The organism is Marinobacter sp. S6332, from assembly GCF_023016045.1.
GTDB lineage: Bacteria > Pseudomonadota > Gammaproteobacteria > Pseudomonadales > Oleiphilaceae > Marinobacter.
The window spans coordinates 284824-341033 of the sequence record NZ_JALKAP010000003.1 but is presented as its reverse complement, the minus strand read 5'-3'; the positions used below and the strand labels follow the sequence as shown (position 1 = coordinate 341033).

General features: G+C 53.4%; 54 protein-coding genes (2 of these 54 only partly in view). 28 read left to right on the top strand and 26 right to left on the bottom strand.

Annotated features, from left to right (window positions below; translation table 11 throughout):
• Window positions 1-626, bottom strand: partial view of an ACR3 family arsenite efflux transporter gene (gene arsB / locus MWU62_RS06315; protein ID WP_247114051.1) — the 5' portion only. It extends 439 nt beyond the left edge of the window; the window shows 626 of its 1065 coding nt (coding positions 1-626); the start codon lies at window positions 624-626; its stop codon lies beyond the left edge, outside the window.
• A gap of 9 nt (window positions 627-635) precedes the next feature.
• Window positions 636-1352 (bottom strand): arsenical resistance protein ArsH, encoded by a 717-nt coding sequence (gene arsH / locus MWU62_RS06310; protein ID WP_247114050.1) that lies wholly within the window; start codon window positions 1350-1352, stop codon window positions 636-638.
• 134 nt (window positions 1353-1486) lie between these two features.
• On the opposite strand from arsH, the gene MWU62_RS06305 reads away from it, so the two are divergent.
• From MWU62_RS06305 to arsJ, 3 genes are read left to right on the top strand one after another with little or no spacing between them, the layout of a single operon-like run.
• Window positions 1487-1882, top strand: a complete 396-nt coding sequence (locus MWU62_RS06305) for a metalloregulator ArsR/SmtB family transcription factor (protein WP_247114049.1) — start codon at window positions 1487-1489, stop codon at window positions 1880-1882.
• 36 nt (window positions 1883-1918) lie between these two features.
• Window positions 1919-2923 carry an ArsJ-associated glyceraldehyde-3-phosphate dehydrogenase gene (locus MWU62_RS06300; protein WP_247114048.1) on the top strand — a complete coding sequence of 335 codons (1005 nt, stop codon included), beginning with the start codon at window positions 1919-1921 and terminating at the stop codon, window positions 2921-2923.
• 1 nt (window position 2924) lies between these two features.
• Window positions 2925-4118: an organoarsenical effux MFS transporter ArsJ gene (gene arsJ / locus MWU62_RS06295; RefSeq protein ID WP_247114047.1), complete on the top strand. Its 1194-nt coding sequence runs from the start codon at window positions 2925-2927 to the stop codon at window positions 4116-4118.
• 12 nt (window positions 4119-4130) lie between these two features.
• Here the strand turns inward: arsJ and MWU62_RS06290 are convergent, their stop codons facing one another.
• A complete protein-coding gene (locus tag MWU62_RS06290; RefSeq protein WP_247114046.1) occupies window positions 4131-4757 on the bottom strand; it encodes a hypothetical protein in 627 nt (208 codons plus the stop codon).
• 135 nt (window positions 4758-4892) lie between these two features.
• Here MWU62_RS06290 and MWU62_RS06285 point away from each other — a divergent pair, with 135 nt between their 5' ends.
• Entirely contained in the window at window positions 4893-5564 is a 672-nt protein-coding gene (locus tag MWU62_RS06285) for an SDR family oxidoreductase (protein WP_247114045.1), read from the top strand.
• A gap of 2 nt (window positions 5565-5566) precedes the next feature.
• Window positions 5567-6700 carry a DUF3524 domain-containing protein gene (locus MWU62_RS06280; RefSeq protein ID WP_247114133.1) on the top strand — a complete coding sequence of 378 codons (1134 nt, stop codon included), beginning with the start codon at window positions 5567-5569 and terminating at the stop codon, window positions 6698-6700.
• 27 nt (window positions 6701-6727) lie between these two features.
• On the opposite strand, the gene MWU62_RS06275 is transcribed toward MWU62_RS06280, so the two are convergent.
• A complete protein-coding gene (locus tag MWU62_RS06275; protein ID WP_247114044.1) occupies window positions 6728-7132 on the bottom strand; it encodes an acyl-CoA thioesterase in 405 nt (134 codons plus the stop codon).
• 228 nt (window positions 7133-7360) lie between these two features.
• Between MWU62_RS06275 and MWU62_RS06270 the strand changes: the two genes are divergently transcribed.
• From MWU62_RS06270 to phoU, 5 genes are all read left to right on the top strand, one after another.
• Window positions 7361-8362, top strand: coding sequence for a substrate-binding domain-containing protein (locus MWU62_RS06270; RefSeq protein WP_247114132.1), 1002 nt, complete (start codon window positions 7361-7363; stop codon window positions 8360-8362).
• A gap of 64 nt (window positions 8363-8426) precedes the next feature.
• On the top strand, window positions 8427-9815 hold the full coding sequence (gene pstC, locus MWU62_RS06265) for a phosphate ABC transporter permease subunit PstC (protein WP_247114043.1): 1389 nt from the start codon (window positions 8427-8429) through the stop codon (window positions 9813-9815).
• Complete coding sequence (gene pstA, locus MWU62_RS06260; RefSeq protein ID WP_247114042.1) at window positions 9808-11085, top strand: phosphate ABC transporter permease PstA; 1278 nt, start codon at window positions 9808-9810, stop codon at window positions 11083-11085. Before pstC ends, pstA begins: the two co-directional genes overlap by 8 nt.
• A 76-nt stretch (window positions 11086-11161) precedes the next feature.
• Window positions 11162-12010, top strand: coding sequence for a phosphate ABC transporter ATP-binding protein PstB (gene pstB / locus MWU62_RS06255; protein ID WP_247114041.1), 849 nt, complete (start codon window positions 11162-11164; stop codon window positions 12008-12010).
• Between the two features lie 42 nt (window positions 12011-12052).
• Window positions 12053-12775: a phosphate signaling complex protein PhoU gene (phoU, locus tag MWU62_RS06250; RefSeq protein ID WP_247114040.1), complete on the top strand. Its 723-nt coding sequence runs from the start codon at window positions 12053-12055 to the stop codon at window positions 12773-12775.
• Between the two features lie 19 nt (window positions 12776-12794).
• Here the strand turns inward: phoU and MWU62_RS06245 are convergent, their stop codons facing one another.
• The 6 genes from MWU62_RS06245 to MWU62_RS06220 all read right to left on the bottom strand — a co-directional run bounded on the left by MWU62_RS06245 (window position 12795) and on the right by MWU62_RS06220 (window position 18247).
• Complete coding sequence (locus MWU62_RS06245) at window positions 12795-13160, bottom strand: histidine triad nucleotide-binding protein (protein ID WP_200202300.1); 366 nt, start codon at window positions 13158-13160, stop codon at window positions 12795-12797.
• Window positions 13161-13194: 34 nt separating this feature from the next.
• Entirely contained in the window at window positions 13195-14490 is a 1296-nt protein-coding gene (locus MWU62_RS06240; RefSeq protein ID WP_247114039.1) for an FAD-dependent monooxygenase, read from the bottom strand.
• An 85-nt stretch (window positions 14491-14575) separates the two neighbouring features.
• A complete protein-coding gene (locus MWU62_RS06235) occupies window positions 14576-15130 on the bottom strand; it encodes a YbaK/EbsC family protein (RefSeq protein ID WP_247114038.1) in 555 nt (184 codons plus the stop codon).
• A 169-nt stretch (window positions 15131-15299) separates the two neighbouring features.
• The gene (locus tag MWU62_RS06230) at window positions 15300-16133 is read right to left on the bottom strand and encodes a mechanosensitive ion channel domain-containing protein (protein ID WP_247114037.1); all 834 of its coding nucleotides are present in this window, start codon (window positions 16131-16133) and stop codon (window positions 15300-15302) included.
• Between the two features lie 136 nt (window positions 16134-16269).
• A complete protein-coding gene (gene mnmH / locus MWU62_RS06225; RefSeq protein ID WP_247114036.1) occupies window positions 16270-17373 on the bottom strand; it encodes a tRNA 2-selenouridine(34) synthase MnmH in 1104 nt (367 codons plus the stop codon).
• A gap of 469 nt (window positions 17374-17842) precedes the next feature.
• On the bottom strand, window positions 17843-18247 hold the full coding sequence (locus MWU62_RS06220) for a VanZ family protein (RefSeq protein ID WP_247114035.1): 405 nt from the start codon (window positions 18245-18247) through the stop codon (window positions 17843-17845).
• A 97-nt stretch (window positions 18248-18344) separates the two neighbouring features.
• Here MWU62_RS06220 and cysZ point away from each other — a divergent pair, with 97 nt between their 5' ends.
• From cysZ to MWU62_RS06185, 7 genes are all read left to right on the top strand, one after another.
• Window positions 18345-19094 carry a sulfate transporter CysZ gene (gene cysZ / locus MWU62_RS06215; protein WP_247114034.1) on the top strand — a complete coding sequence of 250 codons (750 nt, stop codon included), beginning with the start codon at window positions 18345-18347 and terminating at the stop codon, window positions 19092-19094.
• 16 nt (window positions 19095-19110) lie between these two features.
• Window positions 19111-21993, top strand: coding sequence for an RNA polymerase-associated protein RapA (rapA, locus tag MWU62_RS06210; protein WP_247114033.1), 2883 nt, complete (start codon window positions 19111-19113; stop codon window positions 21991-21993).
• A gap of 68 nt (window positions 21994-22061) precedes the next feature.
• Window positions 22062-24512 (top strand): acyl-CoA dehydrogenase, encoded by a 2451-nt coding sequence (locus MWU62_RS06205; RefSeq protein WP_247114032.1) that lies wholly within the window; start codon window positions 22062-22064, stop codon window positions 24510-24512.
• A gap of 18 nt (window positions 24513-24530) precedes the next feature.
• The gene (gene crcB, locus MWU62_RS06200; RefSeq protein WP_247114031.1) at window positions 24531-24911 is read left to right on the top strand and encodes a fluoride efflux transporter CrcB; all 381 of its coding nucleotides are present in this window, start codon (window positions 24531-24533) and stop codon (window positions 24909-24911) included.
• Between the two features lie 235 nt (window positions 24912-25146).
• The gene (locus tag MWU62_RS06195; RefSeq protein ID WP_071265711.1) at window positions 25147-25353 is read left to right on the top strand and encodes a cold-shock protein; all 207 of its coding nucleotides are present in this window, start codon (window positions 25147-25149) and stop codon (window positions 25351-25353) included.
• Window positions 25354-25521: 168 nt separating this feature from the next.
• Complete coding sequence (locus MWU62_RS06190; protein WP_247114030.1) at window positions 25522-26097, top strand: glutathione S-transferase N-terminal domain-containing protein; 576 nt, start codon at window positions 25522-25524, stop codon at window positions 26095-26097.
• Window positions 26098-26367: 270 nt separating this feature from the next.
• Window positions 26368-28113, top strand: coding sequence for an alkaline phosphatase D family protein (locus MWU62_RS06185; protein ID WP_247114029.1), 1746 nt, complete (start codon window positions 26368-26370; stop codon window positions 28111-28113).
• 3 nt (window positions 28114-28116) lie between these two features.
• Here the strand turns inward: MWU62_RS06185 and MWU62_RS06180 are convergent, their stop codons facing one another.
• On the bottom strand, window positions 28117-30516 hold the full coding sequence (locus tag MWU62_RS06180; protein ID WP_247114028.1) for a xylulose 5-phosphate 3-epimerase: 2400 nt from the start codon (window positions 30514-30516) through the stop codon (window positions 28117-28119).
• A 130-nt stretch (window positions 30517-30646) separates the two neighbouring features.
• Here MWU62_RS06180 and ilvD point away from each other — a divergent pair, with 130 nt between their 5' ends.
• Genes ilvD through MWU62_RS06165 form a run of 3 tightly spaced genes read left to right on the top strand, consistent with a single transcriptional unit; the run spans window position 30647 to window position 33817 of the window.
• Window positions 30647-32323 carry a dihydroxy-acid dehydratase gene (ilvD, locus tag MWU62_RS06175; protein WP_247114027.1) on the top strand — a complete coding sequence of 559 codons (1677 nt, stop codon included), beginning with the start codon at window positions 30647-30649 and terminating at the stop codon, window positions 32321-32323.
• A 24-nt stretch (window positions 32324-32347) separates the two neighbouring features.
• Window positions 32348-33295, top strand: coding sequence for a D-alanyl-D-alanine endopeptidase (gene pbpG, locus MWU62_RS06170; RefSeq protein ID WP_247114026.1), 948 nt, complete (start codon window positions 32348-32350; stop codon window positions 33293-33295).
• 42 nt (window positions 33296-33337) lie between these two features.
• On the top strand, window positions 33338-33817 hold the full coding sequence (locus tag MWU62_RS06165; RefSeq protein WP_247114025.1) for an asparaginase domain-containing protein: 480 nt from the start codon (window positions 33338-33340) through the stop codon (window positions 33815-33817).
• Window positions 33818-33819: 2 nt separating this feature from the next.
• Here the strand turns inward: MWU62_RS06165 and rsuA are convergent, their stop codons facing one another.
• From rsuA to MWU62_RS06145, 4 genes are all read right to left on the bottom strand, one after another.
• The gene (gene rsuA, locus MWU62_RS06160) at window positions 33820-34512 is read right to left on the bottom strand and encodes a 16S rRNA pseudouridine(516) synthase RsuA (protein WP_247114024.1); all 693 of its coding nucleotides are present in this window, start codon (window positions 34510-34512) and stop codon (window positions 33820-33822) included.
• Window positions 34513-34517: 5 nt separating this feature from the next.
• Window positions 34518-35546 carry a metal-dependent hydrolase gene (locus MWU62_RS06155; protein ID WP_247114023.1) on the bottom strand — a complete coding sequence of 343 codons (1029 nt, stop codon included), beginning with the start codon at window positions 35544-35546 and terminating at the stop codon, window positions 34518-34520.
• A 192-nt stretch (window positions 35547-35738) separates the two neighbouring features.
• Window positions 35739-36374 carry a PEP-CTERM sorting domain-containing protein gene (locus MWU62_RS06150; RefSeq protein ID WP_247114022.1) on the bottom strand — a complete coding sequence of 212 codons (636 nt, stop codon included), beginning with the start codon at window positions 36372-36374 and terminating at the stop codon, window positions 35739-35741.
• A 257-nt stretch (window positions 36375-36631) separates the two neighbouring features.
• Entirely contained in the window at window positions 36632-37897 is a 1266-nt protein-coding gene (locus MWU62_RS06145) for a lytic murein transglycosylase (protein ID WP_247114021.1), read from the bottom strand.
• 249 nt (window positions 37898-38146) lie between these two features.
• Between MWU62_RS06145 and MWU62_RS06140 the strand changes: the two genes are divergently transcribed.
• Complete coding sequence (locus MWU62_RS06140; RefSeq protein WP_247114020.1) at window positions 38147-39028, top strand: response regulator; 882 nt, start codon at window positions 38147-38149, stop codon at window positions 39026-39028.
• Here MWU62_RS06140 and phoR read toward each other — a convergent pair.
• The 5 genes from phoR to MWU62_RS06115 all read right to left on the bottom strand — a co-directional run bounded on the left by phoR (window position 39025) and on the right by MWU62_RS06115 (window position 43472).
• On the bottom strand, window positions 39025-40368 hold the full coding sequence (gene phoR / locus MWU62_RS06135) for a phosphate regulon sensor histidine kinase PhoR (RefSeq protein ID WP_247114019.1): 1344 nt from the start codon (window positions 40366-40368) through the stop codon (window positions 39025-39027). The two genes, MWU62_RS06140 and phoR, sit on opposite strands and share 4 nt — an antisense overlap.
• A 36-nt stretch (window positions 40369-40404) precedes the next feature.
• A complete protein-coding gene (gene phoB, locus MWU62_RS06130; RefSeq protein WP_247114018.1) occupies window positions 40405-41097 on the bottom strand; it encodes a phosphate regulon transcriptional regulator PhoB in 693 nt (230 codons plus the stop codon).
• A gap of 252 nt (window positions 41098-41349) precedes the next feature.
• A complete protein-coding gene (gene ubiA / locus MWU62_RS06125) occupies window positions 41350-42237 on the bottom strand; it encodes a 4-hydroxybenzoate octaprenyltransferase (protein ID WP_247114017.1) in 888 nt (295 codons plus the stop codon).
• Window positions 42238-42346: 109 nt separating this feature from the next.
• The gene (locus tag MWU62_RS06120; RefSeq protein ID WP_247114131.1) at window positions 42347-42934 is read right to left on the bottom strand and encodes a chorismate lyase; all 588 of its coding nucleotides are present in this window, start codon (window positions 42932-42934) and stop codon (window positions 42347-42349) included.
• Window positions 42915-43472 (bottom strand): hypoxanthine-guanine phosphoribosyltransferase, encoded by a 558-nt coding sequence (locus tag MWU62_RS06115; protein WP_247114016.1) that lies wholly within the window; start codon window positions 43470-43472, stop codon window positions 42915-42917. Before MWU62_RS06115 ends, MWU62_RS06120 begins: the two co-directional genes overlap by 20 nt.
• A gap of 268 nt (window positions 43473-43740) precedes the next feature.
• On the opposite strand from MWU62_RS06115, the gene MWU62_RS06110 reads away from it, so the two are divergent.
• The 3 genes from MWU62_RS06110 (at window position 43741) to MWU62_RS06100 (ending at window position 46092) form a co-directional block, all read left to right on the top strand.
• Complete coding sequence (locus MWU62_RS06110; RefSeq protein ID WP_247114015.1) at window positions 43741-43908, top strand: rubredoxin; 168 nt, start codon at window positions 43741-43743, stop codon at window positions 43906-43908.
• A gap of 19 nt (window positions 43909-43927) precedes the next feature.
• Window positions 43928-45082, top strand: coding sequence for an FAD-dependent oxidoreductase (locus tag MWU62_RS06105; RefSeq protein ID WP_247114014.1), 1155 nt, complete (start codon window positions 43928-43930; stop codon window positions 45080-45082).
• Between the two features lie 155 nt (window positions 45083-45237).
• Window positions 45238-46092, top strand: coding sequence for an acyl-CoA thioesterase II (locus MWU62_RS06100; protein ID WP_247114013.1), 855 nt, complete (start codon window positions 45238-45240; stop codon window positions 46090-46092).
• A gap of 9 nt (window positions 46093-46101) precedes the next feature.
• Here the strand turns inward: MWU62_RS06100 and MWU62_RS06095 are convergent, their stop codons facing one another.
• The 3 genes from MWU62_RS06095 to MWU62_RS06085 all read right to left on the bottom strand — a co-directional run bounded on the left by MWU62_RS06095 (window position 46102) and on the right by MWU62_RS06085 (window position 50364).
• Entirely contained in the window at window positions 46102-48663 is a 2562-nt protein-coding gene (locus MWU62_RS06095) for an EAL domain-containing protein (RefSeq protein ID WP_348645627.1), read from the bottom strand.
• A gap of 69 nt (window positions 48664-48732) precedes the next feature.
• The gene (locus MWU62_RS06090) at window positions 48733-49185 is read right to left on the bottom strand and encodes a flavodoxin (RefSeq protein ID WP_247114012.1); all 453 of its coding nucleotides are present in this window, start codon (window positions 49183-49185) and stop codon (window positions 48733-48735) included.
• A gap of 75 nt (window positions 49186-49260) precedes the next feature.
• A complete protein-coding gene (locus MWU62_RS06085) occupies window positions 49261-50364 on the bottom strand; it encodes a GGDEF domain-containing protein (RefSeq protein ID WP_247114011.1) in 1104 nt (367 codons plus the stop codon).
• A 195-nt stretch (window positions 50365-50559) separates the two neighbouring features.
• On the opposite strand from MWU62_RS06085, the gene MWU62_RS06080 reads away from it, so the two are divergent.
• On the top strand, window positions 50560-52119 hold the full coding sequence (locus MWU62_RS06080; protein WP_247114010.1) for an inorganic phosphate transporter: 1560 nt from the start codon (window positions 50560-50562) through the stop codon (window positions 52117-52119).
• Between the two features lie 96 nt (window positions 52120-52215).
• Complete coding sequence (locus tag MWU62_RS06075) at window positions 52216-52482, top strand: hypothetical protein (RefSeq protein WP_200362292.1); 267 nt, start codon at window positions 52216-52218, stop codon at window positions 52480-52482.
• Window positions 52483-52630: 148 nt separating this feature from the next.
• Here the strand turns inward: MWU62_RS06075 and panP are convergent, their stop codons facing one another.
• Complete coding sequence (panP, locus tag MWU62_RS06070; protein ID WP_200362290.1) at window positions 52631-54307, bottom strand: pyridoxal-dependent aspartate 1-decarboxylase PanP; 1677 nt, start codon at window positions 54305-54307, stop codon at window positions 52631-52633.
• Between the two features lie 332 nt (window positions 54308-54639).
• Here panP and MWU62_RS06065 point away from each other — a divergent pair, with 332 nt between their 5' ends.
• Complete coding sequence (locus MWU62_RS06065; protein ID WP_247114009.1) at window positions 54640-54888, top strand: hypothetical protein; 249 nt, start codon at window positions 54640-54642, stop codon at window positions 54886-54888.
• Complete coding sequence (locus MWU62_RS06060) at window positions 54888-55451, top strand: hypothetical protein (RefSeq protein WP_247114008.1); 564 nt, start codon at window positions 54888-54890, stop codon at window positions 55449-55451. The genes MWU62_RS06065 and MWU62_RS06060 overlap by 1 nt, the downstream gene beginning before the upstream one ends.
• A 41-nt stretch (window positions 55452-55492) precedes the next feature.
• Here the strand turns inward: MWU62_RS06060 and MWU62_RS06055 are convergent, their stop codons facing one another.
• Together MWU62_RS06055 and MWU62_RS06050 are read right to left on the bottom strand one after the other, a co-directional pair.
• A complete protein-coding gene (locus tag MWU62_RS06055; protein WP_247114007.1) occupies window positions 55493-55933 on the bottom strand; it encodes a DUF503 domain-containing protein in 441 nt (146 codons plus the stop codon).
• 98 nt (window positions 55934-56031) lie between these two features.
• A protein-coding gene (locus MWU62_RS06050) for an acyl-CoA dehydrogenase family protein (RefSeq protein WP_247114006.1) crosses the window boundary here: on the bottom strand, window positions 56032-56210 show its 3' portion. It continues 1522 nt past the right edge of the window; only the last 179 of its 1701 coding nucleotides appear in the window; the start codon falls outside the window, past its right edge — the gene reads right to left on this strand; the stop codon is at window positions 56032-56034.

Genomic DNA, 56210 nt, shown 5'->3' with positions numbered 1-56210 from the left:
TAGCCTGCGGCCAGCGGGATCACGATGTACAGCACAACCGACAGGATCACCGTATCCCAGGGCACCTGAATGTCGGAAATACCCAGCAGGAAAACCACAATAGGCGCGAAGGCAAACAGCATAATGATGTCGTTCAGGGATACTTGCACCAGTGTGTAGGCCGCATCGCCTTTGGTCAGGTAACTCCACACAAACACCATAGCGGTGCAGGGCGCAGCGCCCAGAAGAATAGCGCCGGCGAGGTATTCGCTGGCTAATTGCGGAGCGATCCAAGGTTCAAATACGACCATCAGAAAGAACCACGCAATGGCGAACATGGTGAAAGGTTTGACCAGCCAGTTCACCACGGTGGTAATGGCCAAACCCTTCGGTTCTTTTCTCACTCCCACAATGGCGCTGAAATCAATTTGCGCCATCATGGGGAAAATCATCGCCCAGATCAGGATAGCGATAGGGATAGAAACCTGTGCGTATTCGAAGCGAGACAGCGTTTCAGGCACTGCTGGCGCAAACTGGCCCAGTGCTACACCAGCGATAATGGCCAGAGCTACCCATACCGACAGGTAGCGTCCGAATAGATCCATGCCTTCTGCTTTTGTGTTTTCCGCTTCGGTGTTTTGGCTCATAGCTAACTCTCAGATAGACCGTTGGTTAACACGCTTTGATAGTTCTTCAGCGCTTTCCTTACGCTCGGAATAGCGGTTAGTAAGGTAGTCACTGCGGTCGCGGGTCAGTAGAGTGAATTTCATCAGCTCTTCCATCACATCCACAATGCGGTCGTAGTAGGCAGAAGGTTTCATGCGGTCATTGTCGTCAAATTCCATGAACGCTTTAGGCACTGATGATTGGTTTGGAATGGTCAGCATCCGCATCCAGCGCCCCAGAACCCGCAGTTGATTAACTACATTGAACGACTGGGAGCCGCCGCACACTTGCATCACTGCCAGAGTTTTGCCTTGAGTGGGGCGAACCGCCCCTATGGACAGGGGAATCCAGTCAATTTGGGTTTTCATAACGCCAGTCATAGCACCATGGCGTTCCGGTGAGCACCACACCATGCCTTCCGCCCACTCGGCTAGTTCTCTCAGCTCTTGAACCTTCGGGTGAGATGCTTCTTCGGCATCGGCTAGAGGCAGGCCGCGAGGGTTAAAAATGCGAGTTTCCGCGCCCATGGCCTCCAGCAAACGAGCTGCCTCTTCAACGGCAAGGCGGCTGAAAGAACGAGCGCGCAAGGAGCCGTACAGAAGCAATATTCGAGGTGCGTGTTCCGGCGCCTCGGTAGTAAATAGCTGCTCACTGGTGGGGGGCTGAAACAGTTCGGCGACAATATTGGGCAGGTCGGTTGATTTCATAGAGCGACTGAAAATCCTAAAATTTCAATGAGTGAAATGGCTGGTTGGTGTCTTTACTTTGTAACATTACCTGCCTAATATCGCCTTGATCATATATATGGATAATCGAATATTCAAGAGTGTGAGCTAACTGCATGATCGATAAAAAAGGTGCCTTGCCCGCACAAGAAACTTGCCAGCAGCCCATAGAAATTAGCCCTATCGTGCTGTTTAAGGCTTTGAGTGATGAATTGCGGCTGGTCAGTATGCTGCTGATTCGGCGCCGGGCAGAATTGTGTGTCTGCGAACTGACAGAAGCCTTAGATGTGTCTCAGCCAAAAGTCAGCCGTCATCTGGCCATACTGAGAGACACCGGGTTGGTGGCAACAGAGCGCCGGGGGCAGTGGATCTACTATTCTATTCCCCCCACTTTGCCTGCGTGGGTGTTTCGAGTTTTGGACGAAACGGCGGCACATAACGAGGCGGTACTTAAATCACCTCTGGCGAAGCTTCAGGCCATTGTCGATCGCCCGACGATGCAGTGTCCCTGATCCTTGGCCTGATGGCTTTCACGCAAGGAGATAGTTATGAGCAAGATCAAAGTAGGCATTAATGGATTTGGCCGTATTGGCCGCTTGGCTTTAAGGGCAGCCTGGGACTGGCCGGAACTGGAATTTGTTGCCATTAACGATCCCGGGGCAGAAACCCACACTTTGGCGCACCTGCTGAACTTCGACAGTGTTCACGGTATCTGGAGCCATGAGGCTTCCGCCAGTGGCGATGAGATGGTGATCGACGGCAAGCGCATCGCGGTTACCCATAACAAGGCCATCGGTGACACGGACTGGTCCGGCTGCGACATAGTGATCGAAGCCAGCGGCGCTAACAAAACCGTGTCGGCGCTGCAGGGCTACCTCGATCAAGGCGTAAAACGGGTGGTAGTCACCGCGCCGGTGAAAGAAGCGAGTGCGAAGAACATTGTTGTGGGTGTGAATGAAGATATTTTTGATCCGGCCAAGGATCGAATTGTAACAGCGGCGTCGTGCACCACTAACTGTTTGGCGCCAGTGGTTAAGGTGATTCACGAGAAGCTGGGTATCAAGCACGGCTCCATTACCACCATCCACAGCCTGACCAACACTCAGACAATCGTTGATGCGCCCCACAAAGACCTGCGGCGGGCACGGGCGTGCGGCAGCTCGCTGATTCCCACCAGTACCGGTTCTGCTACTGCGATTATCGAAATATTCCCGGATCTTAAGGGACGTTTGGATGGCCACGCAGTGCGTGTTCCCCTCACCAACGCATCTCTGACGGATTGTGTGTTTGAGGTGGAAACGCCAACCGATCGCGACACGGTGAACCAGCTTCTGAAAGAAGCCTCTGAGGGTGAGTTGAAGGATATTCTGGGCTACGAAGAACGTCCGCTGGTATCCATCGATTACAAAACAGATCCGCGCTCGTCCATCGTCGATGCCCTGTCCACAATAGTGATCAACGGTACTCAGGTGAAGATCTATGCCTGGTATGACAACGAGTGGGGTTACGCCAACCGCACTGCGGAACTGGTGCGCAAGGTGGGCCTGGCTTGATATGAATGCCGCCATTCGTCAGTACTTGGTGATCACGGGTAATTATTGGGCCTTCACCCTGACGGATGGAGCGTTGCGCATGCTGGTGGTGCTGCATTTCCACCAGCTTGGCTACTCGCCTCTGGAAATCGCCCTGCTATTTGTTTTCTACGAGTTCTTCGGGGTGGTGACCAATCTGGTGGGTGGCTATCTGGGTGCTCGCATGGGATTGAACCGCACCATGAATATCGGGCTGTTCCTGCAAATCGCAGCCTTGGCCATGCTGGCTGTCCCGGCGGCCACGCTCTCAGTGCCCTGGGTGATGGCGGCGCAGGCTTTGTCCGGTATTGCCAAAGACCTGAACAAAATGTCTGCCAAGAGCGGAATCAAATTGCTGGTGCCAGATGAACAGCAGGGCACTTTGTATAAGTGGGTCGCCATTCTTACGGGATCGAAGAACACCCTGAAGGGCGTGGGCTTTTTTCTGGGTGGAGTATTGTTGATGGCGATGGGCTTCACCGGTGCGGTGCTTGCCATGGCTGTGGCGCTCGGCTTGGTTTGGCTCGCCAGTCTGGTTTTGCTCAAACAGGAGTTGGGCAAGAGCACCGCAAAACCCAAGTTCCGGGAGATTCTTTCAAAAAGCCGTGCCATTAATGTGCTGTCTGCAGCTCGCATGTTTCTGTTTGGTGCCCGGGATGTGTGGTTTGTTGTGGCTCTGCCCGTTTATCTGCATACGGTCTTTGGCTGGGACTTCTGGAAGGTCGGCGGTTTTATGGCCACCTGGGTCATCGGCTATGGCTTTATCCAGACCATAGCGCCCCGAATTACCGGCACAGGCGAAGGCAAACAGCCTGCCGCATTCTGGGCCACGGCGCTGGCATTGGTTCCTGCGGCGATTGCGCTTGGCCTGATGGCTGGCTGGTCACCACAGATTGTGGTTATCGGTGGTTTGTTGCTGTTCGGAATTTTGTTTGCCATCAATTCCTCTCTGCATAGCTACCTGATTGTCAGCTACGCCAGAGGTGATGGTGTATCCCTGGATGTGGGTTTCTATTACATGTCCAATGCCGTAGGCCGGTTGCTGGGCACGATTTTGTCTGGCTGGGTGTATCAGGCATACGGGCTGGAGGCGTGCTTGTGGATATCGTCGGGCCTGGTATCAACAGCCGCGTTGTTGTCATTGATGCTGCCCGAAAGGCAAGTAGTTAAAACATAACAGCAGGTAGGCCTAGAAACGTAACACCAGGCCTGCACCCGCCTCAACTTGAAGGTAACCACTGCTGCGGTAGGTAAGTTGGCAGCCACCGGAACAGAATACAGAGCCGCCGGAATCCAGGGCTGTATAAACTCCGCGAAGATCAAGCCGCAAGCGTAGCTTTTCACTTAGTAAGAACTGATAACCACCGCCGAGGGACAGGGCCAGGCGATGCTCTGTATTGTATGCTGAATCGTCTGGCTCCAGGCGGGTCAGGCCGAATACGCCAGATGCAAAGCCCCCATACCTTTTGCCACCCGGGAAATAAAGGCCACCGAATTGTAGTTGGTAGATAGTAAGGTCAATTTCCCTAGTGCCGGGAGCAAAGAGGCCGTTGTCCAGCTTTGCCGAGGTACCCTGCCGGCCAAAATACAGCTCACCCTGCTTACCTGCTTCTGGCAGGTCGAAATTCAAGGTTAGTCCATGGCTTTTGGTGTCCCTGAATCGGATTTGGCCGTTTGTGCTGGCGCCAGCGGTTTCAATATCGACCGAGCTGCCCATGCGATATCCCACGAATGGTGCTATGCCCATATCAGCGATCGCGGCCGGAGCGACCAGAGCGAAACTCATCGCCAGTGCACTTAACTGCCTGAAGTTCATAGGTTGCGGGTCTCTGCTATCGCGCTTTGGTGAGATTAAACGTTATGGTGTAACCATTGCAGATACGGACGACCTTGCCAATAGGCAGGCAAGGCTCTGTAGATCGATGAATCTGATCAGAATGTAGGAGTTTTTATGCCGGAATCCAACATAGTTGTCATCACAGGTGCCAATCGTGGCATTGGGCTTGAGCTCACTCGCTATTATGCCGGTGAAGGGCATGACGTAATAGGAGTGTGTCGACAGTCCTCTGATGAGTTGGCAAGTGTGGCGGCACAGGTAATTGAAGGCGTAGATGTAACCACTGACGAAGGCATCGAAAAGCTGAAGGCAGGCCTCGTGGGCAAAAACATCAGTCTGCTGATCAACAATGCGGGCTTGCTGCAGGATGAACAGCTGGGCAGCATCAATTTTGATTCCATTCGCACACAAATGGAAATCAACGCCTACGCACCGCTGCGTGTGGCGGAAGCGCTGGTGCCGTTGATGGGGCAGGGCAGCAAAATCGCCAATATCACCAGCCGGATGGGCTCTATTGCCGATAACGATTCTGGCGGTCGTTACGGCTATCGAGCTTCCAAGGCGGCGTTGAACGCCTTTGGCAAATCTCTGGCGATGGATTTGAAGCCCAAGGGGATTGCTGTTGCTCAGTTACATCCTGGTTTTGTGAAAACCCGAATGGTGAACTTTGGTGGCCTGATCACCCCAGAAGACTCTGCCCGTGGGCTGGTCAAACAGATTGCCAGGCTGAATCTGGAGAATACCGGCTCCTTCTGGCACAGCAATGGTGAAGAGCTACCCTGGTGAGCATCAAGCCGCGCATTCTGCTGCTGTCGGCCTACGATGCCGCCAGCCATAAGCGCTGGCGTGAGCAGCTCATGGCGCTATTGCCGGAATATCACTGGCATACCTTGGCGTTAGCCCCTCGTTTTTTTCAGTGGCGTATCCGCGGAAACGCTCTGAGCTGGCTAAATGAGCCCTGTTTTCAAGAGCCCTGGGATTTGGTGGCCGCTACATCCATGGTGGACCTCGCAACCTTGCGGGGGCTGCACCCACAGCTAGCGAACACGCCTTGTTTGTTATACATGCATGAGAACCAGTTTGCCTTCCCTGTAAGCAATCAGCAGAAGGGGCGCGTAGAGCCTCAAATGGTGAATCTCTATGGCGCTATGGCTGCAGACTGTGTGGCGTTCAACAGCGCCTGGAATCGAGACAGCTTTTTGCAGGGGGTGAGGGAGTTTTTGAACAAAATGCCGGATGCGGTGCCAAATGGGCTGGTTGACAACCTGAAGCATAAATCCGAGGTGTTGCCGGTGCCTATCGAAGACGCTTTGTTTGAGGGCACTCCAACGCCCTTGAATCGAGGGTGCCCGCATCTGCTCTGGAACCACCGCTGGGAATACGATAAAGGGCCAGATAGGCTGCTTAACTTTCTGGACGTGTTGGAAAAGCAGCAACAGCCGTATCGTCTGAGTGTGGTCGGAGAGAGTTTCCGTAACCATCCAAGCGCCTTTGCCCAGATAGCGACAAGGTTTAGTGGTCGCATAGAAAATTGGGGGTTTCTGGAGAGCCGAGCTAAATACGACACACTGCTACGTAAAGCAGATATTGTTCTATCAACGGCGCTTCATGATTTTCAGGGCCTGTCGATGCTGGAAGCCATGGCATCCGGGTGCGTCCCGTTGGCGCCGGATAGGTTGGCTTATAGGGAGTACGTGCCTCACAGCTGTCGTTACGAAAGCCATGAAGCGGATGCTGATGCGGAAGCTAAGGCTGCAGTCGGTTGCTTGCAGCGGCTTATCGAAAAGCCGCCACCTTGCTGCCAACCTGATGGCTGGAGAGCGTCGGTACTTGCAGGGAAGTATCGATCCCTGTTTGACCGGCTCATCAAGACCCCGCCTAAGCTAGAGCCTTCAAGTGATCTGATGGGATCAATGCAATAAGGCTTGGCGAGCAGGGTCGGATGATTGTCAGGCTTTCTGTTCGGGAACTTCTCGAATTCGGCCTTGTTCATCAATAGCCACGTAGACAAACCTGCCTTCGGTCACTTTTCGCGGATTTTTTGCCGTTCGGTCAAGGGTCCATACTTCCACATTGATTTTCATGGAGCTGCGGCCTATGTCCACTAATTCGCAGTAACAGCCAACTTGGGAGCCAACTCTTAGCGGAGAGAGAAATTCCATCCCGTCCATGGCTACGGTAGCGTTGCGGCCCAGAGAAATGCGCCCCGCTACGGTGGCCGCGGCAATATCCATTTGTTTGACCAGCCAGCCTGCGAATACATCGCCATTGGCGTTTGTATCCTGGGGTAGTGGAACGATCTGAAGCGTTAGGTCGCCTCTGGGCTTGGGTTTGTCGTCATCGTATGCAGTCATGGATCACGCCTTTTGTTATCTAGAATTATTTTCGTAGCATGTTAACGACCTATCTGGCGGCTGCAAGCTTATTTACGGCTTCTACTCCATGTGTAACAAAGCTGTCATACAGAGGCTTTAGTCTTTACCCATCAGTAAACCGGTGCTGTACACAATATAAGTGACTGATGGAGATACAACGTGATCAAACCGAATAAAGCTCTTGCTATTGTTGCTCTGACTGGCGGCATGTCTATCGTTTCCGCTCCCGCACTGGCCCGTGACACCGTAAATGTTGTGGGTTCTTCAACGGTTTACCCATTTGCTACCGTTGTTGCCGAGCGCTTTGGTCGTAATACTGAATTCCCCACGCCTAAGCTGGAATCGACCGGCTCGGGCGGTGGTTTCAAGTTGTTTTGTGCTGGAATCGGCACCCAGCACCCGGATATTACAAACGCGTCGCGCCGGATGAAGGCCAGCGAGTTTGAAATGTGCCAGCGCAATGGCGTAGAAGCCATTACCGAAGTGAAAATCGGTGCCGATGGCATTGTTATCGCTAATTCGAAGGAAGCGGCTCCCATGGACTTGAGTCTGCGCCAAGTGTTTTTGGCTTTGGCTAAAAAGGTTCCGGACCCCAAAGGCGGTGACAAACTGGTTGCCAACCCTTATGAGAAGTGGAGCGATATAGACTCTAGCCTGCCAGCTAAGGAAATAAGTGTGATGGGCCCGCCCCCGACTTCCGGCACCCGTGACGCTTTTGTAGAAATCGCGATGGAAGGTGGCTGTAAGACCTTTGGTTTCATCAAGGCGATGGAAAAGAAAGAAATGCGCGGTGTTTGCCATAATATGCGCGAAGACGGCGCCTTTGTTGAAGCCGGTGAAAACGACAATTTGATTGTTCAGCGACTGGCTCAGGACAAAGACACACTGGGTATCTTTGGCTACAGCTTCCTGATGGAAAATAGCGGTGAAATTCAGGCATCCACCATCAACGGTGTGGAGCCAACGCCAGATACCATTGCCGATGAAGAGTATCCCGTCGCTCGCTCCCTGTTTTTCTACATTAAAAATGCCCACGCAGGTGTGGTTCCCGGTATCGCCGAATATGCACAGGAGTTCACCACAGAAGGTGCATGGGGCGACAATGGCTACTTGGTGGATGTGGGCTTAATCCCTAACCCACGCAATGTGCGCATGGAAACCGCAAAAGCCGTTAGAGAACTCAAGCCAATGACGGGTAATGAGCTTTAATATCCAATTGGTAGAAAGTAGGGGCAATGAACTCAGGAGACAGCCATGAATCAACGAGACAACCATGCAGACAGCTGATTTATTGCCCCTAGTTTTGGTGCTTGCCGCAGTGGCTTACGGGTTCGCTTTTATGCGCTCCCGCGCTGTGGCAGCGCCTTTGGGTGGCATCCGTAATCTCAAGGCTCTGCCGGCGTATTATGCCGCCAGAGCTGCACTTTGGTGTGCAATCCCGGCCCTGATTATTCTAGGAACCTGGGCTGCGTTTGAAGGCAAAGTCATTCAAGACATGGTTATGGCGTCCTTGCCCGCAGAACTCGCTCCGCAATCGGCAGGGCGCGCCAGCCTGACGCTTTCTCAAATTAGCAATTTAGCCGCTGGAAAACTGGACCCATCGATAGTTCCGGAAGGCATTTCCGGTGCCGCGACCCTACTGCAGGAGTTGCGCGAGCAGAGTAGTCAATTCAAGACGCTATTAGTAATCTTGATTGCGGTTCTTGGTGGCACCTTCGCCTGGACGCAGGTCGCACCGCATATCAATGCTCGCAAGAGTGTGGAGCGTACGCTACAGCGTTTGTTTTTCGTGTGCGCGGCCGTTGCCATTCTTACCACTATTGGCATTGTTTTCTCAGTTATTTTCGAAACCTTCCGTTTTTTTGAAAAGGTACCGGTGAGTGAATTTTTGTTCGGTACCAGTTGGAGCCCACAAACCGCTCTGCGAGCGGATCAGATAGGTTCAGAAGGCGCATTCGGTATTATTCCGTTGTTTACCGGAACGCTCATGATTTCTGCGATTGCCTTGCTGATTGCTGTGCCGGTTGGCTTGCTGTCAGCGGTGTACCTCTCAGAGTACGCCAGCCCAATGATGCGTTCGGTGGTCAAGCCCTTGCTGGAAATGCTCGCCGGTGTGCCTACTGTCGTTTACGGCTTTTTTGCAGCGCTCACCGTAGCGCCATTTATCCGTGATCTAGCTCTGGCTTTGGGGCTTGAAGCCTCTTCCCAGAGTGCGTTGGCGGCGGGGCTAGTGATGGGCATTATGATTATCCCTTTTGTGTCCTCTTTATCCGATGACGTGATTAATGCGGTTCCCCGCACTCTGCGGGATGGCTCTTTGGCGCTCGGCGCCACCCAGTCTGAAACCATGAAGAATGTGATTTTTCCGGCGGCGTTGCCGGGCATTATGGGGGGCATATTGTTAGCTGCATCCCGGGCCATTGGTGAAACCATGATTGTCGTTATGGCCGCCGGACTGGCCGCAAACCTAACGGCCAACCCGTTGGATTCGGTCACTACCGTCACGGTGCAAATTGTCACGCTGCTCACGGGTGATCAGGAATTCGACAGCGCCAAGACACTGGCCGCATTTGCTCTGGGCATGATGCTCTTTATCGTAACGCTGCTGCTGAACGTAATCGCACTGAAAGTCGTGCGCAAATACAGGGAACAATATGACTAATCCAAGTTCTCAGGCGGAACTTGTCCGTCGCTCGCTAAAGCGTCGTTATCGCAAAGAGCGTAGATTCCGCTTTTATGGGGTAGCCGCTATTTCGATTGCGCTCTTCTCTCTGGTGATTCTGTTTACCGACATTATCAGTAAGGGCTATACGGGCTTCATTAAAACCACGGTGACCCTTGAGGTGCATTTAGATGGCGAATTAATGTATCTGAACGATGCCTCAGATCCGGATCAGATCGCCATGGCGGATTTTCAGGCGCCTATCATTAAAGCACTACAAGGGTATTTTCCGCAGGCCACGAGCCGTGCCGATAAACGGGAGCTCAGCCGAATGACTGGCAGCTACGCCAGCAATCAAGTGCGAGACCTGTTGAAAGAGAACCCGGATTGGCTTGGTAGCACTCGCACTATTGAGTTTCCGGCGCACGATACGGTATCGGTTTATGTAAAACATGCGGGCGACCCCGGGTACTCCATACGCCTCACCGAGCAGCAACAGCGTTGGACAGATGAGCTGCTGAGCAAAGGCGTCATTGATACTGGATTTAACGATGTGTTTTTTAGCCGGGGGGATTCTCGTGAGCCATCCAACGCCGGTATTCTCGGAGCCTTGATCGGCTCTTTGCTGACCATGGGAGTGACCTTGATTATCGCCTTCCCGGTGGGAGTGGCAGCTGCGGTTTATCTGGAGGAGTTTGCACCCAGTAACCGCCTTACGGACTTTATTGAGGTCAACATTAATAACCTTGCTGCTGTTCCCTCTATCATTTTCGGGTTGCTGGGGCTGGCGGTGTTTATCGGCCTATTTGGTATGCCCCGCTCTGTGCCGGTAGTGGGCGGTTTGGTGCTGGCGCTGATGACATTGCCCACCATCATTATCTCGAGCCGGGCGGCAATCAAAAGCGTGCCGCCTTCAATACGGGAGGCTGCAGAAGGTATAGGCGCGTCAAAAATGCAGGTGGTTCTGCACCATGTGCTACCGCTGGCCATGCCTGGCATGTTGACCGGTTCGATTATCGGCATGGCTCAGGCTCTGGGCGAAACCGCGCCTTTGCTTTTGATTGGCATGGTGGCGTTTATTGTAGAGATACCAGAGGGCTTCTTCAGTTCGGCAACGGTTTTGCCCGTGCAGATTTTCATCTGGGCTGGCAGCGCAGAGCAGGGATTCGTGGAGCTGGCCTCTGCCGGCATTATGGTTTTGCTCGCCTTCCTGATAACTATGAATGCATTCGCCATATGGCTGCGCAAGCGCCTTGAGCGCCGTTGGTAAAGAGACGAGACTTATGAGCGTTATTTCCGACACTATTTCCAGCAGTATGAACCCAACAGTTATGAAAGAGACAAAGATGCCTGAATCAGACTCGACAAAGGCCAAGATTGAGCGCCCGGCAGACACAGTAATTGAAGAAGGCAAAACCGTTGGCATCCCGTTTTCAGACGACCCCAAGTTCAAGCTCCGGGACGTGAACGTGTTTTACGGCGAAACTCGGGCTATCAAAAACATCAGTCTGGATATCGCCCGCAACGAGGTGATTGCCTTTATCGGGCCTTCCGGTTGTGGCAAATCCACCTTTTTGCGTTGTCTTAACAGAATGAACGACAGCATTGAGAGCTGCCGAATCAAAGGCTCATTGCTGTTGGATGGGCAGAACATTTATGACTCAAAGCGAGACGTAGTTGAGCTGCGCGCCCGTGTTGGCATGGTTTTCCAGAAGCCCAATCCCTTCCCAAAATCTATATACGACAATGTCGCCTATGGCCCGCGGATTCATGGCTTAGCTAATCGCAAGTCTGATCTGGACGACATTGTAGAAAATAGCCTACGCAAGGCAGGCCTTTGGAACGAGGTGAGGGATCGCCTTGATGCCATGGCAACAGGTATGTCCGGCGGTCAGCAGCAGCGGCTGTGTATCGCAAGAGCCATCGCCGTCAGCCCCGAAGTGGTGCTGATGGATGAGCCCTGTTCGGCGCTGGACCCTATTGCCACCGCCAGAATTGAAGAGCTGATTGCCGAGTTGTCCGAGAGCTACACCATTGTGATCGTGACCCACTCGATGCAGCAGGCCGCGCGGGTGTCCAACCGCACCGCATACTTTCATCTAGGCCATCTTGTGGAAGTAAACGATACCAGCAAGGTGTTCACTACGCCGGAACACGAGCTGACCGAATCCTACATCACCGGTCGTTTTGGTTGATCCCGGTGCCCAGAACAAGCCAAGTCAAAAGAGGAGCACAGCGTGCCTAGTAAAAAAGACGACGTTTACGGGGACCATATATCTAACCGGTTCAACGACGAACTGCTGGCGTTGAAAACCCGCTTTCTAAAAATGGGCGGTTTGGTGGAGACTCAGATCGAAAGTGCTTTGAAGGCCTTGGCAGAAGGCGATGGGTATTTGGCAGAAGAAATTCGTGCCAACGACCGAACGGTTGATCGGATGGAAATGGATATTGATGAGGAGGCCATGCTCATCATCGCCCGTCGCCAGCCCACGGCTCGGGATCTGCGGCTGGTGATTTCGGTTATTCGAATGGTGGCGGATTTGGAGCGAGTAGGCGATGAAGCAAAAAAAATTGCCAAGTTTGCCATCAAGCTTACCGAAGAAGGGCAGGCGCCTCAGGGTTACGGAGAGGTTCGTCATATTGGCGCTCATGTGATGGCTATGCTTCATGACTCACTGGATGCCTTTGCCAGACTGGATTCAGAGCAGGCTTTGCGGGTAATGAAGGAAGATAAACGAGTAGATGAAGAATATCAGGCGGCAGCTCGAACGTTGCTCACCTTTATGATGGAAGATGCCCGCAATATTTCGCGCTGCATGTCGGTGATGTGGGTTCTGCGGTCGCTGGAGCGAGTGGGCGATCACGCCTGCAACATTGCTGAAAACGTGATCTTCATGGTTAAAGGTGAAGACGTACGCCACTCACCAATGGAAGAAGCGGAGCGAGTTGTGGGGCGCTAAGCCCCAATGTATCCGAGCTTCAGGCCTGCTTCATTTTGTCGGTATACGGCGGCCAGCCTAGAGGTTTGCCTGCCAATAGATGCAGGTGAATGTGGAATACGGTCTGGCCGGAGTTTTCACCGCAGTTCATCACAGTGCGATAGCCGTCTTCGGCAAAGCCCATCTCTTTCGCGAGCTTGGCGGCTACCCAGTAAAGATGGCCGACCAGCTCTCGGTCCATCTCCTCGATATCATTGATGGTAGCGATCAGCTTTTTGGGGATGATCAGCAGGTGTACCGGTGCTTGCGGATTGATATCGCGAAACGCCAAGCTGATGTCGTCTTCATAAACGATATCAGCCGGGATTTCGCGATTAATGATCTTGGTGAAAAGCGTTTCTGACATTTTGGCTTCCTTTTGTTTATCGTTGTCCAAATATTCAAAGCTGGCTCAGGCCCGGCAACCGGGATGTTAATTGCCGGATAACCGCTGGTAGCTCATCGTCGATTCCCATGGCATAGCGTGCCACCCGATTGCGCGCGAAGGGCAGGGCACGGGCCGTGCCCAAGCCGAGGTTCCGGAGCAAATGAAGCGGCGGAATCTGGTTGCTAAACAGATGATAAAACGCATCCATGGCGAACATCATACGCCTGTTCGCAGGTCGCCGTTGCTGCTCATAGCTGGCCAACCATGAGGGCTTGGCCAGATCGTCTCCGGCTCTCTTGGCTTCTTTCAAAAGACGCTGCAAGCACTGGGCATCCTGAAAGCCAAGGTTTACGCCCTGTCCCGCTAAGGGGTTGATGGTGTGAGCGGCGTCCCCCACTAACACTATACGCCCCTCCGAGTAGTGTTTGGCGTGCTGGCGGGCGATAGGAAAGCTGGCGCGATCTTCAATGTGGGTGAGCTGTGGCAGTTCGGCCGGGAAGCCATTCTGTATCTCCATCACCAAGGCTTCATTGCTCAGGGTTTTCAGGCGGGCGATTTCCTCTGGCGAGTCGTACCACACCAGTGAAGCACGGCTTTCCCCAGAGTGACTGGAGCCTGCGCTGTAGAGCGGTAGAAAGGCTCTGGGGCCGGAAGGGTAAAACCCCTGCCAGGTGATATCTTGCACCGGCCCCTGATAACGCACAGAAATAACCATGGCCTGCTGACCGTACTGGTTCCGGGTAACTCCGATCCCCGCCATGTCCCGCACCCGGGATTGCGCGCCGTCGGCACCAATAATGAGTGCGGCGGTCAGCTCCTCGCCACCCTCAAGTACAACCTTGGCCTGACCATCAGTCTGGGTAATGCCAGTGACGCCCTTGCCTGCCAGAATGGTAACCGAGGGCTCGGCTTGTGCAGCCTGCCAAAGGCCCTGCTGGGTTACGGAGTTTTCAACAATATGGCCAAGGTGAGAGGTGTTCAGCCCGGCGGCATCAAATTCCACCTGATTGGACGTGCGCGGTAGCAAATTGCTTAATGGATGAGGGGTTTCATCCCACACCGCTAGGCGGCTATAGGGTGTTGCGCGCATATTGAGGATATTGTCCCAAGCGCCCAGACTTCGTAGGTAGCGTTCGCTTCCAGCGCTGAGGGCCGAAACGCGTATATCGGGGGCAGAGCCCGGATCGAACTTGGGTGCAGGTGCGCGATCAACCATCGCGACGCTGAAGCCATCCTGCCCGAGGCCAGTAGCAAGTGCGGCGCCAACCATGCCAGCGCCGACAATCACAATATCAAATGCTTGAGTCATATCGGTTTCCTGTCTGATGCCCACAGTTTACGCGATGGCAACGATCAGACAAGCGACCGGGGTCAAGCCGAATGCAATAGCAATATTAACCTAGCATCCCGGATGCCTGTTGTTCCGAGTGTTCCCCGGGCTGGCGACGTCCTTTCAACAACCAAGCGGGCTTCTGGGCGCCGGGTTTGTTAAAGCCTCGATTGAGTACCATGGGCTGAACCAGATTCAGGAAATCCTGTGTTTTCATATGCAGGGTTTCAGTATGGCTGCCTGCGGCAAAGGCTAGCTCGGGCTGTTCCGTTAGCGGCTCGGCGCAGTAGACGGTCATCCCAAACAGGTTGCCGAAAGGTGGCATGGCACCGACTTCACAGTCCGGGAAACGGTCCTGAAATGCCTGCTCATCGGCAAGATCAACAAAGTCGGTATCCAAAATGCGGGAAAGGCTCTCCCAGCGCACGCGCCAGGTTGCTGGCATAACCAGCATCGCCATTTTTCCATCAAGTTCGATAATGACAGTTTTAACGACCTTATCACCCGCAATTTTTACGTGATGAGCAAGATCCTGAGCAGTAAATGCGGGAGGGTGAGTGAGGCACATGTATTCAACATTGGCCCCATCAAGAAATTCTTTTAGCTGCTGTATCGGCATAGAGAAAGCCTCCTACCAGCAATGACAACTATCCGAAACGGTCGGCATATGTAGCCTGCTCCGGCGGCGTTCTGACGGGGCCATTGGGCCCCGTCATTATTGGTCAGCTTAGCTTAGGTTGTACTGTTTGCGAGTAACGGGTTGTATCTATGTGATACGGATTGCTATTTCACTCGGTTTTGTACATGTGAACGTCGCGCTGGGGAAAGGGAATGGAGATACCTTCCGCATCAAAGGCTTTTTTCACACGCTCTTGCATGTCCCAGTAAAACGGCCATAAGTCCCCAGACTTTGTCCAGGCCCGAACAGTAAGGTCAACAGAGCTGTCGCCAAGGCCGCCCACCACAATTAGTGGTGCAGGGTCTTTGAGCGCACGCTCATCTTCTTCGATAAGGCGCTTGCAAATGCTCTTGGCTTTGTCGATATCGTCGTTGTATCCAATGCCGAACTTCATGTCGCAACGGCGTGTGTCGTAGACGCTCATGTTGGTCAGGCTGGAGTTGGATAACTCGCCGTTGGGAATCACTACCCGGCGATTATCAAAGGTGTCCACAACCGTATAGAGAATACTGATTTCACGCACTGAGCCCAGAAAACCCTGAGCTTCAATCACATCGCCCACCTTGAACGGCTTGAAGATCAGAATCAGCACGCCACCGGCAAAGTTCCCCAGACTGCCCTGCAGAGCAAGACCAACAGCCAAGCCTGCGGCACCAATGATAGCGACAAAGGAAGTGGTAGCGATGCCTACCATCGAGGCAACAGAGATCAGCAGCAGAATTTTTAGAACAGCGCCAATCAACCCACACAAAAACTTGTTAAGGGTGGGATCTTTCTTGCCAAGTTTTGCATCCAAAACATTCACAAAGCGATTGATCAGCCACATACCGATAATCAGCGTAATAATGGCCAGCAAAACTTTTGGAGCATAGGTCATGATCAGTGCAATGGCCTGATCCACGTATTCAGAAGCGCGACCGTCTGCGCTAAATAGGTCTTCCATAAGGACTCCTTTTGATTCCTGTTATTAGTTAATTATCGTTTTAGTGGGGTTCCGGTGCAGCCGGATGAGTTCACGGCTTTTTATAGCAGACAAGGCAGCCGGGGTATATCGGAGTTGCAGCGGGTACTCATAGTGCTTATGTAGAGATATTGTTGCTAGCCCAAGCAATTACGGTATCCGCGTCGCCTCGAATAAGAATTTGCCCTTGCTTCTGGCTAAGTTGGTAGTCGTACATGGGGTCGTAGTAATTTTGCAGCAGGGGCTGGATCCAAGCGTCATGGCCGTAAACGTCACCACGGCTTTCCTGTTGCTGCAGGGCTTGCTCCATAAGGTCCCGTAGCTGGCTGTGGCGTTCGCCGCCCAGACGCTTGCTTATGCGTTCGAGCGCGCCAAGCAGGTAGTCGCAGAAATTCAGCCAGCCTGCTTGCTCCCCGTCTCGCTTCATGTAGTCGGCGCACATCCCCTCTACGTAGTCTTCCCGGATAATGCGTGTGCGCTCTTCTAACGATTGCTCGAGGACAAGAAGCGGCGCACGGGTCATCCGTTCTTTCAATGCATCGGGCAGGGCGCAGCGGCCGACAAGACGGCTTTCATCTTCAAGATAAATCGGCCCGCCTGTTAGGTGGTGTGCTTTGAGCATGGCAACGGCCAACCGGTTTTCAAAGTCTATTTGCGAGGGTTGTGGTGTTACCTGACGCCCGAAACTGGAGCCTCTGTGATTTGCCAGCCCTTCCAAATCTACCGGGTTGGGGAGTTGCTGCAGAACGCGTGTTTTTCCGGTTCCCGTGCGCCCGCTAAGAATGCGGAAATCACCGGCTTCAATGAGGTTGTCGAGGTTGTCGATAAGAAAACGGCGTAAAGCTTTGTAGCCACCCTTAATGAGAGGGTAATCAATACCGGCTTCTTTGATCCACTGCTGGGTGAGTCTGGACCGCAAACCGCCCCGGAAACAGAATAAGTAACCCTCGGGATGGTTGGCTATAAACCGTTTCCAGGTTTCAATTCTCTGGGCTTGAATATCGCCCGAAACCAGCTGATGCCCAAGCCGTATGGCTTCATCCTGCCCCTTCTCCTTGTAACAGATTCCCACCCGATGCCGCTCTTCGTCATTCATCAGGGGAGCGTTTTGAGCACACGGGAAGCTGCCTTTGGCGAATTCTACGGGCGCCCGTACATCCATCAGCGGGGTGTCGTTTAGGAATAGGGAAAGATAATTGTCGGTATCGGGTCTGCTTGCCATGACAGGGCTCAGTCGCTTGCCAGAATGAGGCGGCAGTATAACGGATGGAACACGGAATAAAAAAAGGGCAGCCCTAGGGCTGCCCTTTACCGGAACAGGTCGGCGCATCCTTGCGCTGAGTGCAACAGCCTTGTTGCGAATCCATTTGCCACTCCGTGGTGCCAGCATCCGAGCCAGCAATCCGAATAGTTATCCCTTAAGCCAGATATCCATGTATCCCTGCTTCTCCCTGCATTCCATGCCGGGGTGCATCCAGTGCGTCGTCCATTTCCTTGCCATCCCTAACGAAATCACTATACCAACGGTTGATGATCGAAACCTGCGGGTTCTAGCCTGTCTTTGCTAAAGGGTTGTCGGCTGGAATTAATAAAGATTAATCATATCAGTATTTTAGGGTTTTCTGAGGCGATAGTCTGGCCTCTGCGCACGTCAGATCACTGCAAGATCTCACATGCTTGTGAGATATATCTCACACGGAGTTGGGCGAATCTCTCAAACCCTGATGGCTCACTTTGCGTAGTCCCGGCCAGGGTAGGAGTCCGATTAAAATGCCTGCGCCGTCTGCGGCGACGTCCATCAGCGAAAAGTCTCTGTATGGCAGGTTGGCCTGTACGGCCTCGATGCCCAGCCCAAACGCCAGTAAAACCGGTGCGTACCAGATAGCCCGGAGCTGTGGCCAGGCCAGTCGTGTGAGAATGGTGAGCTCAACAAAGGCGATTAGATGGTTCACTTTGTCGCTCGGGGCGGAAGGTATCGGGTAACTGCTGTTTGTGGTTGCCAGAAATCCGATAGCGACAACTGACAGCAACAGGGCAAGGCGCCACAACGGGCGGCAGTGCAACAAAACGGTCAGTTGGTGTTTCAGTGTTGCCATTGGTGAAATCCGTCAGAGTTCTCTGGCTGTGTGAAGGTTTTCAACATGATATGCTTTGCGCCCCGTCACTGTCATTGAAGCGGAGGGCCGATCGGCGATGCTCAGAGGTAATTTTTTTCGTGGACTGGGCTATTTGGGTGAAGGCTTTAGCCTGATTCGCCAGCCTGGTTTGCGGCTATTCGTTGTCATTCCGCTTGTAATCAATATTTTTCTCTTCGGGTTGCTGTTTTATTTTCTGGGCGAGCTGTTCAGCGTATTAATTGCGACTGCGATGGGTTGGCTTCCCGACTGGGTCTGGTTGCAGGCGTTGGACTGGTTGTTCTGGATTTTATATGGCGCTGTAATCCTGCTCATGTTGGCTTACGGTTTTGTGATTATCGCAAACCTTATTGGCTCGCCATTCTATGGTTACTTGGCAGAACTGACGGAGAAGCATCTTACCGGTCAGGAAGTTAGCACCGATGACGGCTGGGCAACCATCATAAAAGACATTCCTCGGGCGCTTTGGCGCGAGGTCCAGAAGATCGCCTATTACCTACCCCGAGCTTTGGGCCTGTTTATTATTGGCCTTATTCCGGTGGTCAACGTGTTCGCGGCCGTGCTGTGGTTTTTGTTCAACAGCTGGATGATGGCGCTGCAATACGTGGATTACCCGGCGGACAATCACAAGGTGAGCTTTAAGGCGCTGCGCCAGCTGCTTGCCGATACTCGCTTGTCTGCTTTGGGCTTCGGGCTGCCAGTGGCTTTGGCCGCTATGGTGCCGGTTCTTAATTTGGTCGTAGTTCCTGCCGCAGTGTGTGGTGCGACTGCCTATTGGGTGCGCGAGAAGGGCGCAACACGAAACTAAAGAGTCTGGAGGTTTTTTGGACGCATCGGATTTTGCTATAGGTCAGCGCTGGGTCAGCCACAGTGATACAGCGCTTGGTCTAGGAATAGTGACAGACATTTCTGGCCGGCGGATTACCTTAGGGTTCCCTGCGGCAGATGAAGAGCGCACTTACGCTATTGATAACGCGCCGCTTTCGCGCATCGTGTATCAGCTAGGCGAAGAGATTGAGACCTTCAACGGTTCCAGATATCTGGTGCGCGCGGTTGAAGATCTCGGTGGTGTACTGCTTTATCACGCAGAGGCGATAGATGAAGGCGAGGATCATGAAAAGGATTTGGAGCAGATATCCGAAGTAAAGCTCGCAGGCTCCGTTAATTTTTCTGCACCGCACCAGCGCCTGTTTGCAGGCCAGTTTGATCGCAATGGCGCCTTCCGCCTGCGCTTCGCCACATTGCAACACATGGACCGGCTGCGTGCGTCCCCCGCACGCGGGCTGATTGGCGCCCGCACGCAGCATTTGCAGCACCAAGTTTACATTGCCCATGAAGTTGCGAAACGCCATGCACCAAGGGTGCTTTTGGCCGATGAGGTGGGCCTTGGTAAAACCATTGAGGCTGGCCTAATTCTGCATTACCAACTGCAGACCGGGCGAGCCCGGCGGGCGCTGATTGTGGTGCCGGATTCGCTGATACATCAGTGGCTGGTGGAGATGCTAAGGCGTTTCAATCTGCGTTTCTCTATTGTGGATCAGAGCCGCTACGATGCGATAAAAGACTCCGAAGACGATGTCGATGCTTTGATGAATCACATCTTTGGTGACGAATCGTCCGTTAACCCGTTTGAAAGCGATCAGTTAGTGCTCTGCAGTCTCGATTTTCTGGTGAATAGCACGAAGGCCAAAGCCGACGCATTGAAGGCAGGTTGGGACCTGATGATTGTCGATGAGGCCCATCACCTAGCTTGGAGTTCGGAGGAGGTTAGCCCTGAATACCAGTTGGTAGAAGAGCTCTCAGGAGTAAGTGAAGGCTTACTGTTGTTGACGGCAACACCAGAGCAAGTGGGTGTGGCTAGCCACTTCGCCCGGCTGCGACTGCTCGACCCTGCACGGTTTCATGATTTACAGGCGTTTCAGGACGAAGAGCAGCAGTACGAAGCGATTAATGATGTGGTGCGGCGTATACAAGATGAGGACTCGGAGATCCAAGAGGAAGACCGCAAGGCCTTGGAACTCTGGTTGGGCGATGAGATGGCGCAGTTGTTAGCAGGGGACTCCCCACGCCAGTCCATTATAGATGCACTGCTGGATCGTCATGGCACCGGGCGGGTGTTGTTCCGTAATACTCGTGCTGCCATTCAGGGTTTTCCGGAGCGCCGGGCCAATGCGGTGCCTTTGGATTGCCCGACCATGTATCAAGATCAAGCCTTTGGCTATCCCGGCTTGGCTCCCGAGCAGTCGGTGCCGGAAGAGCAATGGCTTGCAGACGATCCGAGAGTTGCCTGGCTTGAGAAAAAACTAGCTAGCTTGCGCCCCGCCAAAGTGGTGGTGATCTGTGCCATGGCTGAAACGGCCATGGCTCTGGAAACGTATTTGCAGCTCCGGGCAGGCATTCGCAGCGCCGCCTTCCATGAGCACTTGAGCCTCTTGGAGCGTGACCGAGCCGCCGCTTACTTTGCTGACGACGAACAGGGCGCTCAGGCATTGATTTGTTCCGAGATTGGCAGCGAGGGTCGCAACTTCCAGTTTGCGCACCATCTGGTGCTGTTTGATTTGCCCGCAAACCCCGATTTGCTCGAGCAGCGTATTGGGCGACTTGACCGCATCGGGCAGACGGAAACCATCGATATACATATTCCTTACCTTAGGGACACGTCGCAGGAGGTCCAATACCGCTGGTTCCATGAAGGTTTGAGTGCGTTTTCTGAAAGCTGCGCGGTGGGCGTGGCGGTGCAGGAGAAAGTTAGCGAGCAGTGGAATAGCGCCATCGAAGGCGACTTGTCCGTACTGGATAATCTGGTTGAAGCGTCGGCGGCTGAGACTGATCGCCTGAAAACGCTGCTACAGAATGGTCGAGATGCTTTGATTGAGCTCAACTCCTGTCGCCGGGATATCGCGGATACGTTGATTGCCGGTATTGAAGAGGAAGAAGGCTCCGTTCAAGTGCGCGACTACATGATGGAAGCCTTCGATATTCTCGGCGTGGATGTGGAAGACCACTCTGAACATGCCGACATTCTTCGCCCCGGCGAGCAATATCAGGCTGGCCACGTTGCCGAGTTGCCGGAAGATGGTGTAACCGTTACCTGGGATCGCCAGCATGCTCTGGAGCGGGAAGACATAGGGTTTATGAGCTGGGAGCACCCTATGGTCACCGGCGTGATGGACTCGGTGACCAGTTCCGGGCTGGGCAAGGCTGCACTGGCAAGCTTGTCAGTGAAGGCGTTGCCAGCAGGAACCTTGCTTATGGAAGCCCTGTTTACGGTGCACTGCCCGGCGCCCGAAGCTCTGCAGCTGACACGGTATTTGCCGGTTTCGCCCTTGCGTTTGCTGGTGGATGTGAACGGTAAAGAGCTTTCTGGTGCACTGCCCCATGATCGACTGAATGATCTGTGCTCCAATATTAGGCGGCGCACTGCACAGGCGATTGTGCCGCAGATTCGGCCACAGGTGGAAACGATGGTAGACCACGTGGAACGCTTGTCTGCACCGCATTTGGAGCCCATGAAGCAAAAGGCTCTGGAGCAGTTAGCGGCAAACTTTGAGCCGGAAATTCGCCGACTGGAGGCCCTGAAAAAAGTGAACCCGGCGATCCGCGAAGAGGAAATTGATTACTTCCGCAGTCAGTTAACGGCTGCACAGGAAGCTATTGGGCGTGCGAGTCTGGCTTTGGAAGGGATTCGGGTGATCGTCACAGCTTAGAGCTGTTTTTTGAGATACCCTTGCCTTAACATTTTTCTCAATTGATCCATGGATAACAGAGAGAACCTATGATGACTTTGATTCTGTTTCTAGTGGCACTGGCAGGCTTGCTAGTTGTTATGCGTCGTGAGTCCGGTGCCAAACCGGCTATTGGTGTAATGATTGTGGTTGGCATTCTGTCCTGGATGTTTGCATCAGGATGGCTGGCTTTGATTCTCTTTGTTGGCGCTGCTGTTACTGCTGCCGCCGGGTTGCCGGGCCTGCGTCAGGGCTGGCTCACACCACGCATTTTTGCCATGTTCAAGAAAGTGGCTCCAAAAGTGTCTGCCACCGAGAAAGTGGCACTTGAAGCTGGCACCGTGGGTTGGGACGGCGAGCTATTTACCGGGCAGCCAGACTGGCACAACCTGTTGATCAATCGGCACACTGGCCTGAGCGAAGAGGAGCAGGCCTTTGTGGATAACCAGTGCGTTCAGGCGGTTTCTATGTGTAATGCATGGGATATCGCGGTAGAGCGCGCCGATCTTCCAAAAGAATTGTGGGACTTCCTTAAAAAAGAGAAGTTCTTCGGAATGATTATCCCCAAAGAGTACGGCGGGCTTGGATTTTCTGCAAAAGCCCAGACTGCGGTACTGCAAAAGATTGCCGCCAACGAGATGTTGATGGTTTCCGTAGGCGTACCCAACTCTCTTGGGCCGGGCGAGTTGCTGCTGAAGTACGGTACGGATGAACAGAAAAACCACTATTTACCGCGATTGGCTGACGGCCGCGAAATTCCCTGCTTTGGCCTTACAGGTCCCCGTGCTGGCTCGGATGCCACCTCTTTGCCGGATGTGGGCACGGTGTGCAAACAGGAAGTAGACGGTAAAGAAGTTATTGGTATAAAACTGAACTTTGAAAAGCGCTGGATCACCCTTGCACCCATCGCGACGGTTGTGGGGCTGGCGTTCCGCATGTTTGACCCGGACGGCTTGCTTGGTGACACCAAAGACTACGGCATTACCTGTGCGTTGATTCCCCGTGACACCAAAGGTATGGAAATTGGCCGCCGCCATTGCCCTATCGGTAGCCCCTTCCTGAATGGCCCGATCATCGGTAAGGACGTATTCATCCCGCTGGATTACATTATCGGTGGTATGGACATGGCTGGCCAAGGCTGGCGCATGCTGGTCGAGTGTCTCTCTGTTGGCCGCTGTATCACGCTGCCCTCGGGTGCGGCAGGCTCTGCTGCCTACGCTGTGGGAACTGCGGGCGGCTTTACCCGTATCCGCCGCCAGTTCAATACGCCTGTGGCAGATATGGAAGGTGTGCAGGAGCCTCTGGCTCGCATTGCCGCCAAGACCTATATCTCGCAAGCGGCGGTTAACCACACAGCTAACATGATTGATAAGGGCGAGAAGCCTGCTGTGCCATCGGCGATCCTCAAGTATCACCTGACTGAATTCCAACGTGGCATTTTAGCAGATGCCATGGACGTTCACGGTGGCAAAACGGTGACTCTGGGGCCACGTAACTATCTGGGCATAGGCTATAGCGGCTCCCCTGTTTCCATCACGGTGGAAGGTGCCAACATTATGACCCGGAGCCTGATGATCTTTGGGCAGGGCGCAATTCGTTGCCATCCTTATGTGCTTAAAGAGTTGGCTGCTAAAGATAATGACGACATCAACGCATTTGACGACGCCTTCTTTGGCCATGCAGGTTTGATTTTCGGTAACGCAGCTCGTGCCTTTACTCAGGCACTTAGCATTGGCCGCGCCGATGTTCCGTTTGACAGTGCCAGCAGAAAGTACGCTCAGGCGGTTGCCCGGTTCAGTGCTGCTTTTGGCCTCTGCTCCGACGCCGCTATGACGACGCTAGGCAGTGAATTGAAAATGCGTGAGCTGATCTCTGCACGGCTCGGCGACATGCTCTCCAATTTGTACCTCGCTTCCATGGTGCTCAAGAACTGGCACGAAACCCAGCCAGTGGAAGGTGAAAAAGAAGTGATGCAATACAGCCTTGGGTTGCTTCTGCATCGCACAGAGGAGGCACTAGATGGCTTTCTGCAAAACCTGCCGAATCGTGCGGTAGCTTTGGCCCTGCGCGCAATCACTCTGCCTCTGGGTAGGCGTTGGGGTAGCCCCCATGATGATCTTGCACGCAAGCTTGCTCGATTTATTTCCACCGATACGCCGATTCGTCACAAGCTGCTTGTTGGTACTTGGACGACAGAGGGCGAAGGTGCGGTGGAGAATCCGGTAGCTCGTTACAATGGCTTGCTGAAAGACTACGACAAAGCCGAACAGCTCTATCGGAAAGCTACGAAGGCCTATGCCAAAGGTGAGCTCCCGGCCACTGCGCTGCACCCGGAGGAACGCTTTGAAGCGGCATTGGAAGCTGGCATTTACACCAAAGAGGAAGCCCAGTTCATGCGTGAGTACGAATCTGTAGTGCTTGAAATGCTGACTGTGGACGACTTTCCTTTTGATGAGTTTGCCCGCAACAAGGAAACCTTGATTGATCACAATCCAGCATAAGCAGGTAAGCGGCTGACCATGTGGTTATCGCTCATTGCAGTCAGCGTAGGTGCCGTTGTCGGCGCCAACATGCGCTGGTTGCTTGGGCTTTGGTTGAACACCAGTTATCACGCGATTCCATTTGGAACCCTTGCCGCCAACTTAAGTGGTGGTTGGTTGGTTGGATTGTTACTTGGTTACTTCAGCCAGAGCAGTTCGCTTGCGCCTGAGTGGCGTTTGTTTGCCATTACCGGCTTGTGTGGTGCGCTGACAACATTTTCTACCTTTTCTCTCGAGATGTTTGCTGCGATTCAAGACGGCAAATGGGCGATGGCCATAACGGGCATTCTCGCCCATGTTGTTGGCTCTATACTCATGACTGCATTGGGTATTTATACCTTTGGTGTATTGAAAGGCTGATGGGTAGGACTACCTAGGCGATTTATTTTAAATCTACTTGGCAAGCCGATGATTCAGTAGTAGAGTGTTTTGGAAGGAAAGATTCAGCAAAGCATTTCATGAATATGACGTACTCCGTAGTTAGTAGTGACCGTCCTGTTTTTGATCCCGCGAGTTCTGTATTTCCGTAAAACGCTGACCAGCCACATTTAGTGAATGGCAGCAGATAATATGATTGATTTCAGGAAGTTTAAGTATGTCTACTACTACCGGTACTGTTAAGTTCTTCAACGAAGCTAAAGGCTTTGGCTTTATCACTCGTGAAGGCGGCCCGGACGTTTTTGTTCACTACAGCGCAATTCAGGGCAGCGGTTTCAAGACTCTGGCAGAAGGCCAGCAAGTTGAGTTCACCGTTACTCAGGGCCAGAAAGGTCCTCAGGCGGAGAACGTTACTCCTCTCTAATCCCGTTCGGATAGAGTAGTAACCGCCAAAAAGGCAGCTTCGGCTGCCTTTTTTTTGTTATAAGGATTGGGTTATTTTCCTGTGTTACGGGATTGATGTGGTACATTTTCAGCTAGGCACTGTGTTAATGAAGAGTGCCTTTAAAGGGTTTACTCAACCGGAGAGTTTATGAAGCTGTTTGGATCAACTACCTCGCCCTATGTCCGGCGCATCCGCATCCTGCTTGATGAGGAGCGCTACGACTTCGTTAATCTGGATATTTACGGCGAAGACCGTGACGAAATCCGGCGCAACAATCCGGCGCTGAAAATACCCGTACTTGAAAGCGACGGTCAGGAAATCTACGATTCCCGGATAATTTCCCGCTATATCAGTTCCAAGCAGGGCCGCGACCCTCTTACTTGGGATCAGCAGAATCAGCTTACCCTGATTGACGGTGCTAATGATTCAGCCGTTATTTTGCTATTGGCAAAGCGCTCTGGTTTGGATGTAGACACACCAGGCGTATTATTTTTTGATCTGCAGCGCGAGCGCATTATGACAACCTTGCGTACACTCGCAGCTCAGGTTGAAGACGGACAGTTCGAGGAGTGGAATTACCCGGCCATGTGTCTCTACTGTCTGGTGGACTGGTTGGATTTTCGCGACCTCGTCGACTTCTCGGGCGTCGAGAGCCTGCTAGCCTTCCGCGACAGCCACAAAGACTTCCCTTGGGTAGCTGAAACCGACCCTCGCCAGTCCTAATCGTTCGCCAGTAAGGTGCCCGTTAGGTCGGGCACCTGTTTCTTTAAGCCCCCGATACCCCATCTTTCGCTGCGTTTACTCCCTGCCACTGTGCACTGATTTTCTTACCTGTCGCAATTTGACAGGGCATTGTCGCAATTCGGTAGTGCGTTCTTCACACAAGCGGACTAGTTTCTAAGTTGGCGCAATAAAAAGGTGCATGCTGTTGTGTTTCGGGCATTGGGTGCTCGACCTCTCTCCACCTCCAAGAATTTAAAGGAACCTATAATAATGACAAAACTGACGAGACGGGACTTTCTGAAGGCGTCTGCCATGGGCATGGGCGCAGTGGTTGTCTCAACGGGCTTAGCTGGCTGTGTATTTGATAGCGATGACAAACGCTCTACAGAGTTTACTCACGGTGTTGCCAGTGGCGACCCCTTGGCCGACGGAGTGGTTCTATGGACCCGGGTAGTACCGAACAAAGAGTTTGAGAAAGCCGTGAGCGTGGCTTGGGAAGTGGCTACGGACTCCGGTTTTGAGAATTTGATTCACTCAGGTACGGCAGAGGCCAGAAACGCCCACGATTTTACGGTTAAAGTGGACGTTCGTGCCCTCACCTCAGGCCAGACCTACTACTACCGGTTCCGGACCTCCGACAGCCAGTCCCCCGTGGGTAAAACCCTCACGTTGCCGGAGGGCAGCGTGGATTCGGTTCGACTGGCCGTGGTGTCTTGCGCAAACTACCCTGCGGGTTACTTCAACGTTTATCGTGAAATCAGCAAGCGGGATGATCTGGATGCGGTTGTGCATCTGGGTGATTATATCTATGAGTACAGCAGTGAAGCGGGCAGTTACGCTGCGGCTGACGCGGCTGCGCTTGGCCGCACCTTTCCGGCAGATAACGATGTGGAGTTGATAACGCTGAAGGATTATCGTCGCCGCTACGACATTTATCGGTCGGATGCAGACCTGCAGGCGCTGCACGAAAAAGTACCGTTTATTGTTGTTTGGGATGATCATGAAGTCGCAAACGACGCATGGCAAAACGGTGCAGAAAATCACAGTGCTGATGAGGGCGACTACGGCACCCGTAAGCTCGAAGCCCTGCAAGCATATTTTGAGTGGATGCCTATACGCCCGGTGTTTGAGGGTAATGACGAGGCAATATTCCGCACTTTCCGGTTTGGGGATTTGGTGGACCTGCACATGCTGGACACCCGGCATATGGGACGAGACGAACCGCTGGACTATCTGGATTACTTTTCATCAGATGGTAGCCTCAATCAGGCCCAGTTTATTGCGGACGTCGGGAGTCAGAGTCGCACTTTGCTGGGTGCCGAGCAGTTGCTCTGGCTTCAGTCCTCAATGGGATATTCTACGGCCAAGTGGCAGGTGTTGGGTCAACAAATACTCATGGGACGTATGAACCTTCCGGCCGAGTTATTAGTTGCTATAGCAACGGAGAATTTTGCAGGCTTGCCACAGGCTCTTGGAGAGTTAGCACAGCTCAAGGGCCGGAAGCTGGCAGGGGACCCCACACTTACCGCCGCAGAGTTGGCGCGGATAGAAACTGCTGCGCCTTATAACCTTGACGCGTGGGACGGCTACCAGTACGAACGGGAAGTGGTTCTAGGTACCGCAAAGCAATTGAATAAGAACCTTGTGGTGCTTGCGGGGGATACCCACAACGCTTGGGCCAATAACCTAAAAGACTTCAATGGCGATCAAATAGGCGTGGAGTTTGCCACATCTTCGGTGTCATCACCGGGCTTGGAGGAGTATCTGCAATTGCAGGCAGATCAGGTTGCCGGAGCCGAGCAGGGCATTGGTTTGCTGGCGGATGATCTGGATTACCTGAATCTCAATCAAAGAGGCTATATGACCGTAACCTTCACAACGGATGAGGCACGGGCTGACTGGTACTTTGTGGACACTATCAAGGCTCGTGATTACGCCATTGATGCTACCCGCAGCGCGAGCCGGAGAGTCCGGCCCGGCATGGGGAACCGCCGTTTGGAGTCTGTTCCGTCCTGACGGCTATGGCAGGCCGCGAGTGATCAAAGTAGGGTCACCGCGGCCTTCAACGGCTGCCAGTTCGGCACTGGACAGCCACTCTCCGGGTGGCTTGTCTAATACGCTGGCGCAAGCGGCCAGAGCGTGGCCCCAAGAGCAACGGTTGGCAAACAGCATGCCTGCCTCGTTCAAGGTGCCGCCGCGATTGATGTAACCCAGTATTCTGCTTTGACTGGGGTTTGGAAATAGCGTGTGTATGTGCCCGCGAAATACCTCCGGTCGCATGTGCGTCAGCGCAACTCGCCGATGCAAACGGCTGGGAAACAACCGCTCCCGCTCAATCTCCGACATGCAAATGTCTGCTTCCAACGTGTCTCTCGGATCGCGGAAGCGCCCCGGTTCCTGCACGTAGACCAGGCGGAAAGATGTACCTGTTTCACGCAGCCGCTCGCAAGCGCGGATGGCTTCTGAAAGTTGGTAGGCGCCGTTGGCGATCAACAGGACTGGCTCTTCGCCAGATGTGTCTTCGTCCACTACCAGCGCGCCATGCCGTGCAAGAGCCTCGGCTTCGTGGGTATCGAACACGCAAGGCCGGTTTCGTTTGGGTATGACCATGCAACTGATGGTTCCGCGCCCTGTGAAAACCGAAGGAAGAACCGCCAGAGTGCTGTTGTAATCCGCCGGGAAAAGAACACGGGACACATCGTTCATTTCACCCATCAGACTTTCACAAAAGGTGGTGTCTTGGTGCGATTGTTCGTTCTTGCCGTTTTCCCAAGTGTGGGAAGTGGCAATTACCGGTAGGCCAAGCCAGCGGGCAGGGCGGCCAACGGCTTTCTGGTGGCGCGCAAAAATCAGCTCTTGGCGGATTGCACCGAGCATTTTTACGCAGAAGGCTTCGTAGCTTGCCACCAGATTGATTCCGGCTTTGTTGGCCAAGCACGCAGACACAACCGCTTCTTCGTTCAATGCGGTGATGATCTTGCCATCAACCGACTCCGAGTCATTCTCGGGATCGTTAACCTGGTGTTTGAGGTCTTCCAGAACCCCTGTTAAGCGATTGCTGGCAAGCTCATCAGGGTTGCCCACCCGTGGCCTGAGCTCCGGGTTTTGCGCAACCAGAGCCCGGAAGAAGTCGTCAACTGCCCGCATGGGAGAAACTGGCTCATGGCAGGCGGCAATGACTGGAATAGCTAAGTCTGGCGGATTGCGTTTCGCCAAAGGATGGTCGCGCTCCAAGGGTCGAGACTGCTGCTCATGCTCTTTCAACCGCAACACGCTTTGTGCAAGTTCCTTCGGAGCAACCCAAAGGCGCGATGCGTGTTTTTGAAATAATTCCCGAGCTCGAACGTCCAGTCGCGGGTTGCCGGGCAGTGGTAAATTATGTGCTGGGTTTAGTCCTGCGCCATAAAAGCCAAAACCTTTCACCGTTTCAGCAATGCCGTAGGGAATGCGAACCGGATAACTTAGCTCGCCTTCCAGCGCACGGTCACTCCGGTATTGCAGTGAGTTCTCCATTTCGGCTAGCGCACAAACAAAGGCCGCCGGGTCGCGGCCATCGAACCTGAAAGGATCGAAGCCCAGAGCGGCAAGACGCGCCTCAAACCTTTCAAGCCCTTCGCGGGTGCCCAGTTCCGTGCGCTGTTCAATACGTCGTCCATTGGCGATCATTACTGGCATCACCAAACCGCAATCGGCTGCCCGCCACCAACGCGGGATCCAGTCACTGCCGCGCTGCTCTTCAGCTGCGCCATCAGACAAAAAGGCGATGAGTGATTCGCCAGGCAGCGGCATGTGGGCGTACTGAAGCTCGGCAAAGCCTAAGTAACCGCCTTCAATAATACCGCCCGCCGTGTATGGGTTAACATGACTTCCCAATGGGGCTGCTGTACTGCCATCCGGCTTTTGCTGGTAGCTGTAAAAATCCGCTACCATCCGTGACAGCCCATCCGTTCCGGTGTAGCGTTTATGCTGTTCCGGCAGAAGGTTGCTGGTGAGTACGTTCAGCGCATCGATGGCGGCTACGCAATGCCCTTGGCCCATCAGCCAGCTTCGGGTTCGCCCTGTCAGGTTATTTAGAGCCATGTAGGCTGCATAGGCTGGGACCATGTTCAACGCGCCGCCAGTATGGCCTTCCGGATTGCACTTGAAGTCCTTTGCAGCCAAAGGGGCGCCAGAGCTGTCTACGCGGTTTGCATAAGTCATGTGTACGACCAACCACATGCCAGCGCTGGTTAGCCGGTCAAGGTCCGCCAGCTTGCGGTAGACTGTAGCGGTATCAGGTTGGAGGCCTGCGGCAACAAGACGAGAAGCAAGAATTTGAACATGCTCGCAAGTGGTGTCGGTATGCTCGATAACGCCATAGCCGCGGCGCCAGAGTTTGTACTCTGGACAAACCGTTGATGGCGAAATAGGTGATGACATAGCTTGCCTCCAAGGCATAATTATTGTGCAACGATTGTAAGAGGCACTCGCATAGCGCCGTTTGATTCAGGTCAGACGGACAGGCTTCTCACGACAACTGTGTTTTGTAACTGCTTTTAAGGAGAGACTGATGACCGATGACAAACGCCGCCGTTATTCCGCCCCTGTGGTGGATGGTGTGGGCAAGTCCGCTAGCCGGGCTATGCTGCGGGCTGTCGGTTTTACCGATGAGGATTTCCGTAAGCCGCAGATCGGCATTGCCTCTACCTGGAGTAATTTGACGCCCTGTAACATGCACATTCACGAGTTGGCCGAAGCTTCCTCGGCGGGCGCTGATTCAGCTGGCGGCAAGTCATTGATCTTCAATACCATCACGGTTTCTGATGGCATTGCCAATGGCACGCTCGGCATGAAGTACTCGCTTGTGTCGCGGGAGGTTATCGCCGACTCCATAGAAACTGTGGCAGGTTGCGAAGGGTTTGATGGGCTGGTTGCCATCGGGGGGTGTGACAAAAACATGCCAGGCTGCCTAATAGGGCTGGCCCGACTGAACCGGCCATCGGTGTTTGTGTACGGCGGCACCATTCTGCCCGGTGAGAACCATACGGATATTGTGTCGGTATTCGAGGCGGTGGGGGCTCACGCTCGGGGCGATCTCGATTTAATTGAAGTTAAACAGATTGAAGAAACAGCCATTCCCGGCCCGGGTTCCTGTGGCGGTATGTACACTGCCAACACCATGGCATCGGCTATTGAAGCCATGGGGATGAGCCTGCCGGGAAGTTCCGCACAAAATGCGGTATCCAATAACAAGCTGGATGATTGTCGTGCCGCGGGTGCAGCGGTTTTGAATCTTCTGGGTAAAGACATCAAGCCTTCAGACATCATGACCCGAGCGGCGTTCGAGAATGCGATTACCGTTGTGATCGCTCTGGGTGGCTCAACCAACGCAGTTCTGCACCTTTTGGCAATGGCAAGCACGGTTGATGTGGAGCTGAGCCTGGAAGACTTCGTAGAGATTGGTAAGCGCGTACCTGTTCTTGCAGACTTGCGCCCCAGCGGCCATTACATGATGTCGGAACTGGTAGCGATTGGTGGCATACAGCCGCTGATGAAAATGCTGATGGAGCGTGGCCTTTTGCACGGCGATTGCCTGACGGTGACGGGCAAGACACTGGCGGAGAATCTGGCTGAAGTAGAGCCTTACCCCGAAGGCCAGGACATTATCCGCGCATTCGATAACCCCGTGAAAGCAGATAGCCACCTGCGTATTCTGCACGGCAACCTGGCACCTGAAGGTGCTGTTGCCAAAATTACCGGTAAGGAAGGCACCCACTTCTCAGGCCGTGCCCGAGTGTTCCACTCCGAAGAAGAAGCTCAAGAGCGGATTATCGATGGAACCGTGGTGGCTGGTGATGTGCTGGTGATCCGTTATGAAGGCCCGAAAGGTGGTCCGGGCATGCGCGAAATGCTTACACCTACCTCCGCGATTATGGGTAAGGGACTTGGCAATGACGTGGCGCTGATCACAGATGGTCGCTTTTCCGGTGGCAGCCACGGCTTTGTAGTCGGGCATATCAGCCCGGAAGCTGCAGAAGGCGGCCCCATTGCGCTGGTTGAAGATGGCGATACAATCACCATCGATGCGGTGGCGAACACCATGGTGCTGGATATAGCTGACGAAGAACTGGAGCGTCGACGCAAGGCCTGGGTGGCTCCCCAGCCACGATTTACCCGTGGTGTGCTTGCCAAATACGCCCGCACCGTAAGCTCAGCATCCACCGGCGCGGTTACCGACCTGCCTTGAATTCATAACGACAGAGCGTAATAGATGCACAGAATGATGATGGCGAACAGGGCGGTGTTGTGGCTGATCCTTTGCCTGCCACTATGGGCAAATGCCCATCAGTCAAACGCCACGGCCGCAGAGCTTGCCGCGCCTGGCCCGAATCTGGCCTCAGTGAATGCCGCTGTGGCATTGGCGGGCAGTAACGAGCTGGTTTTCGGCAAAAACGCCGATCGTTCTGTGCCTATTGCCTCGATAACCAAGGTGATGACGGCGCTGGTGGTTCTTGAATCCGGTGCGCCTTTAAACGAGCGGCTGGTTTTCAAAAAGCGCCACACACCGGCGGCGGCCAATGCCTATACCCGCATCCGAGTTGGTTCCACAATGCGCCGCAAGGATGTGTTGCGCATTGCGCTAATGTCGTCTGAGAACTTCGCGGCCTATACCCTGGCCAGTAGCCACCCCGGCGGCTTTGATACCTTTGTAGCCGCCATGAATGCCAAGGCCAAAGCCCTGGGCATGAATGGCACCCACTTTGTGGATCCTACCGGCCTCTCGGATCGCAACCTGTCAACCGCCAGCGATCTGGTAAAACTAGTGAACGCTGCGGCGGAGTATCCGGAGATTCGTGAGTACTCTACAGCCGGCTATTTTCGGGGCCACTTCCGTCAACCCCGTTATAGCCTGTCGTTTGGGAATACCAACGCACTGGTGCACCGTAATAGCTGGGGGGTGGGCCTTAGCAAAACAGGCTACCTTTCGGACGCCGGGCGTTGCCTGGTGATGATTTCCGAGATGAACGGCAAACAGGTGGTTACCGTGCTTCTGGATTCTCTGGGGACGCGTTCACCCATGGGAGACGCCGGGCGAATTAAACGCTGGCTGGATACCGGAGCTCGTGGGCGAGTGGCAAAAGCTGCGAGGGAGTACGCTGAGCAAAAGAATGCCGCATACAATGAGGCGTCCCACAGTGCGACAGCTGCCCTGAACTAATTGAATGAAATTTGCGAAGTATCAGGTATAGGCAGAAACATCATGATCCGGATTTTTACCACCGGCGGCACCATCGATAAGGTGTACTTTGACGCCAACAGCGAGTTTGAAATCGGCGAATCTCTGGTGCCGGAGCTCTTGGCTGAATCCAACATCCACAAAGGCTACAGCCTGCAGGGATTGCTGCGCAAAGATAGCCTGGAAATGACCGATGCGGATCGCGAGTTGGTGTTTGCGGCGGTCAACGCCTGCGATAACCGTCGCATATTGATTACTCATGGCACGGACACCATGGCAGAGACGGCGCAGGTCCTGTCGTCGCTGAGCGACAAAACCATTGTTCTAACGGGTGCCATGCAACCCGCGCGGATGCGCCGTAGCGATGCGGTGTTCAACATCGGCTTTGCCTGGGCCGCAGTGCAGCTTTTGCCCCCCAGCGTTTATATCGCGATGAATGGGGAGGTGTTTGAGGCTGGGGCAGTGCGTAAGAATCTGCAGGCTCAGCGCTTCGAACGCACCTGAACTCAGCGAATCGAGGCGATTTCCTGCTCTGTCAGCTCCCGGTATCCACCTGCTTCCAGCTTCGGGTCGAGGGATATGGCGCCAATGCTCTGCCTATGCAGGGCTTCCACATGATTCCCTACCGCTGCAAGCATACGCTTGACCTGGTGATAGCGCCCTTCTGAAATAGTCAGTTCAATCAACTGTGGCTCCACAACCTTTACCTGCGCGGGTTTCATGGGCTTTGGGTCGTTGTGAAGCAGAATACCGGTTTCCAGCTCCTCGATGGCTGAATCTGTTATAGGGGTGTTCAGGCCTACCCGGTAGGTTTTCGGGCAGTCTACTCTTGGTGACGTGACCCGGTGAGACCACTTCCCATCGGTTGTCAGTAGCAGTAAGCCGGTGGTGTCGGCATCCAGTCGCCCCGCAATGTGCAAATCCTTGGTTAGCTCAGCTGGGAGAAGATCCAGGGCCGTGGGGTGTTCGCTGTCGCGGGTCGCACTCACAACGCCTGCAGGCTTGTTCAGCATGAGATAGCGCTCTCCCTTTACGGTTAGCGGCGTGCCGTCCAGCACAACCTCTGCGCCGGCAGGGATATGCTTGCCCGTGTCTTTCCAAACTTCTCCATCCACTTCAGCTCTCCCTGCATGTATGGCGCGCCTGGCTTCTTTGCGGGAAAGCGGTGAGCTGCTGGAAATAAACTGATCAAGCCGCATGGTTTCTAACACTCCTGTCCGGTGGCTGGCGTTGCAAGGTTGGCAAGACACAGTACCGGAATCGCGCCGGTGGTGCGGGCCCATAGCAAAGGCAATGCGCCCGTGTTCATAACGGGACGAGGCGCACGTTCACCATTGCCCGGCGTGAGTGCGCCACCCCGCTCACTGGCCAAAATAAAGGTGAACGGGTGTGCCCCGGGAATGCCCAGCCGAACATCCGTTGCGGTGATGTCGCCGTTGTGTGCCTGGTAGTCGAGAAAACCTTTGGTAAACCATTCCAGGCGACGGGTTTCAGGGAGTTGTGAAACCGCTTCGGCTAACTCTGGTTGCCGGGGAAAGTATTCAAGGGTTAACGGAGTATCGTCATCCAGAAAACCAGTCACGATTTCGATGCGCTGCTGATCGGTGATGGCAGTGGCGCGCCACAACACGGTATTGAAAGGCATAGGCTGCACCAGCAGATCAGCCTCAGCGAAGCCTGCCTCGGCCAGAGCGGGTTGCACACGCTCAGTGATGATTTGCTGAGCCACAAACGACCACCCGAGATACGCAGTTGAGATAATCAGCCCCGCTGTCATGGCTCGCACCGCAGGAGGGCGTATTAAAAAGGCGATGCAACCTGCCAATAACGGGAGTGTGTACAAAGGATCGATGATGAAGATGCTGCTTATGGCAAGGGGCCTACCAATGGGCCAGAAAAGCTGTGTGCCGTAGGTAGTAAACGTGTCCAGAATCGGGTGCGTCATCAATGCCAGAGCCGTCAGTAACAGCCAGCGTGGAAAACCCGGTTCCGGTTTCCAGCGCCAGAGCAATGCCGCAAGCAAAACCGACAAAGGTGCGAGCACGAATAGCGAATGGCTGAAGCCCCGGTGTTGGGTGAAGTTGGCTACCGCGGTTCCGTAATCAATCAGCACATCAAGATCAGGAAGCGTGGCCAGCAATGCGCCGGTGAGCAGAACGGGGCGCCCGAGAGTTTTGCCTGCCACAAGGCCTGCGATTGAGGCGCCAAGAGCGGCCTGAGTGATTGAGTCCATGAATTCCGTACAACGTAGAAAGTGGTGGTGAGTATTATGCTTGGAATGGAGGTTCAGATCACGGTAAGAAGGGTGTGTTGAAAAAATGGGTGTTTAAAAAACTGACACCCCGGGCTTAATGCAAGCGCGGGGTGTCATTTTTGTACTATGTGCACGACAGGGCTACAGGTTTCCTGTTTGCGCTTCAGCCAATCAAGCGGCTTTGCGGCGACGTGCCATGCCGAGACCGGCCAAGCCCAAGCCGAGCAGGGCTAGAGTGCCTGGCTCTGGGACTGAAGCGACAACATTTTTTGCAGTTATGGTTGCTCTGACTGTTTGAGATAAGGTGCAGCCTTTGCCTTTACACGTATCGGTAGTGGTAGAAAAATCGATATCAAATGAAGAACCGTTACCTATGACAATATCGCTCGGTTGACCGGCAGCATTGAAGGTCAGTCCTCCCATGCCTCCTCCGAAACCAAAAGCCCACGCCCAAGCTGCGCCGCCTAGCCCCGTTCCTGTTGCGCCAACAGCATCCGGGGAGGAAAATCCAAGTGTTGCGTTTACAAATCCGCCGACCAGGCCCAAACCAGAAGAAGGGCCATAAAGGTCCGCATTAAAGAAATCGAAGGCATAACTATCGCCAGCGGCTAAGCTGAAAATTTCGTTATCCAAGCCAGGGGCCAAGGTAAGGTCAATTGTGCAGCTTGGGCATAGTGCTAGACCGTTGGCGTTAACAGATGAGCTCGAGCTGTCGATATCGAAATTCAGTACCGGCGCTGCAAAGCTGCTTGCACTAAAGGTCAGGGCGATTGCAGCGAAAGCACTGCTAAGAAGCTTCTTCATCATGATTAACCTACTCCATGTAGCCTGCACGCATTGTTTTCTCTAGTTCAGGCGTTCCAGTTCTTTATTTGGAAAGGACTGGTGATTGAATTTGGTACGAATTCCGAACTAAGCAATTGACATGCCATCACTTGTATCTAATTGACAAATATGGTTTTTAACATTGTTTTATAAAGGGGTTTTTGTAAAAGTGTAATAAAACTCGACAGTAGGTTTGCTGGTGTTCAGACAAAGCAGTTTTACTGCTTCCACCGAACCTGCTATTCAGGCGCCGTATCTATGTTTAGCTTTCCTAAAACTGCCGAGCCCGGGTAACCATCAGCCACAAGCCCATTAGCAACTTGAAATTTACGAATGGCGGTACGAGTAGCCGGACCCATAATGCCATCGGGCTTGCCCGCAGAATAACCACGCTGCTCTAATTGCTCCTGCAGTTGAATGATGTTGTCTCTGGACAGCGCCGGCGTATCTTCCGGTGGTGGATTCTGCAGCATTCCTGCGCCCGCAATGCGGTCAGCCAGATGGCCTACGGCTATGGCGTAAAACTCCGACCGGTTCCAACCCATGATGACTTTGAAGTTGTGGTAGGCCAGAAAGGCTGGTCCCTCATGGCCTGCCGGGACTATCAAGGCAGCAGCGATATCTTCCCGCCCAAGAGGTTTGCCGAACGCATCGGTAATGCCCAGTTCGCGCCACTTATTCAGATTAAGACGTCGGCCGTCTGCTATTGAGTAGTCGAAGTTTTCTGGCAACAACACTTCCCGGCCCCAGCGATATTCTCCGTCCCAGTTCATGGATTCCAGAAAGCGCCCTGCAGACATCATGGCGTCTGGCAGGCTGTTCCAGAGATCGCGCCGGCCGTCGCCATCCGCGTCGACAGCGTGTTTCAGAAATACCGTGGGCATAAATTGCACGTGACCCATGGCGCCAGCCCAAGATCCTTCCATTTGTTCTACAGGAATGGCACCCTCATCGATAATGCGTAGCGCGGCGATCAGTTGTTCGGTAAAGAAGCTGCTTCTGCGGGCATCGCAGGCCAGAGTTGTCAGGGAGTCGGGCACAGACATTTTTCCGAAGTAGCTGCCGAAGTTGGTTTCCAGCCCCCAAAAAGCGACAAGGTATGGCGCGGGTACGCCGGTTTCTCTGGTCACCCGTGCCAGTAACTCGCTGTGCTCTTTGATCAGCTCGCGGCCTTTGCTCACCCTGCTGTCATTAACCCGGCGGTTCAGATAATCCGCAAATGTGGTGGTGAACTCGGGCTGCCTGCGGTCCAGCTCGATTACCCGATCTAGATGTTTTACTCCGGTCATAACGTCCTGAGCCGTTTTGGCGCTAACTCCGGCTGCAATAGCTTTTTCTTGCAACTTCAGCTTGCACTCTTCAAAGCCCTCGGGCGATGCCAGTACGGCGTCGCTGTCTGCTATCGCTGACATGACTGGTAGTGAAGAGGTGGCCAAAAAGGCAGATACAGAAAGACGGCACGCCATGCGCCGGTTGGGCAGAATCCTTGCAAGCTTGGTCAGCACGCGAAACCTCGGTAAATAGAGAAGGGGTGAACGTTAAAGACTAAGATCATGGTAGCGCGTTTTCAGTCTGTTGAAACACCTTACAAGACTGTTGGTGGTGACAGTTCTTTAACCTCTAGGTTCGATGGGGCACACAACAGGCTTTTTATCTGCTTTTAAGTTTGAAGTTTGTGGTTTTTTGTAGCTTGCAGGTTTCCCGCGCGGGCCTTTGTTCTATAGTTGGGGCATACATTCCTAAGAGTTTGAGACATGGCAACGCTGAAAGCGCTGGTGGTTGATGACGCCAGTTTTGTGAGGGATCTGGTTAAGCGGACGATACGTCAGCGCTTTCCCGTTATCGAGACGACCGACGCGCAGAATGGTCGTAGGGCGCAATCGCTTATGTCCCGAGCGAGTTTTGATCTGATTCTGTGCGACTGGGAAATGCCAGAAATGTCTGGTCTTGAATTGCTGCAATGGATGCGTCAGCAGCCGCAGTACGAGAAAGTGCCTTTCATTATGATTACCAGCCGTGGCGATAAAGATCACGTGATTGAAGCGGTGAAGGAGGGTGTGTCCGAGTATTTAGGCAAACCTTTCAGCCCGGAAGGTCTGAGCAAAAAAATCATCAAGGTGATGGGCAGCACGCTGAGTAATGCGATGGGCCGCAGTGGCAAGTCCATGGCTGGCCCTGCGGATGCGTTTAAAGAGTCGGCGGCGTTGCTCACGCAAAAGAGGGAACCGGCGTCGCCGGCGGCAGAGCAGCCTACGCCAGCACTCGGCGCGCTCGCACCCTCGGCCCCAGCAAGCCCCAAACCTGCAGCGGCGAAGGGCAGTATGAGCCTTGCTTCAGTGCGCTTTGCAGAGAGCACACTGAAATCCGTGGTTAAGGATATCAACCTAACCGAGGTGCGGGTTATCGCGAAGCGTGATCAGTCATTCCCGGGCATTTTGGATCAAGCAGTCGTGGATATAGATATTGGCGAAGGGCAGATGGCGCGGTTGAACGGATACGTACATCAGCTGCAAGCCGTGGATAAGCGTCGGGATACGGACTTTGTGAGCGTCACTATTCGCTTTGTAGATGAGGATCCGAAAAAAATGGAAGACCTGTCTCGCTTCGTTGCGCGCTTTCGGGCCGGTAAGCGCTAAGCTTTGTCCTCGTCGGATGTTTGGTGGGTCGGTGTAGCTAAGGCGGACGCCACCAGACGCTCCGCTGGAAAGTGGCAGATAAACTCGCTACCTTCACCAAGTTGACTGCGTATCTCCAGATTGCCATCGTGATTGATCAGCACATGCTTAACAATAGCCAGCCCCAACCCGGTCCCGCCGGTATCTTTATGTCTGCTGGGGTCGGCTCGGTAAAAGCGCTCAGTTAGGCGAGGGATATGAATCTGGTCAATACCCGCACCTGTATCTTTCACCGAAAGGTGGCCTCCGTGACTATCGGCGCTCCAGGAAACGGTGATTGTACCTCCGGCTGGGGTGTATTTAACGGCGTTGAATATCAGGTTGGAAAAAGCGCTGCGCAGCTGGTTTTCATCACCGTCTAGCCATTGCTGGCTAGTAGCCTCGAAGTGAATGCCATGTTGGTTTTTGCCGCTCAACGTGCGGGCGTCTTGGCAGACTTGCTGAACTAGGCTCTCAACGTTCGTTGGTGCATCATTCGCGTCGTGCTCGCCGGTTTCTATTCGGGACAAGAGAATAAGATCGGTAATCAGTGTTTCCATGCGAACCGACTGTGTTGCCATTGTGTTGATGGCTCGTCGCCACTTCGCAGGCAAGTCATCGGCGTTGTCTGCTAGAGTTTCCAAATAGCCGCTGATAACCGTTAGGGGGGTTCGCATCTCGTGGGACACGTTGCTGACAAAGTCTCTGCGCATCTGCTCTAGTTGGTGCAGGCGCGTAATATCCTTGGCGACGATAAGGCGGTCGTCTTCTCCAAATAGACTGATCTGGATTTGCAGATGAATATGGGGCTTCGCGGGCGAGTGCAGCTCTAGAGGCTCGCGGTAGTCCTTGGCATCAAAGTAGGATTTAAAGGCCGGGGTGCGGATGAGGTTATAAATAAACTGACCCTGATCGGTCGTTCGGCGAAAGCCCAACAAATGCTCTGCTGAACCGTTCCACCACTCCAGAGTCCCGCGTGCGTCGGTCATGATCACGCCATCACGCATGGCGTTGGTAGACTCCTGTATACGGTCGATGCGGGTTCGCAGCCGGTCTTGTGTGTGCAGGTAGTTTTGGTTGAGTTTGTGCAGTTTTTCGAAGAATTCGCCCCAGATCCCTGTGCTTTGGGGTGCCTCGTTAGTAGTATTCGGGTCTGCCAACCACTGTGACAAGCGGCGAGTTTGGTAAAGCGTCCAGAGTAAGTAGAAGCTCAAGCCCGCAATCAGACCGTAAACCGGATACCCCAAATAAAACCCCAAAAACGCGGAGCCTGCGAGGCCTGCAAGCGTGTAACGCAGATGTCGCGACCAGATTTTCTGCATGGAAAATTGCCTTGTATGCTTCTGGTAAGTTGCGCGTTAGGCGGGTTGGGTAGAGAACCTGTAACCTGCGCCTCTCACTGTCTGAATGAGATAGTCGTGTTGCTCCCCTAAAGCCTTGCGTAACCGTCGGATGTGCACATCAACCGTTCGCTCCTCAACGTAAACATTGCCACCCCACACCTGATCCAAAAGCTGTGATCGGGTGTAAACTCGTTCCTGATGCGTCATGAAAAACTGCAGCAGCCGATACTCCGTTGGGCCGATATTCAACGAAGTGTCGTTTGCGGTGACGCGATGGCTTGAAGGGTCGAGTATCAGCCCGTCCACTTCAATGGGGCTGTCGATACCTGGTGGTGTTGCCCTGCGAAGAACGGCCTTTAAGCGGGCAACGAGTTCTCTGGGGCTAAAAGGCTTGGTAATGTAATCATCCGCACCAACCTCTAGGCCACGGATTTTGTTATCTTCTTCAACCTTGGCGGTCAGCATAATAATGGGGACGTCTGCAGTGGTCTCTTCTTTTTTCAGGCGTCTTGCCAGCTCTATGCCGCTGGTGCCGGGTAGCATCCAATCCAACAGAATAATGTCTGGCTGTTTGTCGATAATTAAGGCATGAGCTTCGCGGGCGTCTGCGGCTTCCATGCAGTGGTAGTCGGCCATTTCAAGAGCAACGGCGATCATTTCGCGGATGGCGGGTTCGTCGTCGACTATCAGGACGGTTTTTCCAGACATATTCTATAACCTGTTTCAGACCATGATTTGTTGCTGACCTATTACAATGCCTGAGTGTTACAGCTGTGTGACAGGCTCCTACTTATTGTCTCCAAGCCTATGAAGTTGGGAGTACCGGCGAAATGGGCAGGGCTGTCACAAACACGCCGTGAACCCATCCATGGGGGCTCGGCATTGCCATCCCTGGCAATGCACGGTTTGTGACAGCCCTGCCCATTCCGCCGTTGCAAGCCCAGTGCTTCTATCGTCTTCTCATGTGATTAGCAGGTCTATAATCAGCCCAGCAAACACCGCAAACCCCGCCCAGTTATTGTTCAGGAAGGCCTTGAAGCAGCCGTCGCGCTCACGGTCCTTGGCAAGATATTGCTGGTAGATAAACAGGCAGGCCATGGCAACCAGTCCCAGGTGATAGAAAGTTCCCAGATCATAACGGCTGCCGACGATTATCAGGATAAGCACGACCATGGCCTGAAGTACGCCGATAATGGCTCGGTCAGCATCGCCGAAAAGGATGGCAGTGGATTTGATGCCCACTTTGAGGTCGTCGTCGCGATCAACCATGGCATAGAAAGTATCGTAAGCCACGGTCCAGAGCACATTGGCGGTGAACAACAGCCAAGTGACTTGGCTGAGCTCGCCAGCCTCTGCGGCCCAAGCCATGGGGATAGCCCAAGAAAAGGCAGCGCCAAGAAACAGCTGGGGTAAGTGCGTGAAGCGCTTGGAGAAGGGGTATATGAACGCCAGCAATGCGCCGCCAACGGAAAGGTAGAGTGTGAAGGTGTTGGTAAAAAACACCACCATCAAGAAAGAAATAATACACAGGCCGCCAAACAGGGCGACGGCCTCCCATGCTTTAACTCGGCCTGTGGTCAGTGGGCGATCTTTGGTGCGTTTTACGTGCTTGTCCCAATCGCGGTCCGCAAAGTCGTTGATGGCACACCCAGCGGCGCGCATGAAGAACACGCCCAATGTGAAAACGATGATGTTGCCGATGCTTGGGCTACCGTCACCGGCAAGCCAGAGCGCCCAGTACGTGGGCCAAAGCAAGAGTAGTGTGCCAATAGGACGGTTGATGCGCAGCAACTGGGCGTAATCGGCTAATCGGCTCCGTATATTTTCTGGTACGGCATTAAGCAACATGGGTCTATCCGGTTGAGGCATGGAAAACGAAACAATGGTGATTGAAAGTGCAGGGATTATAGCCAGTGGGTGGGCATGGGTAAAAGTTGGAGGGGCTCTGCGGGAAGCTTCAGTCCTGACGATAGAGTATTGGGAGTAGATATTCGCCCACAAGCAGAGCGCTGTTTTTGTTGCTGAACAGGGATCGGCGGGCAAGTTGGGGCTGACTGGCGTTCGATGGGCTTTGGCCATCGTGGTTGCAGAGTCCTGTTTCAAGTGGCCCCCGCTGCCAGTTACGGCTACTGAACAGAAAAGCGCCCAGAGGCTTGCTGCCGAGATAAAGAAGCCGCCGACCTTCGCCCGTCAGACAAGCGAGTGGAATAACGGTGCGTGCGAGAACCCATGGTTTACCGTCTCCGCACAGGCGAACCTCGCGAATCCATGCCTGTTGGCGATGCGGGATACTGAGGCGTATGGCTTCTTCAGGGGTGGGTGTGGCGAAACCTTCTCGCTGAACTTCAACGTGAAATGAACGAGCGCATTGGTTTTGCAGGGCCCGGGTAAAGGAGCCTTCTACCTTTAGCCAATAACGCGCCGGGCCATGAACCTCGGGGTTACGAAGCCCTGCAGCAGCGAAAGAACTGTACCAATCGGTTAGCGGAATTGTCAGTCTGGGGCTGGGGTCCGGGGTGTTGATGTCAGAGGCCTTTAACGGCATAAATCCCGGGCGCGTTGCGCCAGTATCCTTTGTAATCCATGCCATAGCCAAACAGGAAGCGATCTTCCACATTCAACCCGGTGAAATCTGCTTTAAGATTCGGGCGGGCTTTGCGGTCGTGCTGCTTGTCGACCAAAACGGCTGTTAGTACCTGCTTTGCACCATGGGCCAGACAATAGTCCGCGATGGCACACAGGGTGGTGCCTTCATCAAGGATGTCGTCAATAATCAGCACGGTACGGTCTTTCATGTCGGCTTCAGGTTGGAGCTTCCACTCCAAAATGCCGCCGGTGGTTTCCTGCCGGTAGCGCGTCGCATGAAGATATTCTGCCTGTACCGGGAACTTGAGCTGTGGCAGAAGTTGGCCGGTAAAGATCAAACCGCCGTTCATCACACAAAACAGCAGGGGGTTACTGTCTTTAAGGCGGCCGGTAATGTCGTCGGCCAGATTGCGGATGGCAGCCTGTACCTGTTGCTCATCAATCAGGCAGTCAGCTTCGGCCATAACCTGATTCATTTCGGCGACGGTATCGGTCATAACGGTCGGTCCTGTCGTAAAACCGGCGATTATACCGGAGAGGGCCGGTCGAGGGGAGGGGGTGTTCTACCAACTATTGACAGAAAAACCCAACTGAGTGCGTCCTTTCTGGCATTGGTGAATCCCGGTGTGCCGGTTATTATTATGTCGCAACGCGGGCAGGCGCGTGGGGCGCTCGTTTTATTTGGTGTCTGTGCAAAGATTCTGTTTTGATGTATTGTTCGACAATTAATTTAGCGGCCGCAAATGTGTGGTGGAGAGATTGTTTATGAAGAAGTGGCAGTGCGTAGTGTGTGGCCTGGTTTATGACGAAGCAGAAGGCTGGCCAGAAGACGGAATTGAGCCCGGGACTTCTTGGGACGATGTGCCCGATGATTGGGTTTGTCCAGACTGTGGAGTGGGCAAGGAAGATTTTGAAATGATCGAGATCGGTTGACCCTCAACGGAGCATGGTTATGACAGAGCAGAACCCCATCGTTATTATCGGGACCGGTTTGGCGGGGTATTCTCTCGCGCGAGAAATTCGCAAGCAGGATAAGGGTGTGCGGATTGTGATGGTAACCGCTGATGATGGCGTCAGCTACTCCAAGCCCATGCTGTCGACGGGTTTTACCAAAGGCAAAGATGCTGATGGTCTGGCTCAGGCGGCTACTGATGCCATGGCGGAGCAACTGAACCTGGAGTTGCGCACTTTTACCACCGTTACCGGCATAGATACCGATGGCCATAGGTTGCTGCTGGGTGACGAAAGCCTGCTTTACAGCAAACTGGTGCTGGCATGGGGCGCAGATGTTATTCGCCTGACCATTCCGGGTGATGGGCAAGAGCGTGTATTCCCGATAAACGATCTGGAAGACTACCGGGTGTTCCGGAAAGCCTTAAGGCCGGGGAGTCGCGTGGCTATTATGGGGGCCGGGCTTATTGGTTGTGAGTTTGCGAATGATCTGCGCAATGGCGGTTATGAAGTAGAGGTGATCGCACCATCCGATGCGGTTATGCCAAGCCTATTGCCTCCGGTTGCCGCCAATGCTGTGCAGAAAGAGCTGGAGTCGCTGGGCGTGCGCTTCCATCTTGAAACTGTGGTTGAGCGGGTTGAACCGACGGGAGAGGGGGTAACCTTGCTCCTCGCCAACGGTGAAACCTTACAGGCGGACCTTGTGATTTCCGCAGTCGGGCTGCGGCCTCGAACGCAGCTGGCCCGTGCCGCCGGAATCGATACTGGTCGTGGAATCACGGTCAACAGATTACTGGAGACCTCGGCCCCGGATGTTTATGCGCTGGGTGATTGCGCGGAGGTAGACGGACACGTATTGCTTTATGTGCTGCCTTTGATGGCTTGCGCCCGCGCTTTGGCAAAAACCCTGACCGGAGCGCCCACAGAGGTGACATACGGTACCATGCCTGTAATGATCAAAACTCCCTGTTGTCCAGCTGCGGTGTGCCCGCCGCCTTCAAACGCTGAGGGAACTTGGGAAACCGAACAGGATGGCACCCACGTAAAAACCTTGTTCAAGAATGCCAGCGGCGAGGTTTTAGGCTTTGCGGTTACTGGCCGCTTTGCGCTGGAAAAACAGGCGTTGTCTAAAGTTGTACCGCCTATTCACGCTTGAATATCCGGCGGCTGCCAGCATTTCTCTATTCTGCTTAACTGGTTCAGCCCGCCCGCACTGTGCAAGCAGATGCGGGCAGGGGCGATTTTTCGTTGCGGATGGAACCTGCTTAGGGTAGAAACTCTTCGTGTGCTAACGAATCAACAGGAGCAGGCATGCTTGATGTTACAAAGAAACTGGTGGAGTTGCTGTATCTGGAGCCAGCTGGCGAAGACCATTATCGCGGCGACAGCCAGGACTTAGGATTTCCCCATGTGTTTGGAGGGCAAGTCCTCGGGCAGGCTTTGATGGCGGCCAGTCATACAGTTGAGGACCGCCTCTGCCACTCTTTGCATGCTTATTTTCTTCGCCCCGGCAACAAGCATATGCCCATCGATTATGAAGTTCAGCGGGTGCGCGATGGCCGCAGCTTTGCAGTTCGCCGGGTTATCGCCCGACAAGATGGTAAGGAAATTCTGACGGGAACTATGTCGTTTCATGCCCCTGAAGAAGGCTTTGAGCATCAGGTAGACATGCCCGACGCACCAGATCCGGACACCCTGCGGTCTGAGCAGGAATGGGGCAAGCTCATTGCGGCACAAGCGCCGGAGAAATTGCGGGATATCATGACCCGCGACCGTCCCATTGAAATCCGCCCTGTGAACCCGGTGAATCCGTTTGCGCCGGAGAAACGCCCGCCGCACAAACAAAACTGGATCCGGGCGCTGGGACCATTACCGGATGACCCGGTCTTGCACCGTTGCCTACTTATATATGCTTCAGACTTTTCGTTTCTGGGAACCTCGCTTAGCCCCCATGGCGTTTCTTTTATGAACAAAGGGTTGCAGGCTGCAAGTTTGGATCATGCCATCTGGTTCCATCGGGATTTTCGCATGGAGGATTGGCTACTTTATGACAAGGATAGCCCGAGTGCTTCTTCGGGGCGTGGGTTCAATCGTGGCAATTTTTTCAATGAAAAAGGTGTTCTTGTGGCGTCCACAACGCAAGAAGCGTTGATTCGCCTGCGCTAACGCCCGCTGTCATCCCGAACTGTGTTGGGTAGCATCGGCGTCGTGCCACTCTGCAAGCCAGGTAAGCATTTGTTCAAATGGGAGCGGTCGGCTCAGCAGGTAGCCCTGAATCATATCGCACCCCATCCCTTTTAATAGGTTGGCAGTTGCTTCATCTTCCACACCTTCGGCTACAACACGGTAGCCAAGGCTGTGGCACATGTCGATGGTGGTTTGAACGATCACCCGGTCCGCCTCTCCGGTGGCCAAGTCTGTGATAAGCGATCGATCGATTTTAATCTCGCTGGCGGGCAACTGTTTGATATAGGAAAGCGACGAGTAGCCCGAGCCAAAATCGTCAATAGAAATCGGAATGCCAGCGCTCGCCAATGAGTTGAGCGCCTTTAGCGCGTTAACCGGATCCTGCATCATGGATGTTTCCGTCACTTCAAAGGTAATGGCTCCTTGATGCTGGATGTTGGCACTTGTTAGCCGTTTTACGAACAGCGGGAAATCTTGCTCCCTGAGATTGTTCGGCGAGATGTTCACTGAAAGGTCCAGTTGATAGCCGTGCTCAAGGAAGCGGCTGCGGAGTTGTAGCGACTGCTCCAGTACCCATCGGGTCAACGGCTTAATAAGCCCGGTTTGCTCGGCAAGAAGGATGATCTCATCCGCAGGAATGGGGTGCTCCCTCCCGGGCCAGCGAATGAGCGCCTCCATGCTAGAAATTCTTCCGGTTTTGCAATCCAGCTTGGGCTGCAGGTGAAGAGCAAGGCCGCCACTCGCCAGTGCTTGCTGTAACTCGGACACCATCGTAAGTCGGCTAGCGCTGTAGGAGTCTCTGGAAGGGTCGTAATAGGCTATTCCACGCTCATGGGCACGCTCGGAACTCTCCGCGATGGCCGCCTTGCGAATCAAGGATGTGGCATCTGCGCCATGGGCTGGCGAAACCGCAACGCCTAGCTGGGCATTAAGCGGGATTTGCATTCCAAGGTAATCAACCGGGCTGCGGATAGCGTCCAATTTGCGCAGTGTTACTTTGGGGACCTGCTCTGCTACGTTGGCATCCACCACGCAGGCAAAGGTCTCCGGGTCCAGCGAGGCGAGAAAAAAGTTGCGACCGTTGTGCTGGCCTAAAGAAATAATACCCGGCATCTCGCGAACCGTTGCATTCAGGCTTTTTGAAGCCAACTCGAGAATACGGTCACTGTTCTGGTGTCCCAGAGTTTTGGTAACAGACTGCAGGTTGTTCAGGTGAATGACAACAATGCCATGGCGCCTATGCGGCGATTGCAGAATCAGATCGTTTACCTGCATTTCAAAATTGGTGCGATTCGGCAGGCCGGTAAGCGAGCTGTGCAGGGCGTTCTCAATTAACTTAAGTTCGGCTGAGCGCCGGGCGGTCATGGCTTTCAGCTCCGCTTCTCGGGCTTCCACCTTTTCATGCCGCTCTTGGTAAAGGCGAGCAGCTAAGGCCAAAGCAAGCAGCATTGCTTCAAATGCTGAGCCAATCTCCATACCGTAGAAGGTAATGAAATTGTTGGGCAGCAGGCCGTACTTGTTGGCTGCCGTAATAGCGCTGCCAAGAGAGAGCGCGCTCCAAGCTAGTGTGTAATAGGCAGCTTGGGGCTTCCCCCGTATCCATTGCACCGGGCCAATTACGGTGAGTAGGAGTGCGCTTGGGATGGCGATAGCGACAGTTATGCGGATGGCGCTGCTGTAATCCAGAATGCTCGTCACCAGAGTCATGATGGCGTTTACTGTGATAAAGCCAAGCACAATGCGGTTGAGTGTGGGGGCTGTCTGTTTTAGCTTTAGAAAAGAGCGAGAGAATAATAGAGTGAATATAACGGCCACTGGAACCGTAAGTAGCATGGAGCGATTTTGAATGTCGGGGCTTTCTGGCCAAAGCAGTTGAAAGGCTGTGCCATTGAGATTGACTATCAGAAGGAGGTAGCCCGCTGTCGACAGCACGTAAAGTAGGTAAACGGGTTCTCTCAGGGCAAGAAAGACCAGCAAATTGAAGAATATAACGCTGATGAGTATGCCGTAGTATACCGCATGCAGTTGCTCCTCTACCGACGCATGCTCAAAAAACTCCTGAGTGTTCCACAGTGCCATGGGTACTTGAAGTGTTCCGCCGGTGCTAATTTTTAGAAGAATTTGCCGGTTTTCGCTGGTGTCTGGACTGAACGGAAATAAGAAGTGGCGGTTGAGAATAGGACGCTGGGAAAATGGGTAGCGATCCCCGGAAACGACGGTGTCCACAAGCTTGCCGTTATCAATGAGATAGAAGGTGACATGGTCAAGCTGGGAGTAGGCAACCTCTAATAAATCGATCCGAGGGTTGGCAGGGGCCTTAAAGCGAAACCATGCGGTATCTTGTGTATAACCGAAATTCGGGCTGCTGTTTTTAAGCGGTTGCCAGCCATCAGAGGCGGAAACTTCGGTGGGTGACAATTGTACGCCGGGCGGAATACGCAAAAATTCGACACTGAGAAACCGAAATGGCTCCGCTCCCTGACAGCTAAATGCCAAAGGCAGAAGTAGCATCAGTGCTGCCAGAATGCGAGACCATTGGTACCTTGTCACGATTCACCGCTTATTGTAGTTATCGTCTGAACCAGTATGAGCTGTAGCCGATAGCGACTCAAGTCGCTCTCATACAAATACAGCAGATACCCATTCACGCACCCAGGGTAAAGCCTCACTTTCTGGCTCCTGAGTTTCTAGCGCATCAATGCACAGGGTTTCGCCAACCTTGCGGGCGGCGGTTTCATACAGTGCTTCTTCCATCAGTTCGCCCGCGCCACAAAAAGTATCGCCATAGGAACTGTCACCCAAAACGATAATACCAAAAGGGCGGCCTGGCTGTTGTGGCAGCTGTTCACGTAAAGCGACATAAAAAGGCAAAAGATTGCTTGGAACTTCTCCCTGCCCCGTGGTGGATGTGCAGACCAGCAAAGGCGATGTGTCAAACGTTATATCGTTGAGCACCGGGTTTTCCAAAATCTTTACCGAGTAGCCTTCTGTATCTAATGTTTGTTTGATGGCTCTGGCGGTCATCAGGGCGCCTCCATAGACGCTACCCACCAGAATACGTATGTCTTTCATATCAATCCTTGTTCAATACCAAGCACAGTGCAGGGCTTTCGAGGCGCTAAATAATAACGGCAGGGCTAGCTGGTCTCAAATGTTAGGTTCGCTTTGGGTATCTGCCGTGTAGCTGCGCACTCTGGGTATAATTCTATTTCGTCCTGCTTCTTTGGCACTGTATAAATGCGCATCTGCTTGCTTAAGCATAGTTTCAATTGAGTCCACCTGAGCGACGGAACAAACGCCCGCGCTCATGGTGATTGGTAGCTCCTCACCGTGATAGCTAAAGCGATCCTGCTCGACCTCGCTGCGCAAGCGCTCAGCCAAAGTGAGGGCGGGAATCAATGAGGTGTCAGGCAATAGCAGAAGGAACTCCTCGCCACCCCAGCGAGCCGCTACATCTGTTTGGCGAATTACAGATTGTACCAGTTTGGCAAACTGCTTTAGGGCCGCATCGCCTGCGTTGTGGCCGTATTGGTCATTGATGTTCTTAAACAGGTCCAGATCAATCAGGACAATGGAAAAGTGATGCCCCGCTCGCTGGTGCCTAGAAAATTCTTCCGATAAACGGTTCAAGATGTCTCGTCGGTTGGAGAGCCCGGTGAGCTCATCGGTTTTGGCGGCATGCTCGTGGGTCAGAGCTAAATCCAGAAGTTCGTTGCGGGCCTTCAGCCTGCTTGCTTCCAGTACAAAACAGAAAATTGATTCAAACGTTAGAGTAACGAAAAAACGGATTATGAAGTCGTTTTCGTACTCCGCAAGCACGAATGGCAGGCTAGGAAACTGGAATACGATAACGGCTACCAGATAAACCAGCAGAAGAATCATGGTGCCGGTTTTTAGGTTGGTTAGGAAAAACAACAAGGGTGGGAAGACATAGAACCAGAGCGGGCCGGTGTTTCCCTCGCCACCCGAGGCGATCAGATAAGTGAAAAGCACACTGACAACAACCAGAAGGCCGGTTTTTTGCACGTCACGATTGCCCGAGCGCGCAAACCAGACCATGTTGGCCAGCACAGGCAGTATGAAGCCCCAGAGAGTTAGAGCGTGGTTGGTATGGTCTGAATGCCAAGCTTTGGCGCCAATACCTACTAAGCACAGTACCGCCGCTACGGACAGCCACGTCAATACTCGTGAAACCTGAGCCTCTTCACGTTCGCGCGCGGCCTCGTAGCCCAAGGATGTATCTTTGATCATAACGGCCCTGTTCCGTGGCTCATTGGTTTTTGCCCATTATGAATCAGACAATGGTAGGTATGCATCTATTGTGAGTGTATTGTGTGACCAAGTTGTACAGATGCACATTTGTTTCAATTTAATGGCAAAAAATTTATAGTTGCGCGCAGCACAGCGGTTCGTTCTCCATTTCGACCAAATGAGACCTTTTCTGTTATGGCCCGTTCAAGCGGATTTCTGGATACCCTTCTCACCAGCGACTCTACCGAGCGATACCGGATAGGCTTCAGCCTGCTATTCCTGCTGGGCGTTTGGCTCGTTGTTGGGGCCTTCAGCGAAGGTATGCCCAATAGCACGCTGCTAATGGCTGCTGCGGTTATCGGCGGCTATATGGCTATTAATATAGGTGCTAATGATGTTGCCAACAATGTTGGCCCCGCCGTTGGCTCCGGAGCCCTGTCTTTGGGTGCAGCGGTTATTCTCGCTGGCATTTTTGAGTCGGCGGGGGCGCTGATTGCTGGAGGCGATGTGGTCTCTACTATCAAAGGGGGGATCATCGATCCCACAAGCCTGGAAGATGGCCGAGCCTTTGTTTGGCTGATGACAGCCGCACTGCTGGCTGGTGCGCTTTGGTTAAATCTTGCGACCTGGATGGGCGCGCCGGTGTCTACTACCCACTCGATTGTGGGTGGTGTGCTCGGGGCGGGCATTGCTGCGGGCGGCTGGGGCATTGCTGATTGGGGCGTAATGGCCAAAATTGCTGGCAGTTGGGTTATTTCGCCGGTTCTTGGTGGTGCCTTGGCAGCCCTACTGCTGTACATAATCAATAAAACGGTTTTGTACCGTAAAAACGTAATACCCGCAGCTCGCACGTTTGTGCCCTGGCTTGTAGCAATCATGGCCTGGGCCTTCGGTACCTACCTGATGATCAAGGGTGTAAAGAAGATCATCAAGGTGGACTTTCTTGAAGCCTCACTTGTTGGTCTTGCCGCTGCCGTTATTGCTTTTTTCATTGTTCGCACTTTGGCGTCCCGTCGAGCGGCTACTATGGAAAACAGTGCGGGTGGCGTGAACACACTGTTCACTTGGCCGCTGATATTCGCGGCTGCTCTGTTGAGCTTCGCTCATGGCGCAAACGATGTAGCCAACGCCATTGGTCCGCTGGCGGCAATTAACGATGCACTATCCAACGGCGCGATAGTGACCGCTTCAAGCATCCCCTTGTGGGTGATGATGATTGGCGCTCTGGGTTTGACCGTCGGCCTTATGTTGTTTGGCCCTCGATTAATCAAAACCGTCGGCAGCGAAATTACCGAACTGGATAAAACCCGCGCCTTCTGTATTGCTCTGTCGGCAGCATTGACCGTGATTCTTGCTTCGCAACTAGGCTTGCCTGTTAGCTCTACCCACATTGCTATTGGCGGCGTGTTCGGTGTTGGCTTCCTGCGCGAATACCTGAAATCTAACTATGCGACCCAACTGCATAAGATCATGGAAGAGCGTGATGAAGACGATCAGGAACTGCTCAAGCCGTTCTTGGACGATTTCCGTAACGCCTCCGTTGAGGAAATGGAAAAGCTGCTAAAACGGGCCAAGAAAAAGAAGCATGTGCCTCTGACCAAGTCAGATCGCAAGCGCCTCAAAAAGATCTACAAAGAAGAAATGGTTAAGCGGTCACACCTTGTGCGCATCGCGGCAGCCTGGATCATCACGGTGCCTGCATCGGCAATTATGGCGGCTATTCTGTTTTTCACCTTGCGCGGACTTTTTGTATAAGGTGCTGGCTGGTTGTAATGCACGGGTTTGGTCATACTGTACGTCTACCGAAGGAGCAGCATGCTCCCAAGAACTTATTTGCCCGGAGGGTGAGTTATGAGTACGCCAATTGAAAGCCGTCAGGCTAGGGTGATTGATGAGCTGCGCGTCTTCATCAAGAAGGTACTGAGCGATCCGACCATCGCTGTAAAGTCCATCGATATTGCCCGAAAGTACCGATCTGAGCCAGGCTCCGACGAGCTGATTGCGCGGGAAATCAGCGCTAACACCACCATTCGTATTCCGGAGAAGTGGAGCGAAGCGGATCGAATGTTTTTGGAGATTATTGACGAAGTGCTGGATGACGAAGAGGCTTTGTACTGAGTCAGGCTTCGGTGGAGCAAGCGGGACGGCGCGGTTTCAGAAACACGCTGTGAATACCTCCCTGTACGCTCGGCTCCGCCATCCATGGCTCCGCACGGTTTCTGAAACTGCGCCGCCCCGCTCACCGAATCTTTTGAGTTTGCCTTCTTTAGGCGTGCTTTAGGCCTTGCCCGTGCTGATTAAGCACCGCATCCGCCATTTGGTGCAGTATTCCTATTTCGTCCTGAATGCCTTCCTCCCCTGAAAGCTCTCTTTGCTCTTCCAGAATGTCCGCCAATATTTTTGGCGTGGTCAGGGGGTTCGCCAGAACCACCCGGAAAACAATGCACGGGAAGTTATAGTAACGAGCAGGCTCCAAACGGGTTCTTGAAACGAAAGCCTTGCCACGCTCCCGTTGGGTTTTCTGGATAAATTTAGTGATTCTGTTCAGGCAGGCGTTAAGTTTTTCCGCCTGCAGGGGGTCTGCCAGAGCCAAGGCTTGCTGCACGTTTTCCGGGCAATAGCGGTAAGTAAGAATGTTAAGTTCCGGCCGGGTAACCAGTTCAAAATCCGGCTGGGCTGAAATCATATCAGCGAATGTCGCCGCTTTTTCGATACCCTGATCAATTAGTATCTCGTAGCCCTCTCTGGCCAGAATTTTCAGGCCGGAATGAATCAGCATAGACATGCCGGGGCGTGAGCCTTCCAAAGTAGTGGTGCCGAGATCACGAGAGCCCTTGCGGATGATGTATTGGGCGTGATGCTCAACGGCATTGGCCAAGCTAGGGTCTTTGAACACGACCAGCCCAACGCCCATCGGCACATATAACTGTTTGTGGGCATCGAAGGTAACGGAGTCTGCCTTCTCTATACCACGCAACAAGTGTCGGTAGGTTCTGGAGAACAGTGTAGGCCCGCCCCAGGCTGCATCCACGTGGAAGTGGGCGCCGAATTCCCGGGCGGTATCTGCCATGGCGTCCAGCGGGTCAACGTTACCGGTCTCGGTCGTGCCCGCAACGCCGCAGATCGCTAATATTTTGATTTTTTGCTTCTGCAGTTCCAGACACTTGTCGCGCAACGCATCGGTTTGAATTCGGTTATTGTCGTCGGTGTCCACTGCCACCAGCGACTCGCGGCCAAGGCCTAGTACATCCGCTGCTTTCCCTAGAGAGTAGTGCCCACGGCGCGATACGACGATGGCAGCGCCTTCGTAACCGTAATACTTGAGCGCGCGAAACAAGCCTTCCTGATGCAACCCGCGGAAGCTGCCCTCAGCCGGGAACGCCCGATTGCGAGCTACCCAGAGTGCGGTCAAATTGGCAACGGTTCCGCCAGAACACATGGCGCCAAGAGCGTAGCGAGGGTCGTGCATCCATTTCCGGTAAAAAGCACCGTCCTCTTCGTAAACCAGCCTGTGAATCATGCCAAGAACCTGACGCTCCATGGGGGTAAACGCTTTGGAGGTTTCGGTTTTTACCAGATTTTGGTTCAGGGCAATCATGATCTTCGACAGCGGCAACATAAAGTAGGGCAGCGCTGAGGTCATGTGGCCTATAAAGGCTGGAGATGCTGTGTGAACGGAGTTGGCAACCAGTTTGTCGAGCAGGAACTGGGCCTGCTCCGAAACGAACACGGGTTTTTCCGGAATAGCGTAGTCCGAGAAGTTTTTCTCGACGTCTGCAAGATCCCGTTCAACGGCAACGATATGCTCTTGCAGGAAGCCTGCAAGGTTGCTGGAAATATTCTGGTCAATACGGCTAAGCGTAGATTCCGGTGCCTCTGGCACAGTGAACACGCGATACATGGCCTCGATCGAAGCCTGAGCCGTTTTTTTCTTACCGGTCATAGATACCACACACAATCAGTGGTCATCCGCAGGGTCGGTTCCGGATACCCGACGGATACAGCCGGGATTTGTTCCGGCATTGGTTACTTGTCGCCTGTTGTTTACAGGCACGCTGGCATCCCTGAGGTGGCGTAGTATACGGGCTGCTTTGATGTTGTGCCACAGAGCTTTTTTAGAGGACTTCGCGATGGATGTCGAGAATTGCGGCGTTGATTTTTCACGTGTGTGCCACAGATAGCCGTCAGCCCGTCGGCATTTTCAAAAAAGTTGGTTTAAAGTTTGCGCGCTAGAATTCTAGGATGAACGCGGAGTTATCAATACAAGGAGTGTATATGTGTCCAAATCCAACTAATCATATAAATCATGCCCGTGAATTGGCGGAAGAGCGTCATATACGTACAAGCCTGAATGAGCAACTTGCTGTTAATCGAATCGATGTTTACGTCTTGAGCGCGCGTGAGCTTACAGATGTCTGGGTTAAGGCCCAGAGAGAAGCAAGTTACTATTTCGGTACCGCTCGCGGTAACCTTGATTTTATTCGTCGCTTAAGGGGTTCTGGTATTGGGTCGGGTGGCTGGTGATGGCTACTACTAATGACTCAAGACCTCCCATAAACCGCCCCGTTGCGTTGTGGACTGGAGTGGTTCTGTCAGTTATGGGTGTTGGGCTGACAGCCTTGTCCGTTTGGGTCCTTTGGCTAAATCATAGGGATTATGTTCAAGCTATTCAAACCGGCGTAGCTATTTTTCTGGAAGATACGGGAATTACAGCTTTGTATCTTGCACCGATCACCTATTTAGGCCTCGCACTATTGGGTGTGTGTGGGATTATTGTTGCGATCCGAGGTAAGGGATTCATAAAATCCGTCGGTGGAAATTTAAATAAAGCAGTATCATTGTTAATTATTACCGGCCTTTTCGGGATGTTTTTTGGCTCTTATGTCTCGAATAAACTGTGGGCTGAGCACTTCGAGAGTCAGGGATATTTGGAGTGTTCGCAACCATTCAGAATGACCAGCAAATGGTTCACAGCAGTGTGGGTTGATTCGATATCGTTGTGTGACGATAGAAGAGTTCTGAAGATGTTTGGTTCCGGAAAGCGCATTTCGTATATCAATAGCGTTATTGAGGAAAGCCGACATTAAGAGCCTGCAGCCGTGAGGGTTTTGGCTAGGTTTGGGTGCGGTTAAATTATTTCCCTGTGGACATCGAGTATCGCCGCGTCGATTTTTTCTTCGATGGCTTTCTCTACTTGGTCCAAACGCTGGGTGATCAGCTGCGAGGATGTGCCAAGTGCCGCAATGGTCCAAGTTGCACAATCCAGGGCTTCTAGATCGGCGGTTTCTGCTACGGCTAAGTCGGGTTCTTTACCCCATATGGCGCGCAGTGGGGTGAAGACTTTGCGCTTGGCTTTGAGGTCTTCGCAGCCGTAGAGTTGGAAGTGTAGGGTGAGTACGCCTACGTGGGGTGTTATCGCGGCATGTTGTTGAGGTGCATTGCCTTCTTTGAGTAATTTTCTCAGTGTTTCAGACATGGCTCTTCCGATTTGGGTGTAGAAACCGGCGAGGGCAGACTGCCCAAAACACGCTCCTTGCGGCACATCCCTATGGCGCTTGAGCTCTGCCATCCTTGGCTCCGCACAGTTTTGAACAGCCTTCCATCCGCCGATTCGCGAATAACTCAGGTGAAGTCCATAAGCGTCTATCCGCTCTAATGGACGGTGCCCTAGCCTACTACAGGCGTAGCCCTCTTGATAATAGCCGCGGCATCGGTGCCGGAAGGTAGGTTGCCGTAGTTCATACCGCCGTTGGACTCCAGTCGGGAGGCGCAGAAGGCGTCTGCTACGGCTTTGTCGCCGTTCCGAAGCAGCAAGGATGCCTGCATGGCTAAGGCCATTCTGTCTA

What these genes read in the sequence shown, in the direction of transcription:
- MWU62_RS06085 (WP_247114011.1), bottom strand. Translation starts at nt 50,364, where the DNA reads ATGATCAAAGATACATCCTTGGGCTACGAGGCCGCGCGCGAACGTGAA.
- MWU62_RS06165 (WP_247114025.1), top strand. Translation starts at nt 33,338, where the DNA reads ATGATCCGGATTTTTACCACCGGCGGCACCATCGATAAGGTGTACTTT.
- pbpG (WP_247114026.1), top strand. Translation starts at nt 32,348, where the DNA reads ATGCACAGAATGATGATGGCGAACAGGGCGGTGTTGTGGCTGATCCTT.
- ubiA (WP_247114017.1), bottom strand. Translation starts at nt 42,237, where the DNA reads ATGTTGCTTAATGCCGTACCAGAAAATATACGGAGCCGATTAGCCGAT.
- arsH (WP_247114050.1), bottom strand. Translation starts at nt 1,352, where the DNA reads ATGAAATCAACCGACCTGCCCAATATTGTCGCCGAACTGTTTCAGCCC.
- MWU62_RS06150 (WP_247114022.1), bottom strand. Translation starts at nt 36,374, where the DNA reads ATGATGAAGAAGCTTCTTAGCAGTGCTTTCGCTGCAATCGCCCTGACC.
- pstC (WP_247114043.1), top strand. Translation starts at nt 8,427, where the DNA reads ATGCAGACAGCTGATTTATTGCCCCTAGTTTTGGTGCTTGCCGCAGTG.
- ilvD (WP_247114027.1), top strand. Translation starts at nt 30,647, where the DNA reads ATGACCGATGACAAACGCCGCCGTTATTCCGCCCCTGTGGTGGATGGT.
- MWU62_RS06055 (WP_247114007.1), bottom strand. Translation starts at nt 55,933, where the DNA reads ATGGCAGAGCTCAAGCGCCATAGGGATGTGCCGCAAGGAGCGTGTTTT.
- pstB (WP_247114041.1), top strand. Translation starts at nt 11,162, where the DNA reads ATGCCTGAATCAGACTCGACAAAGGCCAAGATTGAGCGCCCGGCAGAC.
- MWU62_RS06205 (WP_247114032.1), top strand. Translation starts at nt 22,062, where the DNA reads ATGATGACTTTGATTCTGTTTCTAGTGGCACTGGCAGGCTTGCTAGTT.
- MWU62_RS06060 (WP_247114008.1), top strand. Translation starts at nt 54,888, where the DNA reads ATGGCTACTACTAATGACTCAAGACCTCCCATAAACCGCCCCGTTGCG.
- MWU62_RS06190 (WP_247114030.1), top strand. Translation starts at nt 25,522, where the DNA reads ATGAAGCTGTTTGGATCAACTACCTCGCCCTATGTCCGGCGCATCCGC.
- crcB (WP_247114031.1), top strand. Translation starts at nt 24,531, where the DNA reads ATGTGGTTATCGCTCATTGCAGTCAGCGTAGGTGCCGTTGTCGGCGCC.
- panP (WP_200362290.1), bottom strand. Translation starts at nt 54,307, where the DNA reads ATGACCGGTAAGAAAAAAACGGCTCAGGCTTCGATCGAGGCCATGTAT.
- phoR (WP_247114019.1), bottom strand. Translation starts at nt 40,368, where the DNA reads ATGCAGAAAATCTGGTCGCGACATCTGCGTTACACGCTTGCAGGCCTC.
- MWU62_RS06090 (WP_247114012.1), bottom strand. Translation starts at nt 49,185, where the DNA reads ATGAAAGACATACGTATTCTGGTGGGTAGCGTCTATGGAGGCGCCCTG.
- MWU62_RS06155 (WP_247114023.1), bottom strand. Translation starts at nt 35,546, where the DNA reads ATGGACTCAATCACTCAGGCCGCTCTTGGCGCCTCAATCGCAGGCCTT.
- rsuA (WP_247114024.1), bottom strand. Translation starts at nt 34,512, where the DNA reads ATGCGGCTTGATCAGTTTATTTCCAGCAGCTCACCGCTTTCCCGCAAA.
- MWU62_RS06140 (WP_247114020.1), top strand. Translation starts at nt 38,147, where the DNA reads ATGGCAACGCTGAAAGCGCTGGTGGTTGATGACGCCAGTTTTGTGAGG.
- MWU62_RS06300 (WP_247114048.1), top strand. Translation starts at nt 1,919, where the DNA reads ATGAGCAAGATCAAAGTAGGCATTAATGGATTTGGCCGTATTGGCCGC.
- MWU62_RS06065 (WP_247114009.1), top strand. Translation starts at nt 54,640, where the DNA reads ATGTGTCCAAATCCAACTAATCATATAAATCATGCCCGTGAATTGGCG.
- MWU62_RS06235 (WP_247114038.1), bottom strand. Translation starts at nt 15,130, where the DNA reads ATGCCGATACAGCAGCTAAAAGAATTTCTTGATGGGGCCAATGTTGAA.
- MWU62_RS06100 (WP_247114013.1), top strand. Translation starts at nt 45,238, where the DNA reads ATGCTTGATGTTACAAAGAAACTGGTGGAGTTGCTGTATCTGGAGCCA.
- MWU62_RS06115 (WP_247114016.1), bottom strand. Translation starts at nt 43,472, where the DNA reads ATGACCGATACCGTCGCCGAAATGAATCAGGTTATGGCCGAAGCTGAC.
- MWU62_RS06185 (WP_247114029.1), top strand. Translation starts at nt 26,368, where the DNA reads ATGACAAAACTGACGAGACGGGACTTTCTGAAGGCGTCTGCCATGGGC.
- arsJ (WP_247114047.1), top strand. Translation starts at nt 2,925, where the DNA reads ATGAATGCCGCCATTCGTCAGTACTTGGTGATCACGGGTAATTATTGG.
- MWU62_RS06240 (WP_247114039.1), bottom strand. Translation starts at nt 14,490, where the DNA reads ATGACTCAAGCATTTGATATTGTGATTGTCGGCGCTGGCATGGTTGGC.
- MWU62_RS06285 (WP_247114045.1), top strand. Translation starts at nt 4,893, where the DNA reads ATGCCGGAATCCAACATAGTTGTCATCACAGGTGCCAATCGTGGCATT.
- MWU62_RS06120 (WP_247114131.1), bottom strand. Translation starts at nt 42,934, where the DNA reads ATGCCGTTAAAGGCCTCTGACATCAACACCCCGGACCCCAGCCCCAGA.
- cysZ (WP_247114034.1), top strand. Translation starts at nt 18,345, where the DNA reads ATGCTCAGAGGTAATTTTTTTCGTGGACTGGGCTATTTGGGTGAAGGC.
- MWU62_RS06105 (WP_247114014.1), top strand. Translation starts at nt 43,928, where the DNA reads ATGACAGAGCAGAACCCCATCGTTATTATCGGGACCGGTTTGGCGGGG.
- MWU62_RS06080 (WP_247114010.1), top strand. Translation starts at nt 50,560, where the DNA reads ATGGCCCGTTCAAGCGGATTTCTGGATACCCTTCTCACCAGCGACTCT.
- mnmH (WP_247114036.1), bottom strand. Translation starts at nt 17,373, where the DNA reads ATGGCAAGCAGACCCGATACCGACAATTATCTTTCCCTATTCCTAAAC.
- MWU62_RS06270 (WP_247114132.1), top strand. Translation starts at nt 7,361, where the DNA reads ATGTCTATCGTTTCCGCTCCCGCACTGGCCCGTGACACCGTAAATGTT.
- MWU62_RS06180 (WP_247114028.1), bottom strand. Translation starts at nt 30,516, where the DNA reads ATGTCATCACCTATTTCGCCATCAACGGTTTGTCCAGAGTACAAACTC.
- MWU62_RS06245 (WP_200202300.1), bottom strand. Translation starts at nt 13,160, where the DNA reads ATGTCAGAAACGCTTTTCACCAAGATCATTAATCGCGAAATCCCGGCT.
- MWU62_RS06290 (WP_247114046.1), bottom strand. Translation starts at nt 4,757, where the DNA reads ATGAACTTCAGGCAGTTAAGTGCACTGGCGATGAGTTTCGCTCTGGTC.
- MWU62_RS06275 (WP_247114044.1), bottom strand. Translation starts at nt 7,132, where the DNA reads ATGACTGCATACGATGACGACAAACCCAAGCCCAGAGGCGACCTAACG.
- pstA (WP_247114042.1), top strand. Translation starts at nt 9,808, where the DNA reads ATGACTAATCCAAGTTCTCAGGCGGAACTTGTCCGTCGCTCGCTAAAG.
- MWU62_RS06110 (WP_247114015.1), top strand. Translation starts at nt 43,741, where the DNA reads ATGAAGAAGTGGCAGTGCGTAGTGTGTGGCCTGGTTTATGACGAAGCA.
- MWU62_RS06305 (WP_247114049.1), top strand. Translation starts at nt 1,487, where the DNA reads ATGATCGATAAAAAAGGTGCCTTGCCCGCACAAGAAACTTGCCAGCAG.
- MWU62_RS06230 (WP_247114037.1), bottom strand. Translation starts at nt 16,133, where the DNA reads ATGGAAGACCTATTTAGCGCAGACGGTCGCGCTTCTGAATACGTGGAT.
- MWU62_RS06195 (WP_071265711.1), top strand. Translation starts at nt 25,147, where the DNA reads ATGTCTACTACTACCGGTACTGTTAAGTTCTTCAACGAAGCTAAAGGC.
- MWU62_RS06220 (WP_247114035.1), bottom strand. Translation starts at nt 18,247, where the DNA reads ATGGCAACACTGAAACACCAACTGACCGTTTTGTTGCACTGCCGCCCG.
- MWU62_RS06075 (WP_200362292.1), top strand. Translation starts at nt 52,216, where the DNA reads ATGAGTACGCCAATTGAAAGCCGTCAGGCTAGGGTGATTGATGAGCTG.
- phoB (WP_247114018.1), bottom strand. Translation starts at nt 41,097, where the DNA reads ATGTCTGGAAAAACCGTCCTGATAGTCGACGACGAACCCGCCATCCGC.